Origin of the sequence: Pseudonocardia sp. (genome assembly GCF_025965585.1) — a bacterium.
Taxonomy (GTDB): domain Bacteria; phylum Actinomycetota; class Actinomycetes; order Mycobacteriales; family Pseudonocardiaceae; genus Pseudonocardia.
In genome coordinates this window covers 1-55,085 of record NZ_JAOPWR010000151.1, presented here as the reverse complement: position 1 = coordinate 55,085, position 55,085 = coordinate 1, and the positions used below count along the sequence as shown (strand labels likewise).

The following is a 55,085-nucleotide window of genomic DNA, read 5'->3' as shown; positions in this document are numbered from 1 at the left end:
CAAGATCACCGCGTACGCGGGCCTGATCTCGGTGCCCACGATGATCGCCGGCATCTACGGCATGAACTTCGAGAACATGCCCGAGCTGACGTGGAAGTTCGGCTACCCGATGGTGCTCCTGCTCATCGCCGTGATCTGTGGGCTGCTGTACCGCAACTTCCGCAAGAACCAGTGGTTGTGACGCGGCCCGGCCGGGTCGCCGCCGTCGCGCACCGGTCCTAGCCTGGCCGGTGTGAACGACCGACCGGTCAACCCGCTGCGCAGGCTGCGGCGTCCCGCCTGGGCGCAGCAGCGGCCCTCGTGGGCCGACGCCAAGCCGGGGATCATCCGCGCCGCCCTCGACCGCGCGCTCGACCGCCCGTCGGGCGGCTGGTTCGTGATCGCGAGCAGCCGGGAGGTCCGGCCCGGCAGGGTCTTCGGACGGGTCGTCGCGGGCCGCGAGCTCGTGGCCTGGCGCGACGAGGACGGCACGCTGCGCGTCGGCCCCGGCGCCTGCCCGCACCTGGGCGCCGCGCTGTGCAACGCCCCGGTGCACGGGGGACAGCTGATCTGCCGCTGGCACGGCCTCGCTCTCGGCGCGGCCGGGCGTCCCGGCTGGCGCACGCTGCCCGCCCACGACGACGGCGTGCTCGCCTGGGTGCGCCTGGACGACCTGGCGGACGGGCCCCTCCTGGACGCCCCCGTGCTCGGACCGCGTCCGCCAGCCGACCGCAGCCTGGCGGCGGTGGCCACGGTGATCGGCCGCTGCGAGCCCGAGGACGTGATCGCCAACCGGCTCGACCCGTGGCACGGCAGCTGGCTGCACCCGTACTCGTTCGCCGGGTTGCGGGTGGTCTCGGCGCCGCCGATCCACTGCCCGCCCGGGGAGGACCGCTTTCTCGTCGAGGTGACGTTCACGGTCGGCAAGCGCCTGGGCGTGCCGGTCTTCGCCGGGTTCAGCTGCCCCGACCCCCGCACGATCACGATGGAGATCGTGGACGGCGAGGGCGCCGGCTCCGTGGTCGAGACCCACGCCACCCCGCTGCGCCCGGGCCCCGACGGCCGGGAACGCACCGCTGTCGTCGAGGCGGTGATGGCCCACTCCGACCGCCGGGGCTTCGAGCACTCCCGGCGCGTCGCCGCGCTGCTGCGGCCGATGATCACGAAGACCGCGGCGCGGCTGTGGCGCGACGACATCGACTACGCCGAGCGCCGATACGAGCTGCGCACCCGTTCGGGCAGCGCCACCAGCAGCAGTGCCACGCCCAGCACCACGGCCCCGACCGTGCCGACGGGGCCGAGCCGGTCCCCGAGCACCACGGCCGCCAGCCCCGCGGCCGTGAGCGGCTCGAGCAGCGCCAGCACGGCGCCGACGCCCGCGGACGCGGCCGCCACCCCGCGGAAGTAGACGGTGTAGGCCACCGCCGTCGGCACGACGCCGAAGGCGAGCAGCAGGGCCAGCGCCGTCGGCGTCGGGGTGAACGCGAGCCCCGCCGTCGCGGCCCCCGGCGCGAGCAGCAGACCGCCGAACAGGAACCCGGCGCCCGTGGTGGTCGGGGCGTCGAGCCCGGCCACGGGACGTTCGGCGAGCAGCGACATCACGGCGAACCCGGCACCCGCGAGCGCGGCGAACAGCGCCCCCGTCACACCCCCGCCGCCCGGCACCTCGACGAGCAGCGCCAGCCCCGCCAGGGCCAGCACCGTTCCCGCGAGCGTGCGGCGCCCGGGACGGCGGCCGCGCACCGCGTCGACGAGCAGGACGACGACGGGCGCGCTGGCGATCGCCACGAGCGTGGCCACGCTGACCGACGTGCGGGCGACGGCGGCGAAGTAGCAGCCCTGGAACAGCGCGGCGAGCGCCCCGGTGGCCACGACGCGCAGCCACGCGTCACGCCGCGGTGGCACCCGGCGTCCGGTCAGGAGCAGCCAGCCGCAGATCAGGGCCCCGCCGACGGCAAGGCGGTAGCAGGCGACGGCAAGCGGCGAGAGGCCCGCGGCCGTGCCGAACAGGGTTCCGAGCAGACCGCCGGTGCCCCAGAGGACACCGGCGAGGACGAGGAAGGGCATGAGGGATCGCTCCAGCGACGGGGGAAGGTGGTCGCGGAAGCGGGACAGCCGGACGATCCGCGCCAGACGTACGCGGATCATGATCGAACAGCGGAACAGCGCACCTCGCAATGATCATGCGGTGCGCGGTGGCCGGCGGCCCCGCTAGGAGCGGGGCGGCGGGGTGATCGGGAACGTGCGGTGCACGGCTCGTACGCTACCCGGTCGCTACGGCTTGCTCAGGTCGATTCCCTCGGGCGGCGTCGGGGCGTCGGGGTCGGCGGCCGTGGCGGGGCGGCCCGGGCTGCGACCGAGGAACGTGTGCACGATGTGCTGCTGCCACCCGGGCACGGTCTGCACGCGCACGTCGTCGAAGCCGGTGGCGTGCATGCGGGTGGTGAGGGCCTCGACCCCGTCGAAGTCGAGCACGCTGCGCCACAGGTAGCGGTACAGGCCGGCGGAGCCGGTGCGGATCCGGCCCATCGGGATGATCACCGTCCAGCAGACGGCGGTCCACACCGCGCGGCTGCGGAAGGAGTCCCTCACCGAGTACTCGTGCAGCGCGAGCGGCGCTCCGGGCTTGAGCAGCCGGCGGAAGCTGCGCAGTGCCGCGTTGCGGTCGGTGAGGTTGCGCAGCAGGTAGGCGGCCAGGATCCCGTCGTACGGGCCGTTGAGGGACGCCTTGTCGAGCTCCTCGGCGTTGCCGTGCACGAACCGCACGTTCGTGGGCCACACCTTGCGCCGCGCGTGCGCGAGCATCTCCACCGACGCGTCCACGGCGGTGATGTCGGCCTGCGGGGCGGCGTCGAGCAGCGCGGCGGTGGACGCCCCGGTGCCGCAGCCGAGGTCGAGCAGCCGCAGGCCCGCGCCCTTGTTCGGCAGCCCCATGCGCTTGGCCGACATCCGCAGATGCTCGTGGTAGCCGGGGTTCGCGCCGACGAGCTTGTCGTAGGTGCGCGCGTGGGCGTCGAACGAGCGCGACACGTTCGACTGGTCGATCCGGTCCGGCCGGGAGCCGGGCTTCGACGGGGAAGGGCTCACGGCTGGCATCCTCGCCCATCCGCTGCCGATGCGCGTGTCCGACCCGTACCCTTTCCCCGATGGTGCGGGCCCTGGCGGTGAGCGACGAGGTCGAGCGGTGGCCGCGGATCCACTCGGCCGTCGGTCACGGTGTCGATCTCCTCGTGGCGGCGGGTGACCTGCCCTTCGACTACCTCGCCGAGCTGTCCGAGCGGGTGGACGCGCCGGGCGTGATGGTGCCCGGCAACCACGACCCCGACATCGGCGGCTTCACCGAGCGGCGGGGCATCTCCTTCCGCGACGGCATGCCCGTCGAATGGCCGGGCCCGCCCGGCTTCGTCGACGTCGACGGCCGCGTCGCCGACGTGGGCGGGCTGCGGTTCGCCGGACTCGGCGGGTGCGTGCGCTACCGGCCGGGCCCCAACCAGTGGACCCAGGGCGAGCAGCGGCGGCGGGCACGGAGGCTGGTGCGCCGGGCCCGCCGGACGACCCGCCGGGACGCGCGGCCGGTGGACGTCCTGCTGACCCACGCACCGCCCCGGCACTGCGGCGACGGCGAGGACCGGCCGCACCAGGGCTTCGACTGCCTGCACGACGTGATCGCCGCGCTGGAGCCGCGGCTGCTGCTCCACGGGCACATCCACCCCTACGGCATGCCCGCCCCCGACCGGCTCGTCGGCACCACGCGCGTGGTCAACGTGGTCGGCCGCCACGTGCTGGAGCTGTAGATGGTCGACACCGGCTTCCCGCGGAGCGACGCGCAGGACGACTTCCAGCGGATGCGCCGCCGTGCGGTGCTGTCGCGGCTCGCGGCCTGGTTGCGGCGCGAGCCGGACGACGTCTCCGAGATCCTGCCGTTCGACGAGGTGGTGGCCGCGCTGGGCCGCACCGGCGAGCGCAAGCTCGGGCTCTGCGTGATCGACCTCGCCACGATCGTCGGCAGCGTCGACCGGGTGGGCGACTTCGACCGCTGGTTCCGCCCGCGGTCGGCCGTCAGCCGGCAGCGCTGGGAGCGGCTGGACCTCGCACGCCGGCGCGGCGAGAGGATCCCGCCGATCGACGTCTACCGGGTGGGCGAGCTGCACTTCGTCCGCGACGGGCACCACCGCGTGTCGGTGGCGCACGCGCTCGGGCTGCGGACGATCGACGCGTTCGTCACCGAGGTCACCACCCAGGTCGACGCCACCGGCATCGGCCGCCGCGGCGACCTCATCACCAAGGACCTCCGCCGGGTGTTCCTCGACCGCGTCCCGCTGCCCGGCCCTGCGCTGTGCACGATCCTCGTGACGACGGCGTGGTCGTACGCGGTGCTCAGCGAGACCGTCGAGGCGTGGGGCTTCCGGCTCATGCAGCAGGAGGGCCGTTACCTGGACCGCCGGACGGTGGCCCAGCGCTGGTACTCCGAGGAGTTCCGGCCGGTCGTGCGCATGCTGGAGCAGGCCGGGCTGGTGGGCGACCGTACCGAGGCGGAGGCGTACCTGGACCTGGCGTGCCGCCGCTACCAGCTGATGCGCACCCACCGCTGGGACGACGCGGTGGTCGAGCGCCTGCGCACGGACGCCTGACGAACCGGCCACGGCTCACCGACCGGGTCGTGGCGCCCGGCCGGTGGGTCGGCGGGGCAGGGGCGGCACACCGGCACCCGCCGAGCGGCCGTCGTCGACGGGTGCGCTACGAGTAGGGCACCGAGATCAGCGTGTCGCCGGAGTCGTTGCGGATGGCCACCGCGCTGATCCGGGTCGGGTCGACGATGGTGGAACCCGTGATCGTCCCCGATCGGCCGGGCACGGTCGGGTTGGGTGTGAGCCAGCTGCCGGCCACCGCCGCGGTGCCGTCATCGGCGAGGACGAGCAGCGTGCAGCGCTGGCCCGGCGGGAGCCCCTGCACCGTGGCGGACAGCCGGACCCAGCCGCTGGCGGGCACGATCGTCGCGCTCATCCGCACCGTGCCCTGGCTGCCCTCGACGGTGTGGGCGTTGGCCGCGGTGGTGAAGGGCGACGCTGCGGGGGCGGTCAAGCGCCCGATCACGACCCCACCCGTGAGCAGGACGAGCGCTGCCGCTGCGGCGGCCACGAGTCGGCCGAACCGGGGCCGCCGGACGCTGTGGTGCGACACGCCGGACTCCTGGTCGATCCGCCGCAGCGCCCGGCGCAGCGCGAGGTCGCCGAGCGGCGGCGCGTCGACGAGCGTCTCGGGCGGCACGGTCTCCAGGAGCGCCGCGGTCTCGCGGACGTCGGCCCACTCGCGGCGGCAGTCGGCGCAGGTCGCGAGGTGGGCGTCGACGGTCGAGGCGGCCGGGCCGTCGAGCAGGCCGAGCGCGTGGGCGGTGACCTCCTCGGGATCATGGGCGGTCACGGACGCCGCTCCCGGGACACGGGCATGCTGCTCATGATCTCGCGCAGCGCGCGGATGGCGTAGAACGACCGGGACTTGACGGTTCCCTTCGGGATGCCGAGTGCGCGGGCGGCCTCGTCGAGGTTGCGGCCGTGCAGGTGGATCTGCTCGAGCACCGCGCGGTGCTCCGGGGAGAGCCTCCCGAGGGCCTCGTGGACGGTCACCGACGCGGCGACGGCGTCGGCGTGGTCGCGCTGCACCGGCGGCGTGTCGAGCGACCCGGGGACCTCGGTGGGCCGGGCGCCGCGGGCCCGCGCCCCGTCGATGACGATGTGGCGGACCACGGTGAGCAGCCAGCCGCGCACCGAACCCTTGCCGTTGGTGAGGACGTCGGGGTTGCGCCACAGCCGGATGAGGGCCTCCTGCACGACGTCCTCCGCGGCGGCCGCGTCACCGAGGAGCCGGGTGGCGTACATCTGCATGGCGCCTCCGTGCTCGGCGTAGACCGACGTCAGATACGTCGCGTCGCCGGGTCGGGACACAGACGGCGACCCTACGCGTAGTCACGTGCATCATTCGTACGGCTGACGCGATCAGTTCGATGTTTCTCTCCGCCCGTCCGGTCCACAGGTGCAGGGCGTCGCGGCCGAAGGACCAACAGAGCAGCGCCAGGCCGACGGCGACCAGGACGACGGCCAGCGGGTGAGCCACCACAACGGCGGCGACCAGCACCACGCCCTGCAGCGCGGCCACGGCCTTCGTGGCGTAGCTCGCGGGCAGCGACCCGCGCAGCCACGGCAGCGCCCACCCCGCCGCCACGAACGCGTAGCGCATCGCACCGATGGTGAGCGCCCACCGGCCGACGAGGCCGGCCACGTGCACGCTGAGCACGAGGATGAGGAATGCGTCGACCTCCATGTCGAACCGGGCCCCCACCTTTGACACCGTGCCGGTGCGGCGGGCGACCTGGCCGTCGACGGCGTCGAGGGCGAGCGCCACCGACGCGCACACGACCAGCGGGAGGGTCGCTGTGACGCCGGTGACCAGTCCGTCCACCACCAGCGCCGTCACGCCGCCGACCAGCAGCGCCCGGCCCAGCGTCACCAGGTCGGCCGGGCCGAACGAGGACCGGCCTGCGCGGCGCATCGCGCCGGTGAGCAGCACGAGCAGGACGGCGCCGTACGCCGCTCCGGCCAGGAGGCCGAGCGGCCCGAGCCCGTGCAGCAGCACGAGCGCGGCCAGGAGCGCCACCTGCGCCGCCGCGGCTAGGGTGCTCGTCGTCTCTCGATGTCCCATGCCTCCCACACGGACGGCGCGGTCGGGGGGTTCAGCCGAGGAGGGCAGACGTGTCCGCCACCACCCGGGCCTTCTGGCTCCGCTCCCCCGGCGAGGGCGAGATCCGGTCCGCCGACCTGCGGGAACCCGGCCCGGACGATGTCGTGGTCCGCACGCTGTACTCGGGCGTCAGCCGCGGCACGGAGACGCTCGTGTTCCGGGGCGGCGTGCCGCAGAGCCAGCACACGGCGATGCGCGCGCCGTTCCAGGAGGGCGACTTCCCGGCGCCGGTGAAGTACGGCTACCTCGCCGTCGGGCTCGTCGAGGCGGGGCCGGCCGAGCTGCTCGGGCGCACCGTGTTCTGCCTGCACCCCCACCAGACCCGCTTCGTCGTCCCGGCCGCGGCGGTGACGCCCGTGCCCGACGACGTGCCGGCGGGGCGCGCCGTCCTGGCGGGCACGGTCGAGACCGCCGTCAACGCCCTGTGGGACGCGGCACCGCTGGTCGGGGACCGGATCGCGGTGGTCGGCGCCGGGATGGTCGGCTGCAGCGTGGCCGCGGTGCTCGCCGGCATCCCCGGCGTCCGCGTCGAGCTGGTGGACACCGACCCCTCCCGGGCGGCCGTGGCCACCGCGCTGGGCGTCGGGTTCGCCGCACCCGCCGACGCCCGGGGCGACTGCGACCTGGTCGTGCACGCCAGCGCCACCGAGGCCGGACTCTCCCGGTCGCTCGAACTGCTGGCCCACGAGGGCGAGGTGGTCGAGCTGAGCTGGTACGGCGACCGTCCGGTGAGCCTGCGGCTGGGCGAGTCGTTCCACGCGAAGCGGCTGACCATCCGCAGCAGCCAGGTCGGCACCGTGTCGCCGCGCCGCGCCCGCCGCGGCTACTCCGAACGGATGGCGCTGGCGCTGCGGCTGCTCGCCGACCCCCGCTTCGACGTGCTGATCAGCGGCGAGTGCCGGTTCGACGACCTCCCCGCGCTGATGTCGCGTGAACCTCCCGGGCTCTGCGTCCGTGTCCTCTACGGAGACACGTAGCCGGAGAGCCGGAGGGGCCGCTTGTTCAGCATCACCGTCCGTGATCATGTCATGGTGGCCCACAGCTTCCGCGGGGAGGTCTTCGGACCGGCCCAGCGGCTGCACGGCGCCACGTTCGTGGTGGACGCGACGTTCCGGCGGCCCGAGCTGGACGCCGACGGCATCGTCGTCGACATCGGGCTGGCCACCCGGGAGCTGGGCGCGGTGCTGGCGGACCTCAACTACCGCAACCTCGACGACGAGCCGGACTTCGCGGGCGTCAACACCTCGACCGAGTTCCTGGCGAAGGTCGTGGCGGACAGGCTCGCCGCCAAGGTGCACGCCGGCGCGCTCGGCGAGGGCGCCCGCGGGCTGGCCGGGATCGGCGTCACCCTGAAGGAGTCCCACGTCGCGTGGGCGAGCTACGAGCGGGCCCTGTGACGGCCCCTCCGAGCACCGTGCACGTCGTCGTGCCCGGTGACTTCGACGACCGGGCGCGGACGAGCGGCGGCAACGTCTACGACCGCCGCGTCTGCGCCGGTCTGGTGGCCACGGGCACCGCGGTGCGCGAGCTCCCCGTGGCGGGGACGTGGCCCTACCCGGACGACGGCGCTCGCGCCGCGCTCACCCGCGTGCTCGCCGCCGTGCCGCCGGGCGACGCGGTGCTGCTCGACGGGCTCGTGGCCTGCGGCGTGCCCGACGTGGTCGCGCCGCACGCCGGCCGGCTGCGCCTCGTCGTGCTGGTGCACCTCCCCCTCGGCGACGAGGCCGGGCTCGCTCCCGCAGCGGCCGCCGAGCTCACCGCGAGCGAGCGGGCCACCCTGCACGCCGCGTCGGCGGTGGTGGCCACCAGCCCGTGGGCCGCGCGCCGGATCGCCGACGTCCACGGGGTCCCGGCCGACCGGCTGCACATCGCAGCCCCGGGCGTCGATCCGGCACCGCTCGCGCCCGGCGGTGACGGCACCCGCCTGCTGTGCGTCGGCTCGGTGACCCCGACGAAGGGCCAGGACCTGCTGGTCGAGGCCCTGGCGCTGGTCGCCGGGCTCACCTGGACCTGCCGGCTCGTCGGGCCCCTGGTGCGCGACCCGGCGTATGTCACCGCCCTGCGCCGGCTGATCGCACAGCGCGGGCTGGGCGACCGCGTGCGGCTCATCGGCCCCCGCACCGGCCCCGCGCTGGACGCGACCTACGCCGAGGCCGACGTGCTCGTGCTGCCCTCCCGCGCCGAGACGTACGGGATGGTCGTCACCGAGGCGCTCGCCCGCGGGATCCCGGTGGTCGCCGCGAGCGTCGACGGCGTCCCGGAGACCCTCGGCCGCGCGCCGGACGGCACGGTGCCGGGCCTCCTCGTGCCCCCCGGCAACATCGCCGCGCTGGCCGCGGGCCTGCGTCGCTGGCTCGGCGACGCCGGCCTGCGCGACACCGCGCGCCGGGCCGCCCGACAGCGCCGCGAGGACCTCGACGGGTGGGAGGTGACCGCGCGATGCCTGGCGAAGGTGCTGGTGTGACCGCACGCTGGAGCACGCCGGGTTCGCCGGTGTGCACCCCCGACTGGCTCGCGCTGCGCGAGCCCGCCGACGCCGCGGCGCGGGCACCCGAGCTCGTCGAGCTGCTGCTGTCCCGCCTCCCGGACCGACCGCTGGTGGTGCGCGACCTCGGCTGCGGCACGGGGTCGATGGGCCGCTGGCTGGTTCCGCTGCTGCCGCGACGGCAGCACTGGGTCCTGCACGACCGGGACACGGCGCTGCTGGAACGGGCCGCGGCCGGCCTGCCGCCGGGGGTCACCGCCGAGACCCGGGCGGGCGATCTCACCGATCTCGACGCGACCCGACTCGCGGGGACGTCGCTGGTCACGGCGTCGGCGCTGCTGGACCTGCTCACGGCCCACGAGGTGGACGCCCTCGCCGCCGCCTGCACCGCGGCCGGTTGCCCCGCGCTGTTGACCATGTCGGTGGTGGGCAGCGTGTCGTTGTCCCCCGCCGACCCCCTCGACGCCGAGTTCGCCGCCGCGTTCGACGCCCATCAGCGCCGCGCCCGGGGAGGAGGAGCTGCAGCGGGACGCCGACTGCTCGGCCCCGACGCCGTCGCCGTGACCGCGGATGCGTTCCGCCGTCACGGCGCGCACGTGGTCACCGCGTCGAGCCCGTGGCGGCTCGGACCGGCCGAGGCCGAGCTGGCCGAGGAGTGGCTGCGCGGATGGCTCGCGGCCGCGTGCGAGCAGCGCCCGGAGCTCGACGCGACCAGCTGCCTGCGCCGCAGGCTGGACGCGCTGGCCTCGGGTGACCTGGGCATCGTCGTCGGGCACGCAGACCTGCTCGCGCTGCCTTCGGCCGCCCGTCCCGGGAGCCTGTCGTGAAGGGCCGGCTGTGGCCGGTGCTGCGGCTGGTCGGCGGGGTGGCCGTCCTCGTCGCGCTGGTGGCGAAGCTGGGCACGGGCGCGGTGCTCGACAGCCTGCGGGCCGTGGACGCCACGGCGGTGCTCGCGGCGCTGGCGCTCGGGCTGCTCACCACGGTGTGCAGCGCGTGGCGCTGGTGCCTCGTGGCGCGCAGGCTCGGGATGGTGCTGCCGCTCCGGGCGGCCGTCGCCGACTGCTACCAGGCGGTGTTCCTCAACTCGGTGCTGCCCGCGGGGATCCTCGGCGACGTGCACCGCGCGGTGCACCGCGGGCGGGAGACCGGCGACGTCGTGCGCGGGGTGCGGACCGTCGTCCTCGAACGGCTCGTGGGCCAGGTCGTGCTGGTCGCCGCCGCCGCCGGCGTGCTGCTGTACCGGCCCGCGCTGCTCGACGTCGTCGTGTCCGGAGCCGGGCGCTGGTGCGTCGTCGCCGTGCTGCTCGGCACGCTCGTCGCCGGATGGGTGCAGCGGGCCCGCCTCCGCACGCTGCTCGCCGACGCCCGCACCGCCTTGAGCCCCCCCGTCGTCGGCCTCTCGGTGCTCGCGCTCGCCGGTTACCTCGCCACGTTCGTGGTCGCGGCGCGTGCCGCGGGCTCGGCGGCGCCGGTGGCGGAGCTGCTGCCCCTGCTGGTGCTGGCGCTGCTCGCGATGAGCCTGCCGCTCAACGTCGGCGGCTGGGGGCCACGCGAGGTGGCCACGGCCGTCGGGTTCGGCGTGGTGGGTCTCGGTGCCGCCCAGGGCCTGGCCACCGCAGTGGTCTACGGGGTGCTCTGCCTCGTCGCGTGCCTGCCCGGGGCTCTGGTGCTGCTCGTCAGAGGTGTGCGGCGAAGGAGCGCACCAGGCTCGCCAGCAGATCCCGTCCCTTCGGTGCCGACGCTCGCGAAGGGCGGCCGACCACTCCCGACTCCGAGTACGCCTGCAGCCCTCGGCTCAGCAGGTGCGGCCGGTCGTCCGCGACCTCGTCGGCTCGCTCGAAGTGCGGCCTGACGAGGTGGGGGTGGGCGTGCAGCAGGATCGACGTCTCGAGCTCGCCGGCGTGCATGTCGGTGACGGCCGAGGTCTCCAGGCCGGCCGCGGCACGGGCGGCCTCCCAGTCGGCCTCGCCCGGGAACAACGCCATGCGCAGCGGGCCGAGGCTCGCCTCCTGCACGACGTTGCCCAGCACGTAGTTGCCGCCGTGGCCGTTGACGAGTACGAGCTGCGCGACACCCGCCCGGCGCAGCGAGGCGGCGATGTCGTGCACGACCGCGACGAGCGTGGTGGCCGAGATGCTCACCGTGCCGGGCCAGGCCGCGTGCTCGTGGGAGCAGGAGAACGTGATCGGCGGGAGCCTGCGCACCGGGTACACGTCCGCGATCTCCGCGGTGAGGGTGGCCGCGACGACCGTGTCGGTCGTCAGCGGGAGGTGCGGTCCGTGCTGCTCGCAGCTGCCGATCGGCAGCACCGCGACGGTGGCGGATCGGTCGCGCTCGTCGAGCGTGGTGTCGGCCGGCAGGAGGTCCATCGTGACGGACCTTCTCACGGCGACCGGGCTCAGGGCGACTGGGCAAGGACGAGAGGGGCAGCAGATGCATGAGGAACTGGCCGAGGTCGCCGAGTCCGATCTGATGACCCGGCGCGGGATGTTCCGGGTGGTGGCGTTCCGCGACCGCCTCGACGGGCGCGAGCACATGGCGCTGGTGCGCGGCGACCTGCGGACGCGGAAGGACGTGCTGGTGCGCGTGCACTCCGAGTGCCTCACCGGCGACGTGTTCGGAGCGATGCGGTGCGAGTGCGGGGCGCAGCTGTCCTCGGCGCTCGACGCGATCGTCCGTGAGGGCAGCGGGGTGCTCGTGTACCTGCGCGGGCACGAGGGCCGCGGGATCGGGCTGGTCGCGAAGGTCCGCACCCACGTGCTGCAGGACGAGCAGGGCCTCGACACGGTCGACTCCGCGACGGCGCTGGGCCTGCCGGTGGACGTCCGGGACTTCGGCGCGGCCGCGCGCCTGCTGCGCCACCTCGGGGTGGGCTCAGTCCGGCTGATGTCCAACAGCACCGACAAGGTGGACGCGCTGACCGCGCACGGGATCGGCGTCACCGAGCGCCTCCCGTTGCTCGAACCGGTGAACGAGCACAACATCCGCTACCTCACCGCGAAGCGCGACCGCCTCGGCCACGACCTGCCGCAGCTGAACCCGGGGCCACCATGACGGCGACGGAAGTCCGCCCGGCTCCCCCGCCGGAGCCGAAGGCGGAGCCGCGGTGGCGGCGCGTCCTCGGGCGGGTGACCACGGTCCTGGCAGCGTTGCTCGTGCTCGCGGCGCTGGTCCTCCCACACGAGGTCGGCCAGATCTCACCTGCGGGGTTCGTGCGCATCCCGGTGGAGGGGCTCGCCGGGCTCGCGATCCTGCTCGTGCTGCCGCCCCGCCCGCGGCGGGTGGTGGCGCTGCTCGGTGGGTTGCTCCTCGCCCTGGTGACGCTGCTGCGGATCCTCGACATGGGGTTCCTCGTGACCCTCGTCCGGCCGTTCGACCCGGTGCTCGACTGGGTGCTGGCCGACGACGCCTTCTCCTTCCTCGCCGACTCGGTCGGCCTCGCGGGTGCGATCGCCGCCGCCGTCGCCGCCGTGCTGCTGGTGGTGGCCGTGTTCGTCCTCCTGACGCGGTCGGTGCTGCGCCTGACCCGGGTGGCCATCGCGCACCGGACCGCCTCGGCCCGGGCCGTCGCCGTCCTGTCGGTGGTCTGGCTGGCCTGCGCCGTTCTCGGCGTCCAGATCGTGGCGCCGCTGCCCGTCGCGTCCCGCAGCGCGGCCGCGCTCGCCTGGCAGAAGGCGATGCAGGTGCCCGCGACCATGCGCGACGAGCAGGCGTTCGCCCAGCAGGCGCGCGTCGACGCCTTCCGCGACACCCCGCCCGGCCGGCTGCTCACGGGCCTGCGCGGCAAGGACGTCATGCTCACGTTCGTCGAGAGCTACGGGCGCAGCGCCGTGGAGGACCCGCGCTACGCCCCACAGGTCGACGCCACGCTCGACGCGGGGACCCGCAGCCTCGCCGCCGCCGGGTACTCGGCGCGCAGCGCGTTCCTCACCTCACCGGTGGCGGGCGGCGGCAGCTGGCTGGCCCACGCCACGTTCGGCTCCGGCCTGTGGATCGACGACGAGCAGCGCGACCGCAGCCTCACCGCGAGCGACCGCCTGACGCTGACCAGCGCGTTCAAGAAGGCGGACTGGCAGACGGTGGGCGTCATGCCCGGCACCACCGCGGCCTGGCCGGAGTCGCGGTTCTTCGGCATCGACACGGTCTACGACGCCCGGAACCTGGGCTACCGCGGCCTGAACTTCTCCTGGTCCCCCATGCCCGACCAGTACGCGCTGGCCGCCTACCAGCGCACCGAGCACGGCAAGCCCGACCGCGGGCCGCAGATGGCCGAGGTGGTGCTCACCTCGAGCCACGTGCCGTGGACACCCGTGCCGAAGCTGGTTCCGTGGGACGCCGTCGGCGACGGCTCCGGCTACGACGCCACCGTGCGGGCCACCGATCCCCCGGACGTCGTGTGGCAGGACCCCCAGCGGGTCCGCGACGGCTACCGGGACTCGATCGTCTACTCCCTGGACAGCCTGATCTCCTGGGTGCAGACCTACGGCGACGAGAACCTCGTGCTGGTCTTCCTCGGCGACCACCAGCCCCTGCCGATCATCACCGGGGACGGCGCGAGCCGGGACGTGCCGATCACGATCGTCGCCCGGGACAGGTCGGTGCTGGACCGGGTCTCCTCCTGGGGCTGGCAGGACGGGCTGCACCCCGGCCCGACGGCGCCCGTCTGGCGGATGGATGCCTTCCGCGACAGGTTCCTCACGGCGTTCGGGTCGTAGGACCTGATCTGAAGGAACCTGATGCCCGGATCAGGACGATCCGGGCATCGGGTCAGGACCGGTTCGGGTTCGGACCCATCGCGAGCTTGGCCAGCAGCTCGCGCGCCTTCTCGGCGTTGCGCGGCTGGCAGAGCACGTCGTAGCGCCCCGCCACCATCTGGCTCGACGAGGTGAAGTCCCGACGTCCGGCGCTGGCCCGGTACCCGACGGCGGCGAAGATCGAGAAGAACACGACGCCGATGACGAGGCTCGAGATGATCGCTCCGAGCGGGTTGGCGCCGGCGCTGAAGAAGCTCAGCAGCACACCGACGAACAGGCCGAACCAGGCTCCCGACGCCGCACCGGAGGCCAGCACGCGGCCCCAGGTCAGGCGGCCGATCACGCGCTCGACGAGCATCAGGTCCACGCCGACGATGGTGACGTCTCGGACGGGGAAGTCCGAGTCGGCCAAGTGGTCGACGGCCCGCTGCGCCTCCTCGTAGGTGGCGTACGAACCGACCGGCCAGCCGGTGGGAGGAGTGGGAAGGTTGGGCAGGCCGGGCGCGGTGCGCGCGGGCCCGCCGAACGGGGTGGTCACGGGGGCCTCCTCAGGGTGCGTGGACGGTGGATATGTCCACATCATGTCAACGCCTTGACCGGCACCGTAGTGCCGCCTGCCCGGAGCATCACACCGAACGGGTCAGATGTGGCCCACGACGACCACTCACCGGCCGGTCGGCCGAGCACCTCGGTGTCCCCGAGGTGCTCGGCGGCGTGGACCAGGATGACCGTCAGCGGGACTTGTACTCCCGCAGCAGCCCGCGGCTGATGATCGTCTTCTGGATCTCGCTCGTGCCCTCGCCGATGAGCAGGAACGGCGCCTCGCGCATGAGGCGCTCGATCTCGTACTCCTTGGAGTAGCCGTAGCCGCCGTGGATGCGGAACGACTCCTGCGTGACCTCGGCGCAGTACTCCGACGCGATCAGCTTGGCCATGCCGGCCTCGACGTCGTTGCGGTTGCCGGCGTCCTTGAGGCGTGCGGCGTTCACCATCATGTGGTGGGCCGCCTCGACCTTGGTGCCCATCTCGGCCAGCTTGAACGCGATGGCCTGGTGCTCGGCGATCGGCTTGCCGAACGTCGAGCGCTGCTGGGCGTACTCGGCCGCCAGCTCGAACGCGCGGATCGAGATGCCGCACGCGCGGGCGGCGACGTTGACGCGGCCGACCTCGACGCCGTCCATCATCTGGCCGAAGCCGGCGCCGCGCTTGCCGCCGAGGATGCGGTCGGCGGGCACGCGGTGGCCCTTGAACACCATCTCGGTGGTGTCGACGCCCTTGTAGCCCATCTTGTCGATCTTGCCGGGGACCACGAGACCCGGCGCGACCTCGCCGTAGCCGACCGGCTTCTCCACCAGGAACGTGGTGAGGTTCTGGTACGGCTTGGGCTGGCCCTCGTCGGTCTTGACGAGCACCGCGGTGAGGGTGGACGTACCGCCGTTGGTCAGCCACATCTTGGCGCCGTCGATGACGAAGTCGTCGCCGTCCTGCACGGCCCTCGTCTTGATCGCGGCGACGTCCGAGCCGAGGTCGGGCTCCGACATCGAGAACGAGCCGCGGGTCTCCCCCAGCGCCATCTTGGGGAGGTAGCGCTGCTTCTGCTCCTCGGTGCCGTGGTGCATGAGCATGTACGCCACGATGAAGTGGGTGTTGATCACGCCGGAGACGCTCATCCAGCCACGCGCGATCTGCTCGACCACGAGCGCGTAGGTGAGCAGCGACTCGCCGAGGCCTCCGTACTCCTCGGGGATGGTGAGCCCGAACAGGCCCATCTCCTTCATGCCGTCCACGATGTCCTGCGGGTATTCGTCCGCGTGCTCGAGGGCGGTGGCGTGCGGGATGATCTCCTTGTCCACGAAGGTCTTGACCGTGGACAGGATCTCTTCCTGGATGTCCGTGAGACCGGCGGTCTGGGCGAGCCGCGCCATGGTTCCTCCTGCTGAGGTTCGGTTACCGACGAGTATCGCTGAGCGGGGCCGGCTCAGCTCTCCGGCGGCGTCCACTTGTCGGTGCGCTCCATGCCGGCGGCCCGGCCCTTGCCCGAGATCACCAGCGCCATCTTGCGGCTGGCCTCGTCGATCATCTCGTCGCCGATCATGGCCGAGCCCTTCTTGCCACCGGCCTCGGAGGTGAAGTACTCGTAGGCGTCGAGGATGTTCTCGGCGTGGTCGTAGTCCCTCTGCAGCGGGCTGAACGTCTCGTTGGCCGCGTCGATCTGGCCGGGGTGCAGCACCCACTTGCCGTCGAACCCGAGCGCGGCCGAGCGGCCGGCCACGCGCCGGTACGCGTCGACGTCGCGGATCTGCAGGAACGGACCGTCGATGGCCTGCTTGTCGTGCGCGCGGGCCGCCATGAGGATGCTCATGAGGATGTGGTGGTAGGCGTCGCCCACGTCGTAGCCGGGGGGCTGCTCGCCCACCACGAGGCTCTTCATGTTGATCGACGCCATGAAGTCGGCCGGGCCGAAGATGATGGTCTCCACGCGCGGCGACGCGGTGGCGATCGCGTTGACGTTGGTCAGGCCCAGCGCGTTCTCGATCTGGGCCTCGATGCCGATCCTGCCGACCTCGTAGCCCATGGTCTTCTCGATCTGGGTCAGCAGCAGGTCCAGGGCGACGACCTGCTCGGCCGTCTGCACCTTGGGCAGCATGATCGCGTCGAGGTTGGCGCCGGCGCCCTCCACGACCTCGGTGACGTCGCGGTAGGTCCACTCGGTGGTCCAGTCGTTCACGCGGACGACGCGGATCTTCTCGCCCCAGCCGCCCTCGTTGAGCGCCTCGACGATGGTCTTGCGCGCACCCGGCTTGGCCAGCGGTGCGCACGCGTCCTCGAGGTCCAGGAAGATCTGGTCGGAGTTCAGCGTCCGGGCCTTGTCGATGAACTTCTGACTGGACCCCGGCACCGCCAGGCAGGAGCGACGGGGACGGGTACGGGACGTCATCAGCAGTCTCCTCGGTGAGATCGGCGCGTTGCTCGCCACGGTTGCACGATGCTGGCACGGCCGCCGCCTCCGCGGGCCCCGGGGTGATTGGCTTCTCACCCACGCGAGGTCGGATCGTCGCGCTACCGCGCGCCTGCTGCTCCTGGTCATCCCGAAACGGACCGACCGGGCACGACGGGGTTCCTCCGCGGCGTCAGGAGAGCACCCCTTCTAGGCTCTCGCCCATGGGCGCCGATCGGGTCTTCGTGGCACAGCTGGTCGGCTTGCCCGTCTTCGGCCCGGACGGTGAGCGCATCGGCAAGGTGCGCGATCTCGCCGTGTCGCTGCGGGTCGACGCGAGCCCGCCACGGGTGCTGGGCATGGTGGTCGAGATGGTCACGCGGCGGCGGATCTTCGTGCCGATGCTGCGGGTCACCACGATCGATCCCGGCGCGGTCACGCTGGCCACCGGTTCGGTGAGCCTGCGCGGGTTCGCCCAGCACCCCAACGAGATCCTGGTCGTCGGCCAGATGCTCGACGCGCCGGTGAGGATGGGGGACTCCGGGCTCGAGGCCGTGGTCGTCGACGCCGCCATCGAGCAGACGCGCTCGCGGGACTGGATCGTGGGCCGTCTCGCGGTGCGGGGCCGCCGCCACCGGCTCGCGCGCCGCGGGCAGGTGCAGGTGGTGAGCTGGACCGCCGTCTCCGGACTGACGCTCACCGACCGGCAGGGCACCGCGGGCCTGCTGTCGGTCTTCGAGACCATGCGCCCCGCCGACATCGCCTCGACGCTGCTGGGGCTACCCGAGAAGCGCCAGCACGAGGTCATCGACTCCCTGGACGACGAGCGGCTCGCGGACGTCTTCGAGGAGATGTCCGAGGCCGACCAGCGCACCCTGCTGGAGCATCTCGACTCCGAGCGCGCCGCGGACGTGCTCGAGGCCATGTCCCCCGACGACGCCGCCGACCTGCTCGGCGAGCTCTCCGACGCCGACGCGGACGCCCTGCTGGCCCTGATGGAGCCGGGCGAGTCGGAGCCGGTGCGGCGGCTGCTGACCTACTCCTCGGACACCGCGGGCGGTCTGATGACCCCGGAGCCGATCATCCTGCGGCCCGACGCCACAGTCGCCGAGGCGCTCGCGCGCATCCGCAACCCCGACATCCCGCCTGCGCTGGCGAGCATGGTGTTCGTCTGCCGGCCGCCGACCGAGACACCCACCGGTCGCTACCTCGGCTGCGCGCACGTCCAGCGGCTGCTGCGTGAGGCGCCGTCCGGCCTCGTGGCCGGCGTCGTCGACACGGACCTGGCCCGGCTCTCACCGCAGGCGACGCTGCCCGAGATCACGCGCTACCTGGCGGCGTACAACCTCGTCGCCGGTCCGGTGGTCGACGGCGAGGAGCACCTGCTCGGCGCCGTCACCGTCGACGACGTGCTGGAACACCTGCTGCCCCACGACTGGCGCGACCGCCTCACCGACGACGGCCGCGACAGGCACGGAGAGATCAGCGCCCACGACCCCACCGAGGTGGCTGATGCCTGAGATCACCCAGCGGCGGAAGCTCGACCAGCCCCGGCTGGGGCGCGGCAGGTTCGAGATCGACCCGGACGGGTTCGCGCGGATCTCGGAGCGCATCGCCCGGTTCCTCGGCACGGGCCGGTTCCTCGCGATCCAGACGGTGATCGTCCTCGTGTGGATCGCGCTGAACGTGGTGGCGGTGAAATGGCAATGGGACCCCTACCCGTTCATCCTGCTCAACCTGGCCTTCTCCACCCAGGCCGCCTACGCCGCGCCGCTGATCCTGCTGGCGCAGAACCGGCAGGACGACCGCGACCGGGTCTCGCTGGAGGAGGACCGCGCCCGCGCCGAGCGCACCAAGGCCGACACCGAGTACCTGGCCCGCGAGCTCGTGGCCCTGCGCCTGGCCGTCGGCGAGGTGGTCACGCGCGAGTACCTGCGCAGCGAGCTGGAGAAGCTGCTGGACCGCCTCGACGAGAAGCCGGCCGACCGCGGCCGCGGGCGCAAGATCCGGATCAGTCGGCCAGAAGGCGACTGATGCGCTCCAGTGCGGCGAGGTCGTCATCGTCGAGCGGGGCGGCGAAGTGGCGCACCACGCCGGAGAGGTGCGTGCGCGAGGCCACCCGCAGGCGCGACAGACCGGCGTCGGTGAGCTGGGCCGCCACGCCGCGGCCGTCGGACTCGACGCGGCAGCGTGACACGAGCTCCGCCTTCTCCATCCGGTCGACGAGCCGCGTGACGCCCGACCTCGACAGCAGCACGGCGTCGGCGAGCTCGGTCATCCGCAGCCGGCGCTCGGGCGCCTCCGCGAGCTGCACCAGCACGTCGTAGGCGGCCAGCGACAGCTTCTGCTCGGCGAGGAGCTCGGTCTCGAGCATGCGCGTGATGGTGGCGTGGGCACGGAGGAACGACCTCCAGGCCGCCAGCTGATCCCGGGTGGGGCTCTGACGGCCTTGTGCTGCACCGGCCATGACGTCGGTGGACGGCGGGGCCGCGATGTCGGTCACCGCGAACATCCTACGGCCGCGGGTGCCCGCTGGCACGGACGTAGCATGGGGCGGGTCGCGGCGGAATCCGTGGCCGCGCTCAACCAAGAAGGGTCACCGGAACTCTCTGATGTCCACCAGCGGAAGCACCACCACCCTCGAAGAGGCCGTCCACGCCGCACTCGCGGGCGTCGAGGACCCCGAGATCCACAAGCCGATCACCGAGCTCGGCATGGTCAAAGGCGTCGCGGTGTCCCCCGAGGGTCTGGCGCATGTCGGCGTGTACCTCACGGTGGCCGGCTGCCCCATGCGCGACACGATCACGAAGCGGGTCACCGCGGCGGTGACGGCGGTCGCAGGCATCACCGGGGTCGAGGTGGAGCTCGACGTCATGAGCGACGAGCAGCGCACCGAGCTGCGCAAGGGCCTGCGCGGCGACAGCGCCGACCCGGTCATCCCGTTCGCCCAGCCCGGCTCGCTCACCCGCGTCTACTGCGTGGCGTCGGGCAAGGGCGGCGTCGGCAAGTCGTCGGTCACGGTCAACCTGGCCGCGGCGATGGCCGCGCGCGGACTCTCGGTCGGCGTGGTGGACGCCGACATCTACGGCCACTCGGTGCCGCGGATGCTGGGCACCACCGACGTGCCCACCAAGGTCGAGAACATGATCATGCCGCCGCAGGCGCACGGCGTGAAGGTCATCTCGATCGGCATGTTCACGCCCGGCAACGAGGCGGTCGTCTGGCGCGGCCCGATGCTGCACCGCGCGCTGCAGCAGTTCCTCGCCGACGTCTACTGGGGCGACCTCGACGTCCTGCTGCTGGACCTCCCCCCGGGCACCGGCGACATCGCGATCTCCACCGCGCAGCTGCTGCCCAGCGCCGAGCTGCTCGTGGTCACCACGCCGCAGCAGGCCGCTGCCGAGGTGGCCGAGCGCGCAGGCTCCATCGCGCTGCAGACGCGCCAGCGCATCGCGGGCGTCATCGAGAACATGAGCTGGATGGAGTTGCCCGACGGCAGCCGCATGGAGGTCTTCGGCAACGGCGGCGGCCAGACCGTGGCCGACTCGCTGACCACGAGCCTCGGCGCCCCCGTCGCGCTGCTGGGCCAGGTGCCCCTGGAGACCAGGCTCCGCGAGTGCGGCGACGCCGGCACCCCGATCGTCCTGGCCGACCCCGGGGCCCCCGCGGCGAAGGCCCTGCTGGGCATCGCCACGAAGCTGACGACGCGGGCACGGGGCCTGGCCGGCATGAGCCTGAACATCAGCCCGGTCAAGAAGTAGAAGATCGCGTGAACGAACGGCACCTCTCCGACGAGAGGTGCCGTTCGTCGTCTCAGGAGACTGCGGCGACCGCCTCGGACCACAGGCCCACGCCCTCGTCCACCTGATCCGCCGTGACGATCAGCGGCGGGATCATGCGCACGACGTTGCCCCACGGGCCGCAGGTCAGCAGCAGCAGGCCCTTCTCCGCCGCCGCCGCGTGCGCCCGGGTGGCCGCCGCCGCGTCGGGGGCTCCGTCGGGCGTGCAGAACTCGTTGCCCACCATCAGCCCCAGGCCACGGACGTCGGCGATGCCGGGGTGGTCGGCCGCCACCTTGCGCAGGCCGTCGCGCAGACGCAGTCCCTGCGCCCTCGCGTTGGCGACGAGGCCCTCGTCCTCGATGACGTCCAGCGTGGCGAGCGCGGCCGCACAGGCCACCGCGTTGCCGCCGTAGGTGCCGCCCTGCGAGCCCGGCCTGGCCTTGGCCATCAGCTCCGCCGAGGCGGCGATGCCCGAGAGTGGGAAGCCGGACGCCAGGCCCTTGGCCGTGATGAGGATGTCCGGGGTGATCGAGGAGAACTGGTGGCCCCAGAACTTCCCGGTGCGCCCGAAGCCCGTCTGCACCTCGTCGGCGATGAGCAGGATGCCGTGGGCGTCGGCGCGCTCCCGCAGGCCCTCCAGGAACGCAGGCGGCGTCGGCACGTAGCCGCCCTCGCCCAGCACCGGCTCCACGATGAACGCCGCGACGTCCGACGCCGGGGCGGCCGTGACCAGCAGCCGGTCGAGCTCGCGCAGGCAGAACGCGACCGTCTCCTCCTCGCTCCAGCCGTAGCGGAACGCGTACGGGAACGGCGCGAACGCGGTGCCGCCCATCATCGGGCCGATGCCGGCCCGGATCTTCGAGCCGGACGTGGTGAGCGCCGCGGCGCCCATCGTGCGGCCGTGGAAGCCGCCGTCGAACGCGACTATCGTCGCGCGGCCGGTGGCGTGGCGGGCCAACCGCACCGACGCCTCGACGGCCTCGCTGCCCGAGTTGAGGAAGAACACGCTGTCCAGGGCGGGGGGCAGCACGTCGCCGAGGCGCTCGGCCAGCTTCAGCAGCGGCTGGTGCATGACGGTCGTGTACTGGCCGTGGATCAGTGTGGCGACCTGCTCCTGCGCCGCCGCGACCACACGGGGGTGGCAGTGACCGGTGCTGGTGACACCGATGCCGGCGGTGAAGTCCAGGTGGCGGCGGCCGTCGGTGTCGTGGAGGTACACGCCCTCGCCGCGCGCGACCTGCACCGGCGTCGCCTGCTTCAGGAGGGGGGACAGCTGGGCCATGCGGGACGCTCCTCAGGTTGTCGGATTGTTGACAATCCACAGCGATGGAAGCACGGCGGCCGTCCGGGAGCAAGACCGCGGCGCCAGATCGTGCCGACTCGCACGCCGGATCGTGTCGACTCGCGGTCAGGCGGGGACCGAGCCCGAGGGCATCACCGGCGTCGTGGGGGCCGCGACCGGGGCCAGGATCCGGTCCACCGCGTCGGCCATGTGGGCCTCCAGCACCCGCGTGAGCTTCTCCGCGTCCCCGTCGCGCACGGCCGCGAGCAGGGCGCGGTGCTCGGCGAGGAGGTCCGCGGCCGGGGGCGGGTTGTCCTGCAGCGCGGCCAGGCACATCCGCGTCTCGACGAGCAGCGTGTCGGCCATCCGCTGCAGCCGCGGGCTGCCCGACGCGGCCACGAGCTCGTGGTGGAAGGCGTGGTCGGCGTCGGCCAGGGCCACGGGGTCGCCCGCGGCGGCCTCCATCGCGGCGAGGGACGCGCTGAGCCGGGTCACGGCCGCCTCCCGGTCGCCCGCGATGAGCAGCAGCCCCGCCGCCCGCTCGACGGCGGCACGGGCCGCGTAGACGTCGCGGACGTCGGCTGCGTCGAGGTCGCGGACGAACAACCCGCGGTTGCGCACGCTGCGCAGCAGCCCCTCCGCGACGAGCCACTGCATGGCCTCGCGGAGCGGCCCGCGGCTCACCCCGAGGCGGGTGGCGATCTCCACCTCGCCGAGCTGGGTGCCCGGCGGGAACGTGCCGCGCATGATCGCCTCACGGAGACGGTCGGCCACGATCGCGGCGGTGGAGCGGCGCTCGACCGGCTCCAGGCTGGTGAGATCCATCATCGGGTGGACTCCGTCATTCCGTCATGAGGCGAAGAGCGCCCCGAGTCCCGATCGAGGTTCGGCCGCCCCGGCGAGCCGCAGGCCCTGCCAGATGCTGACCTGGTTGGCCGTCAGCACCGGCTTGCCGACGCGGGCCTCCAGAGCGTCGAGCAGGCCGATGGTGTGCAGAGCCGTGTCGGGCAGCAGCACCGCCTGGGCGTCGGCGTGGTCGGCGGCCGCGGCGAAGTCGAGCACGGTCTCCTCGGGGAGCGTGCCCACCTCAGCGGCGGTGACGATCCCGCGCGAGGACAGCGTCAGCACCTCGATGGCGGCCGAGGCGAGGAAGTCGACGAACCGCGCGGCCACGTCGTCGGGGTAGGTGGCGCCGACCGCCACCTTCGTGACACCCAGGTGGGCGCACGCGTCGACGAACGCGAACGACGTGCTCGACGCCGGCACCCCGGCCGTGGCCCGCAGCGCCGCGACCTGCTCGGCGGCACCGTCCCAGCCGAAGACGAAGCTGCCGCTGGTGCAGGCCCACACGATCGCGTCGAGCGGCTGCGGGAGCTCCTTGAACCCGGCCGAGAGCACGTCGTCGCCGCCGATGTCGAGCAGCGCGTCGACGCGGTGGGCGTCCTCGCGCATCTCGGTGTGCACCAGCGGCAGCGCCGGCCCGCCGAGCAGCGACTCCGCGAGCGGGTAGTCGTCCTCCGCGGAGTAGCCGGGGTAGAGGATGCCTACGGTGGTCATGCAGCTCCTGACGTGGTTGTCGGGTCGGGGACGGCCACCAGACCGGGGCCGTCCACGGGTGCGATGCCGACCGGGCCGTCGAGGCCGGCGGCCAGCAACCGCCCGCCGCCCACCGCCTCGCGGCCCATGGCGCGCAGCGCGGCCCACATGGTGACCTGGTTGGCGGTGAGCACGGGCTTGCCGAGCGCCTGTTCGAGCGGCTCGATGAGGTCGTAGGTCGGCACGTTGGTGCAGCTGATGAACAGCGCCTCGGCCGCGTCGGTGTCGGCGGCCCGGACGATCTCGACGACCTGCGCGTAGGTGACGCGCCAGATGTTGCCGAGCAGCCCCAGCCCCTCGCACGACACGGTGCGCACGCCGTTCTCGGCGAGGAACCCGACGAGACGGCGGGTGACCGGCTCGACGTAGGGCGTGGCGATGGCGATCCGGTTCACGCCGAGCACCGCGAGCGCGTCGATCAGCGCCCCCGACGTGGTGCAGGCCGCGGGCGCGCCGGCGTCGAGCATCGTGCGGCGCAGCACCTGCTCCCCGAGCGCTCCGTCCACGAAGCTGCCCGACGTGCACGCGTACGCGACGACCGCGGGCTCGGGAGTGAGGACGTCACGGGTGGCGCGGCGCATCGCCCGCCGGTCGCCGCAGGCCACCGCCATCTCGACGGTCATCGGCGTGGTGAAGAACGGCAGCCGGGTGAGGTACAGCGAGATGTCCTCGGGCACCCAGCGCCACAGCTCGCGGTCGAGCGCGAAGTCGAACGGTGCGACGACCCCGATCCCGTGCTGACCAGCGGGTTCGGTATGGCCGACCGACAGCTCGGTGGGCACGGCGCGCCCCTAGCCGGCGTCGGAGGAGGGGGAGACGGCCTCGAGCCGCGAGTAGACGAGCTTCTCGCCCACGCTGCCCGAACGCCAGACGTCGTGGCACGCCTCGGCCATGCCGGGCAGCCCCTCGATGATCGTGGCGTAGACGTTGCCCGGCACCCAGCCGACATCGCCGTTGATGAGGAGGTTGTTGCGGCCGTAGAAGATCGCGAGGTCGATGCCGCCCTCGGCCTGGTCGATGCCCTGGTCCTCCTTGAAGGACGCGTCGAGCACGCCGCCGGAGAAGTCGAAGTAGCAGACGTCGCCGGGGATGGGGGTGACGGTGGTGTTCTCGTGGCCGATCTTCGGGCCGAACCGGCGCACGATCGAGTACACCTCGTTGCGGGCGTACTTGGCGTGCTGCGCGGGGCCGCCGAGCGGACCCTCACCGAGCGCCTCCCAGACCGCTGCGCAGGTGCGGGGAGCTTCCTTCTCGAGGAGCTCGGCGACGCAGGAGACGCCGCGCTTCTCGAGGCTGATCCGGATGAACTTCGACATGTGGTGCCACTCCCGGCGGTAGTGGGGGGCTGTAACGAGATGACTGACGGCCCGCAGCGCCGCGGATTGTTGACAATCATACGAGAGGTTCCTAACGTGTCAAACATCAGGGCCCGACGCCCGGAAGGACGCCTCGCTTGCCCGTTTCCGCAGCTCAGCGGCCCACCAGTCGAACGACGTCACTGCCGACGGTCACCGTGCTGCACGCCGCCGACGACCCTGCCCGCTCCCTCGGTCTCGATGCCCCGCGCCTCGTCACCGACGCCGCCTCGCTGGCGGCGGCGCTGCCCGGCACGGAGGTGCTGCTCGTCTGGGACTTCCTCTCCGACGCCGTCCGCGACGCCTGGCCCGGCACCGACACGAGCGCCCTGCGCTGGGTGCACACCGCCAGCGCGGGCGTCGACCGGCTGATGTTCCCCGGCCTGCTGGACTCCGACGTCGTACTCACCAACTCCCGCGGCGTGTTCGACGTGCCGATGGCCGAGTACGTGCTGGGGCTGGTGCTCGCGATGGCCAAGGACCTCGGCGGCACGCTCGCGGCGCAGGCGCAGCACGCGTGGCGCCATCGCGAGACCCAGGGCGTGGCGGGCACGCGTGCCGTGGTGGTCGGGAGCGGGCCGATCGGGCACGCGATCGCCCGGATGCTCGGTGCCGTCGGGATCGCCGTCGACCTGGTCGGGCGCCGCGCGGCCGAGGGCATCCACGCGTTCGACGCCCTGCCCGAGATGCTCCCCCGCACCGACTGGCTGGTGCTCGCCGCGCCGCTCACCGACGCCACCCGCGGCATGCTCGACGCCGCCGCGCTCGCCGCGCTACCCCCGAGCGCCCGCGTGATCAACGTCGGGCGCGGCGGCCTCGTCGTCGAACCCGATCTGGTCGACGCGCTGCGCGAGGGCCGGATCGCCGGTGCCGCACTCGACGTGGTGGCGCAGGAGCCGCTCGTGGCGGACTCTCCCCTGTGGGACCTGCCTGGCGTGATCGTCTCGCCGCACATATCGGGGGACACCGTCGGCTGGCGCGACGCGCTCGCCGACGTGTTCACCGCCAACCTCGCCCGCTACCGCGCGGGCGACCCCCTCCACAACGTGGTGGACAAGTCGCTCGGCTACGTCACCTCGGGCGAGGTCACGAGCCCGTCCATCGGCAGCGGAGGTTCCTCATGACCAGCCCGACCGTCGCCCGCAGCGCGGCCGACCTCACCGCGGCCGAGCTGCTCGCCGCGTACCGGACCGGCGACCTCTCCCCCGTCACCGCCACCCAGGCCGTACTCGACCGCATCGTCCGGCTCGACCCTGAGGTCAACGCGTTCTGCCTGCTCGACGCGGACGCCGCTCTGGACGCCGCGCGGGCGTCGGAGAAGCGCTGGCAGCGGGGCGAGCCGCAGGGCCGCCTCGACGGCGTGCCGGTGTCGGTGAAGGACCTGTTCCTCACCCGGGCCCTGCCCACGCTGCGCGGCTCGCACTCGATCGACCCCGCCGGGCCGTGGGACGTCGACGCGCCCGTCGTCGCGCGGGTGCTCGCCCACGGCGGGGTGGTCGTCGGCAAGACCACCACCCCGGAGCTCGGCTGGAAGGGCGTCACCGACAACCCGCTGACGGGCGTCACCGGGAACCCGTGGGACCCGTCACGCACGTCCGGAGGCTCGTCGGGCGGCAGCGCCGCGGCCGTCGCGCTCGGAATGGCGCCGCTCTCATTGGGCACCGACGGCGGTGGCTCGGTGCGCATCCCGGCCGGCTTCAGCGGCATCAGCACGATCAAGCCGACCTACGGGCGCGCTCCGCTCTACCCGGCCAGCCCGTTCGGCACGCTCGCGCACGCCGGCCCGATGACGCGCACGGCCGCCGACGCGGCGCTGCTGCTCGACGTCATGTGCGGCGCCGACCCCCGTGACCCGTGGGCGCTCGCGCCGCCAACCTCGACCGTCGAGCGGCTCGGGGACCCGATGGCGGGGCTGCGCATCGCCGTCAGCCCGGCGCTCGGGTACGCGCAGGTCGACCCCGGTGTCGCGGCCGCGTTCGCCGCGGCGGTGGAGGTGTTCGCCGCCCTCGGCGCGCGGGTCGAGGAGGCCGAGCCCGGGTTCGCCGACCCCGTCGCGGCGTTCGAGACGCTCTGGTTCGCAGGCGCCGCGAAGTCGATCGAGAACGTGACACCCGAGCAGCGGGCGCGGATGGACCCGGGTCTCGTCGAGGTGGCCGAGCAGGGCGCGCGCACCTCGGCACTCGAGTACCTCGGCGCGATGGCCGTGCGCAACGAGCTCGGCATCCTCATGGGCGAGTTCCACTCCCGCTACGACCTGCTGCTCACCCCGACGCTGCCGATCCCGGCGTTCGAGAAGGGCGTGGAGGTGCCGGCGGGCTGGCCGCGCGAGCGCTGGACGTCCTGGACGCCGTTCACCTATCCGTTCAACATGACCCAGCAGCCGGCCGCGAGCGTGCCGTGCGGGTTCGTGCCGGGACCGGGCGGGCAGCTCCCGGTGGGCCTGCAGATCGTCGGCCCCCGCCACGCGGACGGCGCGGTGCTCGCGGCGGCCCACGCGTACCAGCAGGCGACGGACTGGCACCTGCGGCGTCCCCCGCTGCTCGCCGGCTGACGAGACCGACCGACGAGACCGGCGACGGCGCCTACGTGGCGTCGTCGTCGATCGGGGGGCGCTCGTTCTTCTCCAGCGCCTTCGGGGCGGGCTTCGTCATGTCGATGCCGCCGCCGTTGGTGGAACCGTTGGCGCCGTTCGTCGCGCTCTGCGGGGCGGTGCCGAAGCCGTTGGGCTTCACCGGCTGGTCGTCGCCGAACAGGGCGTTGGTGGCGGCGGTGCGCGGGTTGAAGTTCCGCAGGCCCCGCAGCTCCTCGAGCGGCTTGCGCAGCTCGTCGAACTCGGGCCCGAGCTCGCCGCGCAGCTGCTCCTTGGCGCCGCTGGCGTACTCCTTGACCTGCCGGATGGAACGGCCCAGCCAGGCCGCAGCGCCGGGGAGCCGCTCAGGGCCCAGGATGAAGAGACCGGCCACGATCAGGACGAGGATCTCTCCCCAGCCGACGCTCTCGAACATGGGGTCAGCGTACGTCAGTCCGAGGTCAACACCACGGGCAACGACAGCGGACGTCCGTCGCGCAGGACCTGCACCTGCACGGTGTCGCCCGGTTTGCGCTCCGAGACGGCCACGGCGAGCTCGTCCGCGCCGCCGATGGTGCGGTCGCCGACCTTGACGATGACGTCGCCCTCGACGATGCCGGCCTTCGCCGCCGCCCCACCGGCCTGCACGTTCTCCACCTGCGCGCCGTCGGAGGTGGAGTCGCTGACCGAGCGGGCGTTGACACCGATCTCGGCGTGCTTGACCACCCCGGTCCTGATCAGCTCGTCGGCGATGACGCGGGCGCTGTCGATGGGGATGGCGAAGCCGAGCCCGATCGAGCCGCCCTCACCGCCGGTGTCGCCCTGCCCGAGGCTGCGGATGGCGGTGTTGATGCCCACGACGGCGCCGGTGGAGTCGACGAGGGGGCCGCCGGAGTTGCCGGGGTTGATCGCCGCGTCGGTCTGGATCGCGTCGATCACCGCGTTGGTGTCGCTGCCGCCGCCGTCGAGCCGGACGGGCCGGTTGACCGCGCTGACGATGCCGTCGGTGACGGTGCCGGCCAGGCCGAACGGCGAGCCGATGGCGATCACGCCGTCGCCGACGGCGAGCCCCGCCGACGAGCCGATCGTGGCCACCACCGGGTTGGCGACGTTCACCTTGACCACGGCGAGGTCGGTCTTGGGGTCGCGGCCGACGATGCGGGCCGGGGTGCGCGTGCCGTCGTGGAAGATCGCCTCGATGGACGCGCCGTCGGCCCCGACGGCCGCGGAGACGACATGGTTGTTCGTGAGCACGTAGCCCGACGGGTCGATCACCACGCCCGACCCACTGCCGCCCTGGTCGCCGACCCGGACCTCGATGGAGACCACGGCGGGCACGGTGCGCTGGGCGATGTCGGCCACCGACCCGGGAGGCCGCTCCTTGCCCGGGAGCGCCTGCGTGATGGTGGGATCCGGTTCGGTGAGGCTGGCCGCGCCCTCGGCCGTGTAGCGCCCGACGAGCCCACCCGCCGCTCCGACCAGCAGCGCGAGGACGGCCAGCACGGCGAGGGCCCGGGGGTGCACGCGGCGCCCGAACAGCACCTCGCGAAGGCTCAGCCGGGCACCTGGACCGCGCGGGGCCTCCGCCGCCGATGCGCCGGACTCCGCCGGTGCGCCCAGCGCCACGGTGCTGTCCGGGTCGCGCCAGGGATCGCGGTCGGCGTCGGCGTCCCAGAACGGCTCGTCCCCGCCGGCCGGGCCGTGCCCGTTCGTGGGGGGCCGTTGCAGCGACTCCGCCGGGGCGTCGCCGCCCAGCTCGGGACGCCCGAACGCCACGGCCAGCGCGGCGTGCGGGGGCGGGGCGAGCGCGGTGCGCGGTGCGGCCGTGGACCCGGGTGGCGACGCGAACCCGCCCTCGACACCCTCGGGACGCCCGAAGACCTGCGCGATGCCCTCGTCGACCACCGGGCGGGACAGCGGCCGCGGACCGAGCCGGGGTGGCTCACCGTCGGCCGGAACGGGCTCCTCCGCGGGGCTGGGCTCGTTCATCGCGGCGGGACGCTCCTGGACAGGGGTGCGGACGGGACTGCCCATGAGGGTGCCTCAACGGCGGTGAAGTCCACGTAGCCGGGTGCCCGATCAGGGCAGGCGCAGGAAGGAGCCCGGGACGTGGTAGAGCTGGTCGACCGGGGCCTCGGTGGTGGGGCTGGATCCGGTGGCGGGGCTGGATCCGGTGGCGGGCGTGATGCGCAGCTGCGCGTCGACGACCGAGCCGCCGAGGACGGAGCCGTCGAAGACCCCGCGCGGCGGGGTGTGGGCGGGTGCGTCGCTGGCCACGCCGGTGGCTCCGAGTGCGATGGCACCCAGCGCGAGGCCCGACATGGCCGCTCCGGCACCGAAGCGCAGGCGGCGCGACGGCGGACGGCGTCCGTGGTGGCCCGACAGGCCCGGTGCGGCGGCCGCCGGAGCGACCCGCTCGGGACGCAGCACCGAGACGAGCGTGCCGTCGGGGGTGACGGCCAGGCCGGCGGGGGCGTCGGGGAGATCGGAGAGATCGGTGTCCTGCGGGATGGAGCAGAGGCTGCTCAGCAGCGAGGACGGCATGCTGGGGCCGCCCGCGGAGCGCAGGGCATAGCGGGCCTGCCCCTGCGCGGCCACCTGGTTCGCGCAGTCCGGACAGGCGTCGAGATGCCGGGTGGCACGGTCGAAGGGGCCGTCGGCGAGCTCGTCGTCCACGAACGCGGCCACGGCCTCCGGGGACAGGTGGTCCTGCCCCCAGTCCGGCAGTGTCACCGAGAACCGTCGACCCTCGACTGTCACCCGCGAACCTCCTCCAGTTGCTCGGACGCCACCGTCGACTCGGCCCTGCGCCGCTCCAGGGAGTTGCGCAGTGCGGCCCGGCCGCGGTGGATCCTGCTTCTCACCGTACCCAGTTTGACCCCGAGGGTGGCCCCGATCTCCTCGTAGGACAGGCCCTCCACGTCACAGAGCACGACCGCGGCGCGGAACTCCGGCGGCAGCTCGTCGAGCGCGGCCTGGAGCATCGGGTCGAGGTGGGTCTCGGAGAAGACCTGCTCGGGCTCGGGCCCCTGGCCGGGGATGCGGTCCGAGTCGTCGGGCAGCGCCTCCATCCGGATCCGGGCGCGGCGACGCACCATGTCCAGGAACAGGTTGGTGGTGATCCGGTGCAGCCAGCCCTCGAACGTGCCGGGCTTGTAGGACGCGAGCGACCGGAACACCCGGACGAACGTCTCCTGGGTGAGGTCCTCGGCGTCGTGCTGGTTGCCGGTGAGGCGGTAGGCGAGGCGGTAGACGCGGTCGCCGTGTTCACGGACGACCTCGTCCCAGCTCGGCGGCGTCCATTCGGCGCCCTCGCCGGGCAGCACCGTGCCTACGGGCGCTGTTGCGTCCAGCACTGTGGCTGAGCCCTCGGTCATCGTCGGGTCGCACCTCCTACGGCGGGTCGTGCCGTCGAGAGAACGAGGTTCCGGATCCGAATGTTCCCGGTTCCTCACCGACCTACGACCCAGGCCGACACCACACAACGTGCCCTACCCCCGTGACAGACGTGTGAGAACGGTCTGAGAAGAGTCTGTGAATGCGGAGCACGACCACCGCCCAGTAGCCTCTTGACCATGACCGCTCCGGACGCGTTGCGCGAGCTCGTCGAAGGCTACCTCGCCGAGGACGACGTCCTGGTCGCCGCGCGCACCCGCGGAAACGAGCTGGGCTGCATCCCGGTGAGCGGCGGAGCGGGCACGGGCCTGCGCTTCCTGGCGGCCGCGATCGGCGCGAAGGCCGTGGTGGAGATCGGTACGGGCGCCGGGGTGAGCGGGCTGTGGCTGCTGCGCGGCATGGTCACCGACGGGGTACTGACCTCGATCGACGTCGATCCCGAGCACCAGAAGGCCGCCCGCGCGGCGTTCGTCGCGGACGGCCACGGGCCGTCCCGGCTCCGGCTGATCAACGGGATGGGCCTCGAGGTGCTGCCGCGGCTCACCGACGGCGGCTACGACCTCGTGTTCGTCGACGCGGACGCCGTGGACTACCCCCGCTACCTCGACGAGGCCGTCCGGCTGCTGCGCACGGGCGGCGTGGTGGCGCTCGCGGGCGTGCTGGCCCCGGGTGCCCTCGATCCCGACGCGGCGGACGCCGGCAGCGTCGCCCTGCGGGAGGTGGCCCGCCAGGTGCGCGATGACGAGCGCCTGACGCCGGTGCTGCTCCCGCTCGGCGACGGCGTGCTCACCGCGGTGAAGACCGGCTGAGCGTCGCGCGGCGCGGTGTCTCGCGCGGCGGTGTCTAGAGGGCGGTGGCGTCTAGAGGGCGGTGGCGCCCTTGCCCAGCACGACCACGCCGCCCTGGCTGACGGTGTAGCGGGCGCGGTCCATGGCGAGGTCCACCCCCACGAGGGCTCCCTCGGGGATCACCACGTTCTTGTCGAGGATCGCCCCGCGCACCACGGCCCCGCGGCGCACGACGGTGCCCGGGAGCACCACCGAGTCCGACACCTCGGCGCCGGCCTCGATGCGGACGTTCGGGCTGATGACCGACCGGCGCACGATGGCGCCGGAGATGATCGTGCCGGCCCCGACGATCGAGTCCTGCGCGATGCCGCCCTCCACGAACTTGGCGGGCGGCAGCGGCGCCATGGCCGTGCGGATGGGCCAGCGCTCGTTGTAGAGATTGAAGATCGGGTGCACCGACACCAGGTCGGTGTGCGCCTCGTAGTAGGCGTCGAGCGTGCCGACGTCGCGCCAGTAGCCCGAGTCGCGGTCGGTGGCGCCGGGCACCACGTTGTCGGCGAAGTCGTAGACGTTCGCCTCACCCCGTCCGACCAGCTGCGGGATGATGTCGCCGCCCATGTCGTGGTCGGAGTCGTTGTCCTCGGCGTCCACGCGCAGCGCGTCGAGCAGTGCCTCGGTGGTGAACACGTAGTTGCCCATCGACGCGAACGTGACGTCGGGGTCGTCGGGCACGTGCGGCGGGTCGGACGGCTTCTCGAGGAACTCGGTGATCCTGCCCGACTCGTCGGAGGCGATGCAGCCGAACGCCTTGGCCTCCGCGCGGGGCACCCGGATGCCGGCGACGGTGACGCCCGCGCCGCTCTCGATGTGCGCGGCGATCATCTGGCCCGGGTCCATGCGGTAGACGTGGTCGGCGCCGAACACCGCGATGTAGTCCGGCCGCTCGTCGTAGACGAGGTTGAGGCTCTGGAAGATCGCGTCGGCGCTGCCGGTGTACCAGCGGCGGCCGAGCCGCTGCTGCGCGGGCACAGTGGTGATGTACTGCCCGAGCACGCTCGACAGGCGCCAGGTGGTGGAGATGTGGCGGTCGAGCGAGTGCGACTTGTACTGCGTGAGCACGCAGATGCGGTGCAGCCCCGCGTTGACGAGGTTGGACAGCACGAAGTCGATCAGCCGGTAGTTGCCCCCGAACGGGACGCCGGGCTTGGCGCGGTCGGCGGTGAGCGGCCACAGCCGCTTGCCCTCGCCGCCCGCCAGGACGATGCCCAGCACGTTGGCCGAGAAACCCCGCGGCGAGGCGGGCGAGATGCGGGCACCGGTCACGGTGCCGACCCTAGTGCTCCTACACCGTGCCGGGCCACAGGGAGCGGGCGACGGCGGGGAACTCCTCATCCCGAAAGGCTGCTGATGGCCTACGGTGCCGAACGTGCGCATCGGCCTGCTCACCCGCGAGTACCCACCCGACGTCTACGGCGGGGCGGGGGTGCACGTCGAACACCTCGTCCCGGCGCTGCGCGACCTCGTCGACGTCGACGTCCACTGCTTCGGCGAGCCCCGGGAGGGCCGGGCGGGCGTGTACGCCCACCGGCCGTCCAGGGCGCTGGCGGAGGCCAACCCCGCGCTGCAGACCCTGGGAGTCGACCTGTCGATGGTGGCGGCCCTCGAGGGCGTGGACATCGCGCACTCCCACACCTGGTACGCCAACATGGCCGGCCACCTCGCGAAGATCCTGCACGGCACCCCGCACGTCGTCACGGCCCACTCGCTGGAGCCCAGACGGCCGTGGAAGGCCGAACAGCTCGGTGGCGGGTACCGGCTCTCCTCGTGGGTGGAGCGGACGTCCTACGAGCACTCGGACGCCGTCATCGCCGTGAGCGCAGGCATGCGCACCGACGTGCTGGACTGCTACCCGGCGCTCGACCCGGCGCGCGTGCACGTGGTGCACAACGGCATCGACACGACCTTCTACCGCCCCGATCCCGCCCGCGACGCCGTGCGCGCGGCCGGCGTCGACCCGGACCGACCCAGCGTCGTGTTCGTCGGGCGGATCACCCGGCAGAAAGGCGTCGGCCACCTCGTGGCGGCCGCCCACCACATCGATCGCGACGCCCAGATCGTGCTGTGCGCGGGTGCGCCGGACACCCCGGAGATCGCCGAGGAGACCGGGAAGGCCGTCGCGGAGCTCAGTGCGTCACGGCCCGGGGTGATCTGGGTGCGCGGCATGCTCCCGACCGCCGACATCCGTCAGCTGCTCTCCGCGGCCACCGTGTTCGTCTGCCCGTCGGTGTACGAGCCGCTGGGCATCGTGAACCTGGAGGCGATGGCCTGCGGCACGGCCGTCGTGGCGTCTGACGTCGGGGGCATCCCCGAGGTGGTGGCCGACGGCGAGACGGGCCTGCTCGTGCACTTCGACGAGCACGACGTCGAGACGTTCCGCACGGGCATCGCCGACGCGGTCAACACCCTGCTCGCCGACCCCGCCCGCGCCGCGGCGATGGGGGCGGAGGGCCGGGTGCGGGCCGAGCGCGACTTCACCTGGCAGACCGCCGCGGCACGCACGGTGGAGATCTACGAGTCGCTCGTCTGACCGGCGCAGCCGCCGCGCCCACGCCCGGGCCGGGAACGACGACGGCGCCGGTGCACTGAGTGCACCGGCGCCGTCGTGTCTCGGATCGGTTCAGCCGGAGGCGGCCTTCAGGGCGTCGCCGAGGTCGCTGGCCTCTTCGGCCGACATCTCCACGACCAGGCGGCCGCCGCCCTCGAGAGGAACGCGCATCACGATGCCCCGACCCTCCTTGGTCACCTCCAGGGGACCGTCACCGGTCCGGGGCTTCATCGCCGCCATTCTCCTGCTCCCTCCATCTGTGTGGTGCGGGTCGTCGTGCGGGTCGTGCCGGTGCCGCTGCGCGAGGGGAGCGCACGGCGGGGATGCTGCGAACATCTTTCCTCATCCATCGGGCAGGGGCGAAACCGGAGCGATCAACCCGCCCGTGAGTTCACCCTCCGTGTCCGTTACGACGCAGCGCGCCAGCAGTCGCGGACGTGGTCGTCGACGAGGCCCGCGGCCTGCATGAGGGCGTAGCAGGTGGTCGGCCCGACGAAACGCAGCCCGCGCCGCTTGAGCTCCTTCGCCATGGCCGTCGACTCCGCGCTGGTGGCGGGCACCTCGGAGAGGTCGGCCGGGCGGTGGTGCGTGGCCGGGTCGGGCGCGAACGACCACAGCAGCTCGTCGAGCGGGGTCTCCAGGTCGAGCACCTGACGCGCATTGTGGACGGTGGCCTCGATCTTGGAGCGGTTGCGCACGATCCCGGTGTCGCCGAGGAGCCGCTCCACGTCGGACTCGCCGAACCGGGCCACCGCCTCGGGGTCGAAGCCCGCGAACGCGGACCGGAACGCCGGGCGCTTGCGCAGGATGACGATCCACGACAGGCCCGATTGGAACGCCTCCAGGCTCAGCCGCTCGAACATCGCGGTGACGCCGTGCAGGGGCCGGCCCCACTCGTCGTCGTGATAGGCGCTGTACTCCGGCGCCGAGCCGGCCCAGCCGCACCTCGTGAGCTCACCCACCGACGCGGTACCGCTCCTCGCACTGCCGGGCCATCCTGTGCAGCGACCACAGCACACCGGCCCGGAACGCCGACCGCACGAGCGGCCAGCCCAGCCGGCCCAGCGCGCCCAGCGGGAGGTCGAGCAGCTCGGTCCAGAGGAAGCGGGAGCGCTGCGGGCCCAGCTCGACCACCTCGAACACGCCGTCGCCCCGCACGACGTTGCCCGTGTGCCGGACGACGCAGCGCTTCGGAGGCTCCCACTCGACGATCTCCATCGTGTCGGTGAAGCCGAGCGGGCCGACCCCGCTGAAGGCGCTCAGCCTGGCCCCGAGGCGCCTGCCGTCGCCCTCGCCGGTGACCGCGACGCGGGTGCCGAGCATCCACTCGCCCTGCCCCGCCCAGTCGGTGACGGCGTCCCACACCGCCTGCGCGGGGGCGTCGACGTCCACCGGCACGGTCAGCTCGACTCGCTGGGAGCTCACTGCTCCTCCTTCCGGGCGGCCACGGACTCCAGCTCGGCGACCCGGGCCAGCAGTCCGTCACGCTCCATGCCCGTCCGGTCGAGCTCGTCGGCGAGGCGGTCGAGCACCCAGTCCACCTCGGCCATCCGGTATCCCCTGACGGCCTGCGGGAACCGCAGTTCGCGGACGTCCTCGCCGTCGATCTCCCCGGCGGGCAGCCGGGTGGGGGTGGCCCCAGGCGCCAGCGGCGCGAGCTCCTCGCCCCGCCCGAACACGGCGGCGGCGAGCCCGAACAGGACGGCCGCGACCGCGACGACGACGATCAGGTAGATCAGCGCGGTCCCCACCCGACCCATCCCACCACAGGGCTCAGCCGATCCGGCGCAGGACCTCACGCATCGGCGGCCGCTCGGCCACCACGACGGGCGTGGAGGAGGGCAGCCACTCGCCGCCGACCTGGACGAACTGGGTCAGCGCTCCGCCGTCGTCGTCCCTGCGGCAGCGGGCGAGCGCCGCGGCGAGGATCTGGCGCGCCATCACGCCCAGCTGCAGCATCGAGCGGTTGCGGTGCTTGCGGACGCCGAGGTTGACCTGCGCGATGGCGTCGAGGCCGTGGGCGGTGTGCGTGTCGAGCAGCAGCCCGATCTCGACGCCGTACCCGGCCGCGAACGGCAGCGACTCCAGCAGCTCGCGGGTGCCCGCGTACTCCCCGCCCAGCGGCTGGACGACGCCGGCGAGCTCGGGGCGCAGCGCGGCCAGCAGCGGCCGGACGAGCAGCTCGGTGACCCGGCCGCCGCCGGTGTCCACCTCGCTGCTTTCCAGCCGCAGCGGGCGCCGGTAGAAGCCCTTGACCAGGCCAACGCCCTCCTCGACCAGCAGCGGGCCCAGCAGCGCCGGGACGAAACCGGCGTCGAAGTCGATGAGGTCGGAGTCGATGTAGCAGATGATGTCGCCGGTGGTGGCGGCCAGCGAGCGCCACAGCACCTCGCCCTTGCCTGCGAACGGCTCCAGCTCCGGGACGACGTCGGTGCGGCGCACGACGCGGGCACCCGCGGCCGTGGCGACCTCGATGGTGCGGTCGGTGGAGCCGGAGTCCACCACCACGAGCTCGTCCACCAGGGGGACGGGATGGGTGGCGGTCGACAGGGTGAAGGGCAGGATCGCGGCGACGATGGGCCCGACCGTGGCCTCCTCGTCGAGCGCGGGCAGCACCACCGACACGCGGCGGCCGGCCTTGGCGGCCACCAGCTCGTCGACGGTCCAGGACGGGTCCTGCCAGGTGCGGCGCGCGAACCACCTCTCGGTGACGGGGTCCATGGGCTCTCCTCGTGTGCTGGAAGGGAGTCGGCCCCGTTGCCGAGAGGGATCTACGTCAGTACTGCCGATCCATGGCCCTCAAGCCAGTGCTCGTACGGCGCGTGCGGGTGGGCGGGTGCCCACGATCGACGCCACCATGTCCACGGTACGTCGTGTGGCCGTCACCTGGTGGGCGCGAAACACGCGCGCTCCCGCCGCGGCTGCCAGCGCGGTGGCCGCGAGCGTGCCCTCCAGCCGCTCCGTCACGTCGGCGGCGCCGAGCGTCTCGCCGACGAAATCCTTGTTGGACAAGGCCATCAGCACCGGCCAGCCGGTGGCGACGAGCTCGTCGCAGTGGCGCAGCAGCGCGAGCCCGTGGAACGTGTTCTTGCCGAAGTCGTGGGTGGGGTCGATGAGGATCCCCTCTTTCGGCACCCCCAGCGCCACCAGCTTCTCGGCCTGACCGCACACGTCGGCGATCACGTCGGCCACGATGTCGGCGTAGCGGACGCGGTGCGGGCGCCGCCGCGGCACGGCCCCGCCGGTGTGCGAGCAGACGATGCCGGCGCCGGTCGCCGCGGCCACCTCGCCGAGCGTCGGATCGGCTCCCGCCCAGGTGTCGTTGAGCAGGTCGGCGCCCTCGGCGACGGCGATGCGGCCGACCTCGCCGCGCCAGGTGTCCACGCTGATGACGGCGTCCGGGTGGCGCTCGCGCACCGCGGCGACGAACGGGACCACCCGGCGGATCTCCTCCGCGGCGTCCACGTCGGACCCCGGCCCGGCCTTGACCCCGCCGATGTCGATGATGTCGGCACCCTCACCGACGAACCGGTCGACGGCGGCCATCGCCGCGTCGTCGGAGAACGTGGCACCCTTGTCGTAGAACGAGTCGGGCGTTCGGTTGACGATCGCCATGACGAGCGCGCGGTCCTGGGCGGGAACGCGGCTGCCGAATCGGATCACAGGCTCGATCGTGGCACGCCCACCGGGGCCGCGCAGGCGTCCAGCGCCGCGTCGACGTCGGTGGCGACCACGAGCCGCTCGATCGCCTCCGGCCGGACGAACCCACGGTCGCCCAGGTTCCGGACCCACTCCAGCAGGCCGGCGTAGTGGCCGTCGGGATCGAGCAGGACCACCGGCTTCGCGTGCAACCGCAGGTAGCCCGACGTCCAGATCTCGAACAGCTCCTCGCACGTGCCGACGCCGCCGGGCAGCGTCAGGAACGCGTCGGACCGGGACTCCATGAGCGCCTTGCGCTCCCGCATCGTGTCGACGACGAGCAGCTCGTCGGAGTCGTGGTCGGCCCACTCGAGATCGACGAGCGATCGCGGGATGACCCCCGTGGTGTGCGCTCCGCCCGCGCGCGCCGCCGCGGCTACCGCGCCCATCATCGACCGCTTCCCCCCACCGGACACGAGGCTCCAGCCGCGGGCGGCGATCCCGCCGCCCACCTCGGCGGCCAGCGCCAGGTACTGCGGTGCGATGCCCTCGACGGACGCGCAGTAGACACAGACCGCTCGTGTCGACTGCGCCTCCGCGGGCAGGAGCGCGTCGGCGGCGGCCACTAGTGCGCCTGCTCCCACGCCTTGTAGGCGTCGTGCACCACTCGCACGGCGTCGTCGACGTCGTCGGTGAGGTGCAGCAGCGCCAGGTCCTTCTCCCCCACCTTGCCGCTCTCGAGCACGGTCTTGGAGATCCAGTCGTAGAGCCCGCCCCAGTACTCGGTGCCCAGCAGCACCACGGGGAACTTGGTGACCTTCTTCGTCTGCACCAGCGTCAGCGCCTCGAACAGCTCGTCGAGCGTGCCGAAGCCGCCGGGCAGGCACACGAACGCCTGCGAGTACTTGACGAACATCGTCTTGCGGGCGAAGAAGTAGCGGAAGTTGATGCCGAGGTCGACCCACTCGTTGAGGCCCTGCTCGAACGGCAGCTCGATGCCCAGGCCCACCGAGAGCCCGCCGGCCTCGGAGCAGCCCTTGTTGGCGGCCTCCATGACGCCCGGTCCGCCACCGGTGATGACCGCGAAGCCCTCCTCGGCGAGCGCGGTGCCCAGCGCCCGGCCCTGCGCGTACTCGACGTGGTCGCGCGGGGTGCGCGCCGAGCCGAACACCGTGACGGCACGCGGCAGCTCGGCCAGCATCCCGAAGCCCTCGACGAACTCGGCCTGGATGCGCATGACACGCCAGGGATCGGTGTGCACCCAGTCGCTGGGGCCGCGGGAGTCCAGCAGCCGCTGGTCGGTGGTGGTGGCCTCGTTGCGACGCTCGCGGCGCAGGACCACGGGGCCGCGCTGCTTCTCGTCGGGGCGCCCGGCCCCGTTCGTGCTCATGGTCGTCAGGGTAGTGAGGGCCCCAGGAACCGGCGCAGCACCGCCGTCGCGTCGGTGATCAGGCGCGTGTCCACGTGCTCCTCGCGGGTGTGGGCGAGGTTGGGGTCGCCCGGGCCGTAGTTCACCGCGGGGATGCCGAGCGCGGCGAACCGGGAGACGTCGGTCCAGCCGTACTTCGCCGACGGGACGCTGCCGGTGGCGGCGAGGAACTCCTGCGCGGCCGGAGCGGCGAGCCCGGGCAGCGCGCCCGGGGACATGTCGGTGAGCACCAGCTCGAACCCGTCGAACACCTCGCGGACGTGCCTCTCGGCCGCGGCGGCGTCACGGTCGGGGGCGAAGCGGAAGTTGACCGTCACCACGCACTCGTCGGGCACGACGTTGCCGGCCACCCCACCCGTGATCTTCACGGCCTGCAGGCCCTCGCGGTAGACGCAGCCGTCGATGTCGACGTCGCGGGCGGTGTGGGTGCGCAGCCGGTCGAGCACCTCCCCCGCGGCGTGGACGGCGTTGGTGCCCAACCAGGACCGCGCCGAGTGCGCCCGGCGGCCGCGGGTGGTTATCTCCACCCGCAGCGTGCCCTGGCAGCCCGCCTCGACGGTGCCGTTGGTGGGCTCGCCGAGGATCGCGAGGTCGGCGGCGAGCCAGGCGCGGTGCTCGCGCTCGATGCGGCCCAGCCCGTTGCGCGCGGCCTCGACCTCCTCGCAGTCGTAGAACACCAGCGTCAGGTCGTGGCGGGGCTCGGCGACGGTGGCCGCGAGGTGCAGGAAGACGGCGTCGCCCGCCTTCATGTCCGAGGTGCCGCAGCCGTAGAGCAGGTCGCCCTCGCGGTGCCCGGGCACGTTGTCGGCGATCGGGACGGTGTCGAGGTGGCCGGCGAGCAGCACGCGCCGGTCCCGGCCCAGGTGCGTGCGCGCCAGCACCGCGTCCCCCGAGCGCAGCACCTCCAGGTGCGGGGCCTGCGCGCGCAGGGCGGCCTCGACGGCGTCGGCGAGCCCGGCCTCGTCGCCCGAGACGCTCCGGACGTCGACCAGCGCGGCGCAGAGGTCGACGGGATCGGCGGTGAGGTCGAGGTGCGCGGCAGCCACGCCTCCGACGCTACCGGCCGCCTGTCGCCGGACGCGGCGCGGCCATGATCACCGGTTGCGCGCATGAGGTGCATATGTGCAGCTCATGCCCCAGCCGGGCTGATCATGGAATCGGACACCCCGGCGAACGGCGGTCGGGCCCGCGGCTACTAGCGTCGTGCACCGTGAGCACCGCACCGCGCCACGAGGGCGCCTCCGGCACCGGCCTGGCCACCGTCACCGCCGACGGCATCGTTCTCGACACCTGGTACCCAGCCCCCGCCCTCGGGCCGGACGCGGACGACCTCATGTCCGACCTCGAGCCGCTGGCCGGCGCCGACGGCGCGCGCGACGTCTCCACGGTGGTCGTGCGCACCACGATCGCCTCGCTGGCCGACGCCCCCGTCGACACCCACGACGTCTACCTGCGGCTGCACCTGCTCTCCCACCGGATCGTCGCCCCGCACGAGGTGAACCTCGACGGCCAGTTCGGCCTGCTCGCCAACGTGGTGTGGACCAACCACGGGCCGTGCGCGGTCACCGGCTTCGAGCTCACGCGCGCGCGGCTGCGGGCCCGCGGCACCGTCACGGTCTACGGCGTCGACAAGTTCCCGCGGATGGTCGACTACGTGCTGCCCTCGGGCGTCCGGATCGCCGACGCCGACCGCGTGCGGCTCGGCGCGCACCTCGCCGAGGGCACCACCGTCATGCACGAGGGCTTCGTCAACTTCAACGCGGGCACGCTCGGCAGCTCGATGGTCGAGGGCCGCATCTCGGCAGGCGTGGTCGTCGGCGACGGCTCGGACATCGGCGGCGGGGCCTCGATCATGGGCACGCTGTCGGGGGGCGGCAAGGAGGTCATCTCGGTCGGGCGACGCTGCCTGCTGGGCGCCAACGCCGGGGTGGGTATCTCCCTGGGCGACGACTGCATCATCGAGGCCGGGCTCTACGTCACCGCGGGCACGAAGGTCACGCTCCCGGACGGGCGGGTCATCGCGGCCCACACGCTCTCCGGGGAGAGCGGGCTGCTCTTCCGGCGCAACTCGGTGACCGGCGGTGTCGAGGTGCTCCCCCGTACGGGCGACGGCATCGCTCTGAACGCCGCGCTGCACGCCAACTAGGCTCGCCCCTCGTGCCCTCCCCCTCCGCGCACCCCCTGATCGTGCTGCCCGAGCCGCTCACCGCGGCGCCGTCCGACGCGCCCGTCCACCACGTCCGGGCGGCGCTGGACCTGCGCCTGCGCGCCCTCATGGCGCACGATCCGGGCACGCGCTCCGGCGCGGACATCGAGGACCTGCACCAGATGCGGGTGTCGGTGCGCCGCATGCGGGCCGCGTTGAAGGCCGCGCGCCCGCTGCTCGACGCCGCGTGGGCCGACGGGCTGCGCGCGGAGCTGGGCTGGCTCGGCGCCGCGCTCGGACCGGTGCGCGACCTCGACGTGATGCTGCTGCGACTGCGCGGTGAGATCGCCTCGCTGCCCGAGCGCGAGCAGAAGGCGGGCGGCGTGCTCGTCGCGGAGCTGGAGGAGGAGCGCGCCGCGGCCCGCGCGGAGATGCTGGCCGCGCTCGAGGCGCCCCGCTACACGGCGCTGCTGGAGCGGCTGGTCGACGCGATCCGGCTTCCCCTTCCCACCCCGTCCGCCACGCAGGTGCAGCCCGAGCTCGCCGACCTCGTCCGCGCGGAGGCCTACAAGCTGCGCAAGGCCGTCACGAGGGCCGGCGAGAACCCGCCCGACGAGGTGCTGCACGCGCTGCGGATCCGTGGGAAGCGCGTCCGCTACACCGGCGAGCTGGTGGAGCCGGGGCTGCGCCGGACGCCCGTCGGGAAGTCGATCAAGCAGCTCCTCGTCGCCACCGCGGTCCTGCAGGAGGTGCTCGGCGACCACCAGGACGCGTGCGTGGCCGAGCAGCGCATCCGCGAGTTGCTCGACGGGCTCGGCGAGCTGCCCGATGCGCTCGTCGTCTTCGTGGCGGGGCGGCTGGTGGAGCGGGAGCGCACGCGTGCCGAGGAGAAGCGCGGCGAGTGGCGGGCGGCCTGGGAGCAGGTCGGCGCCCGCATCGACGAGCTCTGACGGCGGGGCGGTCAGCGGGGCCGGTCGCCGATCCGCCAGATCGCCCAGCCCTGCAACAACCCCGCCAGCAGGAGGACGACGATCGCGGCCGCGAAGCCGGCCGTGGCGTCGATGAGCACACCCATCAGCAGCGGGCCCAGCCCGGCCGCGATGTAGCCGACGCCCAGCGCGAGCCCGCTCGTGGCGGCGCTGGCCGCGGGATCGGGGGTGCGCCACGCGATCACCGTGAGCCCCATCGGGAAGCCCGCGCCCACGCCGATGCCCATGAGCACCGCCCACAGCCACGGCCCGGCGAGCGGCGGCATCGGCAGCAGCAACGCCCCGAGCGTGCCGGCCAGCCCGCACGACAGCGTGAACGACGCCCAGAAGCGCCACCGGCGACGTCGCTCGGCCAGCACCGGGGCCAGCAGCGCCGAGGGGATCTGGGCGACGCTCCACACCGCTAGCAGCAGCCCCGCCCGCGACGGCGACCAGCCCTGCCCCTCGTAGTAGGGCGAGAGCCAGGTGAGCCAGCCGTAGAACATCAGCGAGGTGCCCGCCTGGTAGCAGGCGACCAGCCGGGCGAACGGGTCGCGCCACGGCAGCGGCACCCGCCGGACGGTCGCGTCGGCAGGCATCCGGTGGGCGATCGGCACCCACAGCGCCGCCGCGATCGCCGCGGGAACCGCCCACACCGCCAGCGAGAACGACCACCCGCCCAGCCCCGTGGCGAGCGGGACCGCGACCGCGCTGGAGACGGTGGCCCCCACCATCATCGAGACGACGTAACCGCCGGTGGCCGCGCCGGCCCGTTCCGCCAGGTGCTCCTTGACCACGCCCGTGATCAGCACGCCCGCGAGCCCGATGCCGAGCCCGACCAGCACGCTGCCGGCGGCCAGCGCCGCGAACGCGGCCACGGACCGCAGCAGGCTCCCCGCGGTCACCAGCGCTACGGCAGCGCCGAGCGCGCGCTCCCGGCCCACGCGGGCCCCGATCGCGCTGCCGGTGAACGACCCGACGGCCATCATCAGGACCGCGCCGGCCTGCACGAACCCGGCGACGCCCGCCGAGAGACCGAGGTCGGCGCGGACGGTCTCGAGCAGGGGCGGGTACCCGGCCAGTGCCGCGCGGAGGTTCGCCGCCAGCGCGAGCACGCCCAGCAGCACGACGGCGGGCCGCACGGCCGGGCGGGCCGTGGTGCGGCCGCCCCTGCTCATGTCCGGAGCAGCCGGCTCGCCGCCGCCGTGATGCGGTCGTCGGGCGCGGTGAGCCCGACGCGCACGTGCTCCGCGCCGGCCGGCCCGTAGAAGTCGCCGGGGGCGACCAGGATGCCCTGCTCCGCGAGGCGGCGGACGGTGACGCGGCAGGGCTCGCCCGCCGTGGCCCACAGGTAGAGCCCGGCCTCGGAGTGATCGATCCGCATGCCGACCACCTCGAGCGCCGCCCGCAGCAGGATGCGGCGCCGGTCGTAGATGCGGGCCTGCTCGTCGACGTGCGCGTCGTCGGACGCCGCGGCCTCCATCGCCGCCTGCACCGGCCGCGGCACGATCATGCCGGCGTGCTTGCGCACCTCCAGAAGGCCCGCGACCAGCGCGGGATCACCGGCGACGAAGCCCGCGCGGTAGCCCGCGAGGTTGGACGACTTCGACATGGAGTGCACAGCGAGCAGCCCCTCGTGGGAGCCGCCGCAGACGTCGGGACGCAAGATCGACACCGCGTCCTGCGAGAGCGACAGGTAGCACTCGTCGGAGGCGACGACCGCGCCGCGCTCCCGCGCCCGGCCGATCACCCGGCGCAGGTGCTCCGCGGGCAGCACGCGGCCCGTCGGGTTGGACGGCGAGTTCACCCACACCAGCGCGACCCGGCCGGGGCCGACGGCGGTGGGCGAGTCGGACCGCACGAACTCCGCGTGGGCCAGCCGCGCGCCGACCTCGTAGGTCGGGTAGGCCAGCTCGGGGATGACGACCGCGTCGCCCGGGCCGACCCCGAGCAGGGTGGGCAGCCAGGCGACGAGCTCCTTGGACCCGATCGTCGGCAGGACGGCCGCAGGGTCCACCGTCACGCCGAAGCGGCGCAACAGCGACCCCGCGATGGCCTCGCGCAACGACGCCGGGCCGTGCGTGGTCGGGTAGCCGGGCTCGTCGGCGGCGGGGCCGGCGAGCGCGGCACGCACGACCTCCGGCACCGGATCGACCGGCGTGCCGACCGAGAGGTCGACGATGCCGCCCGGGTGCGCCGTCGCGAGCGCCCTGTCCTCGGCGAGCGAGTCCCAGGGGAAGTCGGGGAGGTCGACCTTCACTCGTCGTGCTGCTGGGGCGGCAGGCTCTTGGCCGGCTCGACGTCCATGTCGGTCTTGCCCACCTTCGACGCACCGCCGGGCGAGCCGAGCTCGTCGAAGAAGTCGACGTTGGCCTTGGTGTAGGCCGCCCACTGCTCGGGGACGTCGTCCTCGTAGTAGATGGCCTCGACCGGGCAGACCGGTTCGCAGGCGCCGCAGTCGACGCACTCGTCGGGGTGGATGTAGAGCATCCGCCCGCCCTCGTAGATGCAGTCCACCGGGCACTCTTCGATACATGCCTTGTCGAGCAGGTCGACGCAGGGCTCGGCGATCACGTACGTCACGGGTGAGCCATCCTCCACGGGAGAGAAACTTGGGGCGTCACACAGTATGTATCTCGATGTTGCCGTCCTGTGAGCCGGGGCGGTGTGACGCACGTCCGAAACGCGGAGGTCAGGGTGAAGATCGACGGCCTGGTGGGGCGGCGCGTCTCCCTGCGCCACCGGATCGGGGAGCGCGACGGCCGGCCGCTCTACAGCGACGCCGTGGGCGTTCTCACAGCCGATGGCGACACCGTCACGGTGCACGGCCGCCGCGGTCCGGTGGAGGTGCTGCGCTCCGCGGTGGTGGCGGTCCGCGCCGTGCCGCCCGCGCCCCCCCGCCGGGCATCGCTCTCGGCGATCACCAGGCTGGAGAACCTCTGCGCCGACGCCTGGCCCGCTCAGGTGGACGAGCTGCTGGGCGCGTGGCGGCTGCGCGCCGCGAGCGGCTACACGGGCCGGGCGAACTCCGCGCTGGCGGTCGGCCAACCCGACCGTCCCGTGCCCGCCGCCCTGGACGCCGTCCGTGCGTTCGCCGAGCGGACCGGTATCGGCCCCCGCGTACAGGTGCCGATCGGGTCGCCGTGGGACACGGCCGTCGCGGCGGAGGGGTGGGTGCTCGACGCGGGCCACCAGGCCGGGGCGGAGGTGACGGTGCACGTGGCCGGACTGGCCGGCCTGGCCGACCTCCCCGCGCCGGGACGAACGGGCCGCCCGTCGGAGGTGGAGGTGGCCGCACGCCCCTCCGCGGCGTGGTGGGACCACGCTGCGGGCGGCGAGCCGGGAGCGGCGCAGCGAGGCGTGCTCGATCCCGGACGGGACACCGCGTTCCTCATGGTCCTCGGCCCCGACGGCACCGCGCTCGGGGCGCTGCGGGCCGCGGTCGTCGAGGACCACCTGCACCTGTCGGTGCTGGAGGTGCTCCCGGCTGCCCGACGCCGCGGCCTGGCCACCGGCCTGGTGGCGGCGGCCGCGGCCTGGGGCCGCGACCAGGGCGCCCGGTGGGCGGTGCTGCAGGTGGCCCTGCACAACACCGGGGCGCTGGCGCTCTACGACCGGCTCGGGTTCGTCGAGCACCACCGCTACCGCTACCTGGTGCCGCCCCGCGCCTGAGCGGCCGGTGACAGGCGCTTCTCCGCCTCGCGGGCGGCCTTCTTGAGCCCGGACCACTCCCCCAGGTACTTCCCGACGGCCCCGACCACCGGCAGCATGCCCAGGCCCTCGGTCAGGACGTTGCCGTGCGGGCGGCGGTCGAGCTCGTCCTCCGCGGCCAGCAGCGCCCGGCCCAGCCGCCACACGGCCCCGCCGATGCGCTGCAGCGTGGGCCGGGTGTCCGGCTCGGTGAGGCCCCCGGTGAGCGCGGCGGCCTCCTCCTCCGCCACCGCGTCGGCCGCCTGGTCGGGAGCGGTGACGGCGAGCCCGCGCCGGAACAGCACCGCACCGAGCAGGCCCACCAGTGCGTCCTCGTCGCGGACGCCGTGCTCGCCGGCGATGGCGACGAGCACCAGTCCCTGGCCCGCCACCCCGATCACCTTCGACACCGGGAGCCGGTTGGCCAGCGCCCCGCCGATGCCCGGCACCGCGGCCAGCAGCGTGGCGAAGCGCCCGACCCGGCGCACCCACCACCGGGAGCGCTCGTCGACGCCCATGGCCGCCCAGGCCGCCGTGCCCGGCACCTCGACGCTCGCCAGCAGGTCGAGGACCTTCTCGCCGAGACCCCGGTCGGCGTCCGCCTCCGGCGCGACGCGCGAGCGCAGGCCGAACGGGTCGAGCTCCCGCAGCCCGTCGAGCACGGGCCGGGCGGCCCGGACGAACGGCCGCAGCACCGTCACCAGCGCCGCGTCGGAGATCGCCTCAGCCACGGCCGGCCCCCTGCCGCAGGTGCTCGGAGGCGGTCACCCTGCGCAGGGCCCACAGCCCGGCGCCGATGCCCCCGAAGAACAGCAGCAGCGATGTCCAGATGGTGGAGGGCTGGGTGGGCAGCATGACGTCGCCGCCCGGGCCGGTCAGCCCGAGCACGACCACCACCGCGAACCAGGCGATGAGCGGCGCGCCCGCCACGCCGGTGCGGGGGTCGATCTCCCCCGCCCGCAGCACGAGCCAGGGCAGGATGAGGATCGACAGCAGCGCCCCGAGCGGCACCGGCACCGCACCGACGTACTCCGGCGTGAACGCCAGGCCCATCGCCCCCAACAGCAGCCCGTCGAGGACGAGCAGCCCGATCACGGCCAGCCTGTCGCAGTCCATCCGGCCGCCGGACCCACCCGTCACTGCTCCCCCTCCGCGAACAGGTCGTCGCCGGGCCTGCCGTCGGCCGCGACGTACTCCTCCACGTCGAGCAGCGGCTGCGCCACCATGTTGCTCATCGCGAACGCCGACGCCGAGCCCTTCTCCCAGAGCGCCACCTGCGTGGCGTGGGCACGCATGGCGGCGAGCCTCCGCTCCCGCTGGTCGGTGACGTCGAGCCGGTGGGTGATCGCGGCGTCCGGGGTGCCGGGCAGCTCGCCGGGCTCCGGGACGCGGAACGGGAGGCCGGGTTCGTCGGCGATCGCGGCGATGCCGGCGTCGAGCCGGGCGCTGCCGATCACGGTGAAGAACAGCCGGGCGGGCACCCGCTCCAGCGCGGCGACGGTGATCGCGTGCACGCGGACGTGGTCGGGATGGCCGTAGCCGCCGTCGTCGGCGTAGGTGATCACCACCTGGGGCCGCACATCCTCGAGGATCTCCACCAGCGCCGCCACCTCGGCCTCGAACGCCTCGGGCGCTGCGAACGCCCTTGGGTGCAGCACCTCGGGCGTGGCGGCGCGCACCCGGCCGGCGTGCGCCATACCGGAGTCACGCCAGCGCCCCACCCCGCCCAGGTAGCGGTGGTCGACCGGGCCCAGCGCGGCCAGGGCGGCCGCGAGCTCGCCGATGCGGTAGCCGCCGAGCTGGTCGGACTCGCTAGGGACGAGCAGCGCCAGCTCGGGCGGGATGACCTCGCCCTCCTCGCCCAGCGAGCAGGTCACGACCGTCACCGCCGTGTCGGGCTGGGCCGCGAAGTGGGCGATGGTGCCGCCGGTGGTCAGCGTCTCGTCATCGGGATGGGCGTGCACGAGCAGCAACCGGCGCCGCGGGGTCGACGTCACCCCGGAAGCCTATGCCGACGATGCGCCGACACCCCGGCCGAGGTCCGGCCGGGGTGTCGGTGATCGGTTCGATCTTTCAGTTCAGTCGTACGCGCGGGTCGAGGAACGCGTAGACGATGTCGACGAGGATGTTCACCACCACCACCGCCACGGTGCCGACCAGCGCGATGCCGATGATGACCGGCTGGTCCTGCTGCGTGATCGCGGTGACGGCCGTGCGGCCCAGCCCGTCGATCGAGAACACCTGCTCGGTGACGATGATGCCGCCGAGCAGCGTCGCGACGTCGATGCCGAACTGCGTGACCACCGGCGTGAGACCGCTGCGCAGCCCGTGGCGCAGCACCACCCGCCGCTCCGACAGGCCCTTCGAGCGGGCCGTTCGGATGTAGTCCTCCCCGAGCACCTCCAGCATCGACGCCCGGGTGAGCCGCGTGTAGGACGCCGCTGTCACGAGCGCCACCGTGAACCACGGCAGGATCATGTGCTGGACCCAGCCACCGAAGTCCGAGATGTCGGTGTACCCGCCCGGCGGGAAGATCCGCACCCCGGCCAGGGTGAGCTGGAAGTACAGGAAGAACAGCAGCAGCAGGCCGAGCAGGAACGTCGGCATCGAGTAGAAGAACAGCGCGAAGGCCGTCAGGCCGCGGTCGAGGAACGATCGCGGCCGGGTGGCCGACAGCACGCCGTTCGTCACGCCGATCAGCAACCAGATGATCGCTGCGCCGACCGCGATCGACAGCGTCTTGGGCAGTGCATCGGCGATCACCGACGTGACCGGGATCTGCTTGTAGTAGTCGTACCCGAGGTCGCCCCGCAGGGCGTTGCCGATGAACCGCAGGTACTGCTCCCACAGCGGGCGGTCGAGGCCGAGCCGCTGGTTGATGAGCGCGATCGTCTGCGGGGTGGCCTGCCGGCCGCCCAGGGTCTGCGCGACGTTGCTCGGCGTCACGTAGAACGTCACGAACAAGACGATCGTGATCAGCCAGATGACCAGCAGGCCCTGTAGGACGCGCCGGACGAGGAATCTGATCATGCGTCCTCGTCCTCCTTCTCCGACTCGGTGGCGAACAGCCGGTCCGACCGCGGGTCGAACGCGTCACGCACGCCGTCGCCGAACAGGTTGAACGCCAGCGTCGTGATCAACAGCGCGAGCCCGGGGAACAGCAGGTACCACCAGGCCACGCGGTAGTAGTTGGTGGCCCCGTCGAGCATGCCGCCCCACGTGGCCGTGGGTGCGGGCACGCCGAGCCCGAGGAACGACAGCGTCGACTCCGACACGATCGACACCGGGATGAGCAGCGTCGCGTAGACGATCACCGGCGCGATCACGTTCGGCAGGATGTCGACGAACATGATGCGCCAGTCGCTGCCGCCCAGGGACCGGGCCGCCTCCACGTACTCGCGTTCCCGGATCGAGAGCACCTGCCCGCGCACGATGCGTGCCACCGACGACCAGCTGAAGAACGCGATGACGACGACCGTCACCGTCAGGCTGGGCCCGGAGATCGACACGATCGCGATCGCCGCGAGCAGGAACGGGATCGACAGCACCACGTCGATCAGCCGGGCCAGGACGGTGTCGACGAACCCGCCCAGGTAGCCCGCCATGATGCCGACGACCACGCCCAGCACGATCGCGAGCAGCGTGGCCAGCACGCCGACGAGCAGCGAGATGCGGGCGCCGTAGAGGATGCGGACGAACAGGTCGCGCCCGAGGTCGTCGGTGCCGAAGATGAACTGGCCCGTCGGGCCCTTCGGCAGCCCGGCGGCCGTCAGCCCCTCCTGCCGGTACTGGTCGTTGGGGCCGTGCCCGATCAGCGCCGCGATCAGCGGCGCGGCGATCGCGAGCACGATGATGAGCACGATGACACCGAGCGAGATCATCGCCACGCGGTCGCGGCGCAGCCGCTCCCAGGAGAGCTGGAACGGGGTGCGCCCCTGGATACGGGCCTCGCCCTCCAGCTCCGTCGCGTCGGGAACGGCGTGCGGCTCCGGAGCCGACGGCGAGTTCTTCGCGAGGTCCGAGGTGGTCATGCCCCACCCCCCGCGCCGTCGCCCGCGGCCTTCTCGGCGGCCACCGCGTCGAAGCGCATGTCCGCTGCGGCGTCACCGATCGACGGCCGCGACGACGTCATCAGCTCGCCGTCGGCCAGCGGGAAGTGGCACGCCACCCGGTGCTCCGGCCCGTCACCGAGGCGCGGAACGAGCTCCGGGTCCTCCGTGACGCACTTCTGCTGCGCCTTCGGGCAGCGCGGGTGGAAGCGGCAGCCCGTGGGCGGAGCTGCGGGCGAGGGCAGGTCGCCGGCCAGCACGATGCGCCGGCGCGAGGCGGCCGTGTCCGGGTCCGCCGACGGCACGGCCGACAGCAGCGCCTGCGTGTACGGGTGCCGCGTGTGGTCGTGCAGGCCGTCCACGTCCGCGATCTCGACGATCTTGCCGAGGTACATCACCGCGATACGGTCGCTGACGTGGCGCACCACCGACAGGTCGTGCGAGATGAACACGTAGGTCAGGTCGAGCTGCTCCTGCAGCTCCCCCAGCAGGTTGATCACCTGGGCCTGGATCGACACGTCGAGCGCCGAGACGGGCTCGTCGCACACCACGAGCCTGGGCCGCAGTGCCAGCGCGCGGGCGATGCCGATGCGCTGGCGCTGACCGCCGGAGAACTCGGCCGGGAACCGATTGTAGTGCTCCGGGTTCAGGCCGACGATCTCCATGAGGTCCTGGACCTTGCGCTTGCGCTCGTCACCGTCGGCCACGCCGTGGATGGCGAAGGGGTCTCCGATGATCGAGCCGACGCGGCGGCGCGGGTTCAGCGAGCCGTACGGGTCCTGGAACATCACCTGCATCTCGCGCCGCAACGGCCGCAGCTCACTACGGCTGAGCGTGCTGATGTCGGTTCCGTTGAACTCGACCGTGCCCGACGTCAGGTCGTAGAGCCGGGTCATGCAGCGGGCGAGCGTGGACTTGCCGCACCCGGTCTCGCCGACGAGCCCGAGCGTCTCACCCGCACGGACCTCGAGGCTGACGCCGTCCACGGCCTTGAGCATCGGCTGCTCGCCGCCGAAGAGCTTGCGCCGCCCGATCGGGAAGTGCTTGCGCACGTCCTCGACCTCCAGCAACGGCGTTGTCATGATGCCTCCAGACGCGGACGGTCGGCCCGCTCCACCGGCAGGTGACACGACGAGGTGTGCACACCGGGGGCCGGGATCTCGACGGGCGGCGGCTTCTCCGAGCACTTGTCGAACGCGTACACGCACCGCGGCTCGAAGGGGCAGCCCGGGGGCGGGGTGATCATGCTCGGCGGGGTGCCCGCGATGGGGGTGAGCTTGCCGCGCCCGCCCGAGGTCGGCAGCGAGTTGAGCAGACCCTCGGTGTAGGGGTGGTGGTTGCGGTAGAACAGCTCGCGCCGCTCGGCCCGCTCCATCACCTGGCCGCCGTACATGACGACCACCTCGTCGGCCATGTCCGCGACCACGCCCAGGTCGTGCGTGATGAGGATGATCGCGGTGCCGAACTCGCGCTGGACGTCGCGCATGACGTCGAGCACCTGCGCCTGGACGGTGACGTCCAGGGCCGTGGTGGGCTCGTCGGCGACCAGCACGGACGGGTTGAGCGCCATGGCCATCGCGATCATGACGCGTTGGCGCATGCCCCCGGAGAACTCGTGCGGGTAGTTGTCGATGCGCGTGCGCGGGCTGGGGATGCCGACGGCGTCGAGCAGCTCCACGGCGCGCTGGCGGGCGGCGGCCTTCGAGGTGCCGCGCTCGTGCGCGCGGATCATCTCGACGATCTGCCATCCCACCTTGTAGTAGGGATGCAAACTGGACAGTGGGTCCTGGAAGATCATGCCGATCTTGGCCCCGCGGATCCGGCGCAGCGTGTCAGGGTCGGCCCCGAGGAGGTTCTCCCCGTCGAGGGTCGCCCGACCCGAGACGCGAGCGCCTCGGGTCAGGCCGACGATCGTCTGGGTCGCGACGGACTTGCCGGACCCCGACTCCCCGACGATGCCGAGCGTGCGTCCTCGATCGACCGAGAACGACACGCCCCGCACCGCACGCACGACGCCGTCCGGGGTACCGAACGAGACGTGCAGATCATCCACTTCGAGCAGTGGCATGGTGTTGATCAGCCCTGCTTGTCCGCGTCGAGCCAGACGTTGGTCGCGTCGAAGTTCTGCAGGGAGTCCATGTACACCGCGTTGTGCACCTGGGTGGCGCGGTAGGTCGGCCAGTTCGGGTTGGTGATCGGGTAGATCGCCACGTCCTTGGTGACCAGCTCGTCGAGCTGCCCGAACAGGTCGTTCTGCTTGTTGACGTCGGTGGACGACAGCGCCTGCGTCAACATCTGGTCGGCCTGCGTGCTGTTGTAGTAGCCGTAGTTGCTGCCGATCGGCGGGAACGACGGCGCGCCGGAGAACAGCGGGCTGAAGTACGAGAGCGCACCGCCGTTGCCGAACCAGTCGGCACCCCAGCCGGCGAGCGAGAGGTCCCACACGCCGCGCTCGGCGACGGCGGGCTGCTGCAGGTACTTGGTGTAGAAGTCGGCGTTCGGCGAGGGCACGCCCTGCACCGTGACCCCGATCTTCGACAGGTCCTGCTGGATCGTCGCGAACGTCTTGCTGCTGTTCTCCGACGCGTTGCGGTAGAGGAACTTCAGCGTCAGCCCGTTCGGGAACCCGGCGGCGGCGAGCAGCTGCTTGGCCTTGGCCGGGTCGTACGGGTACGGGTTGGAGTCCTTCGAGCCGGCCAGGCTCGGCGGCAGGACGTGCGTCAGCGGCGGGGAGACCGCCGGGCCGCCCTGCACCTGGATGATGTTGTCACGGTTGATCCCGTAGGCCAGTGCCTGCCGGACCTCCGGCTTGGCCAGCGCGCCGCCGTTGTTGGGCGACTTGAAGTTGAAGATGACATACGGGTTGCTCGACGCCGTCGGGCCCAGCGTCAGGTTCGGGTCGTTCGCCGCCTGCAGCTGGGGGATCTGCGAGGCGGGCGTAGCCACGTCGAACTGCATGTCGGCGCTGGCCGAGTTCGTCTGCAGCTGCTGCTGCACCGACTCCTGCGACTGCGTCTCGTCGATCACGATCTTGTCGACGAACGCGCCGCGAACCGTGTCGGTGGCGGCGTTCCACGCCGGGTTGCGGGAGAGCTCGATCCGCTTCGTCGGGTCGTAGAGGTCGACCTTGTACGGGCCGTCGGCGACGAGGTGCTGACCGAGTTCGGTGCTGCCCGGGACGTAGTTGAGATACTCGACCGGGGCCGGACCCAGGGCCGGCAGCGTCAGCATCTCGGCCAGGTACGGCGCGGGCTGGGTCAGCGTGAAGACGATCGTGCGGTCGTCCTTCGCGGTGACGCCGGGGAGCGGGGTGTTCTGGATGTAGTTCTTGATCGACGCCGCGTCCTGGCCGACCTTGGTGAAGCCGTCGCAGAACGCCTTGAAGCCGACGAAGAGGTTCTGGAAGTCCGGCAGGCCGCCGAAGGGCTGCACCGGGTTGCACGTGCGCTTGATGCCGGTGACCTCGTCGGCCGCGGTGACCTGGCGGGGCGGCGTGCTGTTCCACTGCGCGCCCTGCTTGATCGTGACCGTCCACGTCTTGCCGTCGGCGCTGATCCCGCCGTTGGCGGTGGTCGGGATCTGCTCGGCGAGGTCCGGCACAGCGGTGCGGTTGGTGGCCGGGTCGGCCGGGTTGGTGAACAGCTGGCGGCTGTACATGCGCGTCACCTGGTAACCCGCGGAGTAGTAGGTGACGTTCGGGTCCATGTAGTCGACGTCACCGGCGCCGAGCATGTTCAGCGTGCCGCCCTTGACCGCACCCTCGGCCGTGCCGTTGCGTTGCGCGTCGGCGCCTGCGCCCCCTCCGCCGTTGTCGGATGCCGTACCGCACGCGGCCAGCACCACCACAGCAGTGGCGCCGAGCGCGATCAGCGACGCGGCTCTCGTTCTCCTCATGGACTCCCTGGCCTCTCTCCGCCGGACGCACCCTGTCGGACGTCCGATTCGTCGCGGGCGGGCGCCGCCCATGTCGACGGACGGGCTCCCCGACCCAGGGCACGGTAGAAACCACGTGAGTGATCGTCACCGGCACCCCCCTCATCGTGACCAAAGGGTGACCCGAGCCGCACACCGTGGAACCAACGCCATTACCTGCCGGTAACTCCGTGCCGACGGGAGAGTATCTCCGTTATCGGCTTGACACGCGCCAGCCCTGTGCACCGGTGACGGGACCGGTGGCCAGGGGCCCGGGACCGATACCGGTCGCGGCGTCCGACGCAGGGGTGCTGACCACCAGGGTCACGGGCTGGAACAGCGGCAACGCGGGCACTTGCTGCCACAGCAGCTGCTCGACGGTGGCAGTCAGGTTCGGTCGCGGATCGGGCCCGGTCAGCTCGTCGAACAGGGGCTGCAGGGCCGGGAAGCAGAACCCCGTGGGCCCGCGTGGCGGATCGGGGACGAGGCTCGTGGGCTGCGGGCAGCCGTAGTCCGACGAGAGCTCCGTGCCCAGGTCGCCGCCGACGGTGCGCGGCAGGACCATCAGGTCGACCCGGGCGCCCCCACCCGAGGGCGACGGCGACGTGGTGGGCGTGCCCGTGGCGCTCGCCGCCGGTGGCGAGGGCGTCGACGTCGGCGTCGGCTCCGGGGTGATGGCGGTGGGGGTGGGCACGGCCGTCGTGCTCGGTGGGGTGGCGGGCACGGTGGCCTGGCCGCCGAACAGGTCGACCGCCGGCGGAGCCACGACCGTGGCAGTGATGCCCGCGGCGTCGAGCTGCTTCGCGACGATCTGTGCGACCTGCACGTCCTCGGTGCGCTCCGCCGCCGCACCGATCACCAGCTGCGCGGGCCTGCCGCTCGGGAGGTCCCAGCGGCCGGTTGTGAGGTTGCGCTTCCAGCCGGCCGCGGCGAGCAGCTGCGCGGCGGCCGTCGGATCCGGCCGCGCCGGCGCCCCGGCCCGAGCGGT

The 55,085-nt window shown here is 73.1% G+C and carries 60 protein-coding genes and 2 pseudogenes (1 of these 62 running past the window's edge); 21 read left to right on the top strand and 41 right to left on the bottom strand.

Features of this window, described 5'->3' with window-relative positions; genetic code table 11:
* A protein-coding gene (corA, locus tag JWR81_RS09620; RefSeq protein WP_297649583.1) for a magnesium/cobalt transporter CorA crosses the window boundary here: on the top strand, positions 1-181 show its 3' end. The gene continues 911 nt to the left of window position 1, outside the view; only the last 181 of its 1,092 coding nucleotides appear in the window; the start codon falls outside the window, past its left edge; it ends in the stop codon at positions 179-181.
* A gap of 51 nt (positions 182-232) precedes the next feature.
* Positions 233-1,153: pseudogene (locus JWR81_RS09615) on the top strand (DUF5914 domain-containing protein); the annotation flags it as partial.
* A 26-nt stretch (positions 1,154-1,179) separates the two neighbouring features.
* Here the strand turns inward: JWR81_RS09615 and JWR81_RS09610 are convergent.
* Entirely contained in the window at positions 1,180-2,127 is a 948-nt protein-coding gene (locus JWR81_RS09610; RefSeq protein ID WP_297649581.1) for a DMT family transporter, read from the bottom strand.
* 126 nt (positions 2,128-2,253) lie between these two features.
* Entirely contained in the window at positions 2,254-3,024 is a 771-nt protein-coding gene (locus tag JWR81_RS09605; protein WP_297649608.1) for a class I SAM-dependent methyltransferase, read from the bottom strand.
* A gap of 101 nt (positions 3,025-3,125) precedes the next feature.
* Between JWR81_RS09605 and JWR81_RS09600 the strand changes: the two genes are divergently transcribed.
* On the top strand, positions 3,126-3,773 hold the full coding sequence (locus JWR81_RS09600) for a metallophosphoesterase (RefSeq protein ID WP_297649579.1): 648 nt from the start codon (positions 3,126-3,128) through the stop codon (positions 3,771-3,773).
* The gene (locus JWR81_RS09595; protein ID WP_297649577.1) at positions 3,774-4,610 is read left to right on the top strand and encodes a chromosome partitioning protein ParB; all 837 of its coding nucleotides are present in this window, start codon (positions 3,774-3,776) and stop codon (positions 4,608-4,610) included. It abuts the gene before it with no gap.
* A 106-nt stretch (positions 4,611-4,716) separates the two neighbouring features.
* Here the strand turns inward: JWR81_RS09595 and JWR81_RS09590 are convergent, their stop codons facing one another.
* Genes JWR81_RS09590 through JWR81_RS09580 form a run of 3 tightly spaced genes read right to left on the bottom strand, consistent with a single transcriptional unit; the run spans position 4,717 to position 6,675 of the window.
* Positions 4,717-5,400, bottom strand: a complete 684-nt coding sequence (locus JWR81_RS09590; protein ID WP_297649576.1) for an anti-sigma factor — start codon at positions 5,398-5,400, stop codon at positions 4,717-4,719.
* A complete protein-coding gene (locus JWR81_RS09585; RefSeq protein ID WP_297649574.1) occupies positions 5,397-5,861 on the bottom strand; it encodes a sigma-70 family RNA polymerase sigma factor in 465 nt (154 codons plus the stop codon). Before JWR81_RS09585 ends, JWR81_RS09590 begins: the two co-directional genes overlap by 4 nt.
* Positions 5,830-6,675, bottom strand: a complete 846-nt coding sequence (locus tag JWR81_RS09580) for a CDP-alcohol phosphatidyltransferase family protein (RefSeq protein ID WP_297649572.1) — start codon at positions 6,673-6,675, stop codon at positions 5,830-5,832. The genes JWR81_RS09585 and JWR81_RS09580 overlap by 32 nt, the downstream gene beginning before the upstream one ends.
* Positions 6,676-6,725: 50 nt before the next feature.
* Between JWR81_RS09580 and JWR81_RS09575 the strand changes: the two genes are divergently transcribed.
* From JWR81_RS09575 to JWR81_RS09555, 5 genes and pseudogenes are all read left to right on the top strand, one after another.
* Complete coding sequence (locus JWR81_RS09575; protein ID WP_297649570.1) at positions 6,726-7,691, top strand: zinc-binding alcohol dehydrogenase; 966 nt, start codon at positions 6,726-6,728, stop codon at positions 7,689-7,691.
* Between the two features lie 21 nt (positions 7,692-7,712).
* Entirely contained in the window at positions 7,713-8,111 is a 399-nt protein-coding gene (locus JWR81_RS09570) for a 6-carboxytetrahydropterin synthase (protein WP_297649569.1), read from the top strand.
* On the top strand, positions 8,108-9,178 hold the full coding sequence (locus JWR81_RS09565; protein WP_297649568.1) for a glycosyltransferase family 4 protein: 1,071 nt from the start codon (positions 8,108-8,110) through the stop codon (positions 9,176-9,178). Before JWR81_RS09570 ends, JWR81_RS09565 begins: the two co-directional genes overlap by 4 nt.
* The gene (locus JWR81_RS09560) at positions 9,175-10,026 is read left to right on the top strand and encodes a class I SAM-dependent methyltransferase (RefSeq protein ID WP_297649567.1); all 852 of its coding nucleotides are present in this window, start codon (positions 9,175-9,177) and stop codon (positions 10,024-10,026) included. Before JWR81_RS09565 ends, JWR81_RS09560 begins: the two co-directional genes overlap by 4 nt.
* Positions 10,023-10,829: pseudogene (locus JWR81_RS09555) on the top strand (lysylphosphatidylglycerol synthase transmembrane domain-containing protein); the annotation flags it as partial. The gene JWR81_RS09560 and the pseudogene JWR81_RS09555, both read left to right, overlap by 4 nt.
* A 46-nt stretch (positions 10,830-10,875) precedes the next feature.
* Here JWR81_RS09555 and JWR81_RS09550 read toward each other — a convergent pair.
* A complete protein-coding gene (locus JWR81_RS09550; protein ID WP_297649566.1) occupies positions 10,876-11,568 on the bottom strand; it encodes a creatininase family protein in 693 nt (230 codons plus the stop codon).
* A gap of 64 nt (positions 11,569-11,632) precedes the next feature.
* Here JWR81_RS09550 and JWR81_RS09545 point away from each other — a divergent pair, with 64 nt between their 5' ends.
* Complete coding sequence (locus JWR81_RS09545) at positions 11,633-12,253, top strand: GTP cyclohydrolase II (protein ID WP_297649565.1); 621 nt, start codon at positions 11,633-11,635, stop codon at positions 12,251-12,253.
* Between the two features lie 74 nt (positions 12,254-12,327).
* The gene (locus tag JWR81_RS09540; RefSeq protein WP_297649564.1) at positions 12,328-13,914 is read left to right on the top strand and encodes a sulfatase; all 1,587 of its coding nucleotides are present in this window, start codon (positions 12,328-12,330) and stop codon (positions 13,912-13,914) included.
* Between the two features lie 52 nt (positions 13,915-13,966).
* Here the strand turns inward: JWR81_RS09540 and JWR81_RS09535 are convergent, their stop codons facing one another.
* From JWR81_RS09535 to JWR81_RS09525, 3 genes are all read right to left on the bottom strand, one after another.
* Positions 13,967-14,491: a general stress protein gene (locus JWR81_RS09535; RefSeq protein WP_297649563.1), complete on the bottom strand. Its 525-nt coding sequence runs from the start codon at positions 14,489-14,491 to the stop codon at positions 13,967-13,969.
* Between the two features lie 193 nt (positions 14,492-14,684).
* On the bottom strand, positions 14,685-15,878 hold the full coding sequence (locus tag JWR81_RS09530; RefSeq protein ID WP_297649562.1) for an acyl-CoA dehydrogenase family protein: 1,194 nt from the start codon (positions 15,876-15,878) through the stop codon (positions 14,685-14,687).
* Between the two features lie 53 nt (positions 15,879-15,931).
* Positions 15,932-16,891 (bottom strand): CoA ester lyase, encoded by a 960-nt coding sequence (locus tag JWR81_RS09525; RefSeq protein ID WP_297649561.1) that lies wholly within the window; start codon positions 16,889-16,891, stop codon positions 15,932-15,934.
* Between the two features lie 224 nt (positions 16,892-17,115).
* On the opposite strand from JWR81_RS09525, the gene JWR81_RS09520 reads away from it, so the two are divergent.
* Positions 17,116-18,411 carry a CBS domain-containing protein gene (locus tag JWR81_RS09520; RefSeq protein WP_297649560.1) on the top strand — a complete coding sequence of 432 codons (1,296 nt, stop codon included), beginning with the start codon at positions 17,116-17,118 and terminating at the stop codon, positions 18,409-18,411.
* Positions 18,404-18,925 (top strand): DUF1003 domain-containing protein, encoded by a 522-nt coding sequence (locus JWR81_RS09515; RefSeq protein WP_297649559.1) that lies wholly within the window; start codon positions 18,404-18,406, stop codon positions 18,923-18,925. The genes JWR81_RS09520 and JWR81_RS09515 overlap by 8 nt, the downstream gene beginning before the upstream one ends.
* Here the strand turns inward: JWR81_RS09515 and JWR81_RS09510 are convergent.
* On the bottom strand, positions 18,903-19,358 hold the full coding sequence (locus JWR81_RS09510) for a MarR family transcriptional regulator (RefSeq protein ID WP_297649606.1): 456 nt from the start codon (positions 19,356-19,358) through the stop codon (positions 18,903-18,905). The two genes, JWR81_RS09515 and JWR81_RS09510, sit on opposite strands and share 23 nt — an antisense overlap.
* 145 nt (positions 19,359-19,503) lie before the next feature.
* On the opposite strand from JWR81_RS09510, the gene JWR81_RS09505 reads away from it, so the two are divergent.
* Positions 19,504-20,652: an Mrp/NBP35 family ATP-binding protein gene (locus tag JWR81_RS09505; RefSeq protein WP_297649557.1), complete on the top strand. Its 1,149-nt coding sequence runs from the start codon at positions 19,504-19,506 to the stop codon at positions 20,650-20,652.
* Between the two features lie 52 nt (positions 20,653-20,704).
* Here JWR81_RS09505 and JWR81_RS09500 read toward each other — a convergent pair whose 3' ends face one another.
* From JWR81_RS09500 to JWR81_RS09480, 5 genes are all read right to left on the bottom strand, one after another.
* Positions 20,705-21,955, bottom strand: coding sequence for an aminotransferase class III-fold pyridoxal phosphate-dependent enzyme (locus JWR81_RS09500; RefSeq protein ID WP_297649555.1), 1,251 nt, complete (start codon positions 21,953-21,955; stop codon positions 20,705-20,707).
* 126 nt (positions 21,956-22,081) lie between these two features.
* Positions 22,082-22,780, bottom strand: coding sequence for a GntR family transcriptional regulator (locus JWR81_RS09495; protein WP_297649553.1), 699 nt, complete (start codon positions 22,778-22,780; stop codon positions 22,082-22,084).
* A 24-nt stretch (positions 22,781-22,804) separates the two neighbouring features.
* Positions 22,805-23,512, bottom strand: coding sequence for a maleate cis-trans isomerase (locus JWR81_RS09490; RefSeq protein WP_297649551.1), 708 nt, complete (start codon positions 23,510-23,512; stop codon positions 22,805-22,807).
* A complete protein-coding gene (locus JWR81_RS09485; RefSeq protein ID WP_297649549.1) occupies positions 23,509-24,333 on the bottom strand; it encodes an Asp/Glu racemase in 825 nt (274 codons plus the stop codon). Before JWR81_RS09485 ends, JWR81_RS09490 begins: the two co-directional genes overlap by 4 nt.
* Before the next feature lie 9 nt (positions 24,334-24,342).
* Positions 24,343-24,867, bottom strand: a complete 525-nt coding sequence (locus JWR81_RS09480; RefSeq protein ID WP_297649547.1) for a DUF3830 family protein — start codon at positions 24,865-24,867, stop codon at positions 24,343-24,345.
* A 197-nt stretch (positions 24,868-25,064) separates the two neighbouring features.
* On the opposite strand from JWR81_RS09480, the gene JWR81_RS09475 reads away from it, so the two are divergent.
* Both JWR81_RS09475 and JWR81_RS09470 read left to right on the top strand, forming a co-directional pair.
* Positions 25,065-26,030: a D-2-hydroxyacid dehydrogenase gene (locus tag JWR81_RS09475; protein WP_297649604.1), complete on the top strand. Its 966-nt coding sequence runs from the start codon at positions 25,065-25,067 to the stop codon at positions 26,028-26,030.
* Complete coding sequence (locus tag JWR81_RS09470; protein ID WP_297649545.1) at positions 26,027-27,457, top strand: amidase; 1,431 nt, start codon at positions 26,027-26,029, stop codon at positions 27,455-27,457. The genes JWR81_RS09475 and JWR81_RS09470 overlap by 4 nt, the downstream gene beginning before the upstream one ends.
* 31 nt (positions 27,458-27,488) lie before the next feature.
* Here JWR81_RS09470 and tatB read toward each other — a convergent pair whose 3' ends face one another.
* The 4 genes from tatB to sigE form a co-directional block, all read right to left on the bottom strand.
* The gene (gene tatB / locus JWR81_RS09465; RefSeq protein WP_297649543.1) at positions 27,489-27,911 is read right to left on the bottom strand and encodes a Sec-independent protein translocase protein TatB; all 423 of its coding nucleotides are present in this window, start codon (positions 27,909-27,911) and stop codon (positions 27,489-27,491) included.
* A gap of 14 nt (positions 27,912-27,925) precedes the next feature.
* Complete coding sequence (locus JWR81_RS09460; protein ID WP_297649541.1) at positions 27,926-29,464, bottom strand: trypsin-like peptidase domain-containing protein; 1,539 nt, start codon at positions 29,462-29,464, stop codon at positions 27,926-27,928.
* Between the two features lie 90 nt (positions 29,465-29,554).
* Positions 29,555-30,235: a hypothetical protein gene (locus JWR81_RS09455; protein WP_297649539.1), complete on the bottom strand. Its 681-nt coding sequence runs from the start codon at positions 30,233-30,235 to the stop codon at positions 29,555-29,557.
* Positions 30,232-30,852, bottom strand: coding sequence for an RNA polymerase sigma factor SigE (sigE, locus tag JWR81_RS09450; RefSeq protein WP_297649537.1), 621 nt, complete (start codon positions 30,850-30,852; stop codon positions 30,232-30,234). The genes JWR81_RS09455 and sigE overlap by 4 nt, the downstream gene beginning before the upstream one ends.
* A gap of 198 nt (positions 30,853-31,050) precedes the next feature.
* Between sigE and JWR81_RS09445 the strand changes: the two genes are divergently transcribed.
* Positions 31,051-31,680 carry an O-methyltransferase gene (locus tag JWR81_RS09445; protein ID WP_297649534.1) on the top strand — a complete coding sequence of 210 codons (630 nt, stop codon included), beginning with the start codon at positions 31,051-31,053 and terminating at the stop codon, positions 31,678-31,680.
* Between the two features lie 51 nt (positions 31,681-31,731).
* Here JWR81_RS09445 and glgC read toward each other — a convergent pair whose 3' ends face one another.
* Positions 31,732-32,982 (bottom strand): glucose-1-phosphate adenylyltransferase, encoded by a 1,251-nt coding sequence (gene glgC / locus JWR81_RS09440; RefSeq protein ID WP_297649531.1) that lies wholly within the window; start codon positions 32,980-32,982, stop codon positions 31,732-31,734.
* 103 nt (positions 32,983-33,085) lie between these two features.
* Here glgC and glgA point away from each other — a divergent pair, with 103 nt between their 5' ends.
* The gene (gene glgA / locus JWR81_RS09435) at positions 33,086-34,246 is read left to right on the top strand and encodes a glycogen synthase (RefSeq protein WP_297649529.1); all 1,161 of its coding nucleotides are present in this window, start codon (positions 33,086-33,088) and stop codon (positions 34,244-34,246) included.
* 90 nt (positions 34,247-34,336) lie between these two features.
* Here glgA and JWR81_RS09430 read toward each other — a convergent pair whose 3' ends face one another.
* The 9 genes from JWR81_RS09430 to dapE all read right to left on the bottom strand — a co-directional run bounded on the left by JWR81_RS09430 (position 34,337) and on the right by dapE (position 40,378).
* Entirely contained in the window at positions 34,337-34,504 is a 168-nt protein-coding gene (locus JWR81_RS09430; protein WP_084211001.1) for a DUF3117 domain-containing protein, read from the bottom strand.
* 167 nt (positions 34,505-34,671) lie between these two features.
* A complete protein-coding gene (locus tag JWR81_RS09425; RefSeq protein ID WP_297649527.1) occupies positions 34,672-35,226 on the bottom strand; it encodes a DNA-3-methyladenine glycosylase I in 555 nt (184 codons plus the stop codon).
* Complete coding sequence (locus JWR81_RS09420) at positions 35,219-35,689, bottom strand: SRPBCC family protein (RefSeq protein ID WP_297649525.1); 471 nt, start codon at positions 35,687-35,689, stop codon at positions 35,219-35,221. Before JWR81_RS09420 ends, JWR81_RS09425 begins: the two co-directional genes overlap by 8 nt.
* Entirely contained in the window at positions 35,686-36,015 is a 330-nt protein-coding gene (locus JWR81_RS09415; protein WP_297649523.1) for a DivIVA domain-containing protein, read from the bottom strand. The genes JWR81_RS09420 and JWR81_RS09415 overlap by 4 nt, the downstream gene beginning before the upstream one ends.
* Before the next feature lie 22 nt (positions 36,016-36,037).
* Positions 36,038-36,985, bottom strand: coding sequence for a glucosyl-3-phosphoglycerate synthase (locus JWR81_RS09410; protein WP_297649521.1), 948 nt, complete (start codon positions 36,983-36,985; stop codon positions 36,038-36,040).
* Between the two features lie 78 nt (positions 36,986-37,063).
* The gene (folP, locus tag JWR81_RS09405; RefSeq protein ID WP_297649602.1) at positions 37,064-37,879 is read right to left on the bottom strand and encodes a dihydropteroate synthase; all 816 of its coding nucleotides are present in this window, start codon (positions 37,877-37,879) and stop codon (positions 37,064-37,066) included.
* Positions 37,880-37,923: 44 nt separating this feature from the next.
* The gene (locus JWR81_RS09400; RefSeq protein WP_297649519.1) at positions 37,924-38,529 is read right to left on the bottom strand and encodes a TIGR00730 family Rossman fold protein; all 606 of its coding nucleotides are present in this window, start codon (positions 38,527-38,529) and stop codon (positions 37,924-37,926) included.
* Positions 38,529-39,293 (bottom strand): TIGR00730 family Rossman fold protein, encoded by a 765-nt coding sequence (locus JWR81_RS09395; protein ID WP_297649517.1) that lies wholly within the window; start codon positions 39,291-39,293, stop codon positions 38,529-38,531. Before JWR81_RS09395 ends, JWR81_RS09400 begins: the two co-directional genes overlap by 1 nt.
* 5 nt (positions 39,294-39,298) lie before the next feature.
* Positions 39,299-40,378: a succinyl-diaminopimelate desuccinylase gene (gene dapE, locus JWR81_RS09390; protein ID WP_297649515.1), complete on the bottom strand. Its 1,080-nt coding sequence runs from the start codon at positions 40,376-40,378 to the stop codon at positions 39,299-39,301.
* A gap of 164 nt (positions 40,379-40,542) precedes the next feature.
* On the opposite strand from dapE, the gene dapD reads away from it, so the two are divergent.
* Both dapD and JWR81_RS09380 read left to right on the top strand, forming a co-directional pair.
* Complete coding sequence (gene dapD / locus JWR81_RS09385; protein WP_297649513.1) at positions 40,543-41,478, top strand: 2,3,4,5-tetrahydropyridine-2,6-dicarboxylate N-succinyltransferase; 936 nt, start codon at positions 40,543-40,545, stop codon at positions 41,476-41,478.
* Positions 41,479-41,489: 11 nt separating this feature from the next.
* Positions 41,490-42,428, top strand: coding sequence for a CHAD domain-containing protein (locus tag JWR81_RS09380; RefSeq protein ID WP_297649511.1), 939 nt, complete (start codon positions 41,490-41,492; stop codon positions 42,426-42,428).
* A gap of 11 nt (positions 42,429-42,439) precedes the next feature.
* Here the strand turns inward: JWR81_RS09380 and JWR81_RS09375 are convergent, their stop codons facing one another.
* The 3 genes from JWR81_RS09375 to fdxA are packed head-to-tail and all read right to left on the bottom strand — an operon-like array spanning position 42,440 to position 45,029.
* Positions 42,440-43,624: a CynX/NimT family MFS transporter gene (locus JWR81_RS09375; protein ID WP_297649506.1), complete on the bottom strand. Its 1,185-nt coding sequence runs from the start codon at positions 43,622-43,624 to the stop codon at positions 42,440-42,442.
* The gene (gene dapC, locus JWR81_RS09370; RefSeq protein WP_297649504.1) at positions 43,621-44,706 is read right to left on the bottom strand and encodes a succinyldiaminopimelate transaminase; all 1,086 of its coding nucleotides are present in this window, start codon (positions 44,704-44,706) and stop codon (positions 43,621-43,623) included. Before dapC ends, JWR81_RS09375 begins: the two co-directional genes overlap by 4 nt.
* Positions 44,703-45,029: a ferredoxin gene (gene fdxA, locus JWR81_RS09365; RefSeq protein WP_297649502.1), complete on the bottom strand. Its 327-nt coding sequence runs from the start codon at positions 45,027-45,029 to the stop codon at positions 44,703-44,705. Before fdxA ends, dapC begins: the two co-directional genes overlap by 4 nt.
* A gap of 114 nt (positions 45,030-45,143) precedes the next feature.
* On the opposite strand from fdxA, the gene JWR81_RS09360 reads away from it, so the two are divergent.
* Positions 45,144-46,118, top strand: coding sequence for an N-acetyltransferase (locus JWR81_RS09360; RefSeq protein ID WP_297649500.1), 975 nt, complete (start codon positions 45,144-45,146; stop codon positions 46,116-46,118).
* Here JWR81_RS09360 and JWR81_RS09355 read toward each other — a convergent pair.
* From JWR81_RS09355 to JWR81_RS09315, 9 genes are all read right to left on the bottom strand, one after another.
* The gene (locus JWR81_RS09355) at positions 46,094-46,867 is read right to left on the bottom strand and encodes a hypothetical protein (protein ID WP_297649498.1); all 774 of its coding nucleotides are present in this window, start codon (positions 46,865-46,867) and stop codon (positions 46,094-46,096) included. The genes JWR81_RS09360 and JWR81_RS09355 overlap by 25 nt on opposite strands.
* Complete coding sequence (locus tag JWR81_RS09350) at positions 46,860-47,276, bottom strand: hypothetical protein (protein ID WP_297649496.1); 417 nt, start codon at positions 47,274-47,276, stop codon at positions 46,860-46,862. The genes JWR81_RS09355 and JWR81_RS09350 overlap by 8 nt, the downstream gene beginning before the upstream one ends.
* Positions 47,273-48,133 carry an N-acetyl-1-D-myo-inositol-2-amino-2-deoxy-alpha-D-glucopyranoside deacetylase gene (gene mshB, locus JWR81_RS09345; protein WP_297649494.1) on the bottom strand — a complete coding sequence of 287 codons (861 nt, stop codon included), beginning with the start codon at positions 48,131-48,133 and terminating at the stop codon, positions 47,273-47,275. The genes JWR81_RS09350 and mshB overlap by 4 nt, the downstream gene beginning before the upstream one ends.
* A gap of 76 nt (positions 48,134-48,209) precedes the next feature.
* Positions 48,210-49,166, bottom strand: coding sequence for an ABC transporter permease (locus JWR81_RS09340; RefSeq protein WP_297649492.1), 957 nt, complete (start codon positions 49,164-49,166; stop codon positions 48,210-48,212).
* Positions 49,163-50,167 (bottom strand): ABC transporter permease, encoded by a 1,005-nt coding sequence (locus JWR81_RS09335; RefSeq protein WP_297649490.1) that lies wholly within the window; start codon positions 50,165-50,167, stop codon positions 49,163-49,165. The genes JWR81_RS09340 and JWR81_RS09335 overlap by 4 nt, the downstream gene beginning before the upstream one ends.
* A complete protein-coding gene (locus JWR81_RS09330) occupies positions 50,164-51,267 on the bottom strand; it encodes an ABC transporter ATP-binding protein (RefSeq protein ID WP_297649488.1) in 1,104 nt (367 codons plus the stop codon). The genes JWR81_RS09335 and JWR81_RS09330 overlap by 4 nt, the downstream gene beginning before the upstream one ends.
* The gene (locus JWR81_RS09325; protein WP_297649486.1) at positions 51,264-52,253 is read right to left on the bottom strand and encodes an ABC transporter ATP-binding protein; all 990 of its coding nucleotides are present in this window, start codon (positions 52,251-52,253) and stop codon (positions 51,264-51,266) included. The genes JWR81_RS09330 and JWR81_RS09325 overlap by 4 nt, the downstream gene beginning before the upstream one ends.
* Before the next feature lie 8 nt (positions 52,254-52,261).
* A complete protein-coding gene (locus JWR81_RS09320; RefSeq protein WP_297649484.1) occupies positions 52,262-54,079 on the bottom strand; it encodes an ABC transporter substrate-binding protein in 1,818 nt (605 codons plus the stop codon).
* Between the two features lie 232 nt (positions 54,080-54,311).
* A partial coding sequence (locus JWR81_RS09315) for an ABC transporter substrate-binding protein (RefSeq protein WP_297649482.1) occupies positions 54,312-55,085 on the bottom strand: 774 nt, incomplete at its 5' end.

Excerpts from the sequence above, each read along its gene's own strand:
- JWR81_RS09520 (WP_297649560.1), top strand. The coding sequence starts at position 17,116 with ATGGGCGCCGATCGGGTCTTCGTGGCACAGCTGGTCGGCTTGCCCGTC.
- tatB (WP_297649543.1), bottom strand. The coding sequence starts at position 27,911 with ATGTTCGAGAGCGTCGGCTGGGGAGAGATCCTCGTCCTGATCGTGGCC.
- JWR81_RS09335 (WP_297649490.1), bottom strand. The coding sequence starts at position 50,167 with ATGACCACCTCGGACCTCGCGAAGAACTCGCCGTCGGCTCCGGAGCCG.
- JWR81_RS09515 (WP_297649559.1), top strand. The coding sequence starts at position 18,404 with ATGCCTGAGATCACCCAGCGGCGGAAGCTCGACCAGCCCCGGCTGGGG.
- JWR81_RS09500 (WP_297649555.1), bottom strand. The coding sequence starts at position 21,955 with ATGGCCCAGCTGTCCCCCCTCCTGAAGCAGGCGACGCCGGTGCAGGTC.
- JWR81_RS09445 (WP_297649534.1), top strand. The coding sequence starts at position 31,051 with ATGACCGCTCCGGACGCGTTGCGCGAGCTCGTCGAAGGCTACCTCGCC.
- sigE (WP_297649537.1), bottom strand. The coding sequence starts at position 30,852 with ATGACCGAGGGCTCAGCCACAGTGCTGGACGCAACAGCGCCCGTAGGC.
- JWR81_RS09505 (WP_297649557.1), top strand. The coding sequence starts at position 19,504 with ATGTCCACCAGCGGAAGCACCACCACCCTCGAAGAGGCCGTCCACGCC.
- JWR81_RS09550 (WP_297649566.1), bottom strand. The coding sequence starts at position 11,568 with ATGGACCTCCTGCCGGCCGACACCACGCTCGACGAGCGCGACCGATCC.
- JWR81_RS09510 (WP_297649606.1), bottom strand. The coding sequence starts at position 19,358 with ATGGCCGGTGCAGCACAAGGCCGTCAGAGCCCCACCCGGGATCAGCTG.
- JWR81_RS09610 (WP_297649581.1), bottom strand. The coding sequence starts at position 2,127 with ATGATCCGCGTACGTCTGGCGCGGATCGTCCGGCTGTCCCGCTTCCGC.
- JWR81_RS09490 (WP_297649551.1), bottom strand. The coding sequence starts at position 23,512 with ATGACCACCGTAGGCATCCTCTACCCCGGCTACTCCGCGGAGGACGAC.
- JWR81_RS09525 (WP_297649561.1), bottom strand. The coding sequence starts at position 16,891 with ATGACGTCCCGTACCCGTCCCCGTCGCTCCTGCCTGGCGGTGCCGGGG.
- JWR81_RS09320 (WP_297649484.1), bottom strand. The coding sequence starts at position 54,079 with ATGAGGAGAACGAGAGCCGCGTCGCTGATCGCGCTCGGCGCCACTGCT.
- JWR81_RS09595 (WP_297649577.1), top strand. The coding sequence starts at position 3,774 with ATGGTCGACACCGGCTTCCCGCGGAGCGACGCGCAGGACGACTTCCAG.
- JWR81_RS09325 (WP_297649486.1), bottom strand. The coding sequence starts at position 52,253 with ATGCCACTGCTCGAAGTGGATGATCTGCACGTCTCGTTCGGTACCCCG.
- JWR81_RS09330 (WP_297649488.1), bottom strand. The coding sequence starts at position 51,267 with ATGACAACGCCGTTGCTGGAGGTCGAGGACGTGCGCAAGCACTTCCCG.
- JWR81_RS09430 (WP_084211001.1), bottom strand. The coding sequence starts at position 34,504 with ATGGCGGCGATGAAGCCCCGGACCGGTGACGGTCCCCTGGAGGTGACC.
- JWR81_RS09530 (WP_297649562.1), bottom strand. The coding sequence starts at position 15,878 with ATGGCGCGGCTCGCCCAGACCGCCGGTCTCACGGACATCCAGGAAGAG.
- JWR81_RS09495 (WP_297649553.1), bottom strand. The coding sequence starts at position 22,780 with ATGGATCTCACCAGCCTGGAGCCGGTCGAGCGCCGCTCCACCGCCGCG.
- JWR81_RS09600 (WP_297649579.1), top strand. The coding sequence starts at position 3,126 with ATGGTGCGGGCCCTGGCGGTGAGCGACGAGGTCGAGCGGTGGCCGCGG.
- JWR81_RS09480 (WP_297649547.1), bottom strand. The coding sequence starts at position 24,867 with ATGTCGAAGTTCATCCGGATCAGCCTCGAGAAGCGCGGCGTCTCCTGC.
- JWR81_RS09585 (WP_297649574.1), bottom strand. The coding sequence starts at position 5,861 with ATGCAGATGTACGCCACCCGGCTCCTCGGTGACGCGGCCGCCGCGGAG.
- JWR81_RS09375 (WP_297649506.1), bottom strand. The coding sequence starts at position 43,624 with ATGAGCAGGGGCGGCCGCACCACGGCCCGCCCGGCCGTGCGGCCCGCC.
- JWR81_RS09580 (WP_297649572.1), bottom strand. The coding sequence starts at position 6,675 with ATGGGACATCGAGAGACGACGAGCACCCTAGCCGCGGCGGCGCAGGTG.
- folP (WP_297649602.1), bottom strand. The coding sequence starts at position 37,879 with ATGGCGATCGTCAACCGAACGCCCGACTCGTTCTACGACAAGGGTGCC.
- JWR81_RS09410 (WP_297649521.1), bottom strand. The coding sequence starts at position 36,985 with ATGGACCCCGTCACCGAGAGGTGGTTCGCGCGCCGCACCTGGCAGGAC.
- JWR81_RS09395 (WP_297649517.1), bottom strand. The coding sequence starts at position 39,293 with ATGAGCACGAACGGGGCCGGGCGCCCCGACGAGAAGCAGCGCGGCCCC.
- JWR81_RS09470 (WP_297649545.1), top strand. The coding sequence starts at position 26,027 with ATGACCAGCCCGACCGTCGCCCGCAGCGCGGCCGACCTCACCGCGGCC.
- JWR81_RS09340 (WP_297649492.1), bottom strand. The coding sequence starts at position 49,166 with ATGATCAGATTCCTCGTCCGGCGCGTCCTACAGGGCCTGCTGGTCATC.
- JWR81_RS09460 (WP_297649541.1), bottom strand. The coding sequence starts at position 29,464 with ATGAACGAGCCCAGCCCCGCGGAGGAGCCCGTTCCGGCCGACGGTGAG.
- JWR81_RS09545 (WP_297649565.1), top strand. The coding sequence starts at position 11,633 with ATGCATGAGGAACTGGCCGAGGTCGCCGAGTCCGATCTGATGACCCGG.